The sequence below is a fragment of the Microbulbifer mixtoriginis (SeqCode) genome (assembly GCF_052467515.1).
Window position 1 is genome coordinate 3283022 of record NZ_CP174314.1, and the last position, 57671, is coordinate 3340692.

The window sequence follows — 57671 nt, forward strand, 5'->3', positions numbered from 1 at the left end:
CTTGACCTGTACAAGCTTCGATCAGCCAGATCGCAATTTCTGCCAGAAATGTTTTGAGCCCCTAAAAATTCCTGTATCATGAATGTTAATGATAGTTATCCTCATTTACGATAGCGATCAAAATGAGCAAAATGATCACTGTTAAATGTTAGGCATTCACCTCGCCCGATCAATGCCTTACCAACCCTTAAAGTTTGGGCGTCAGAGAGGAAAGATGAGAATTTTAATTGCACTACTTTTTGCGGTTACTTTTGCTACCACAGCGCAAGCTAGCGATGCTTCTGGAGAAAAGCCCATTCAGCACCTTAAAGTAGCGGATGTTACTTCGATGAAAGATGCCAAGAAGATTTTCGTTGAGAAAACCGCAGAAATTAAGAGCAAGCAAAAGCTTGACGCTGCTGAGCTTCACCAGATACATGTCATCACCTACACGCTTGAGAAAAGTGTTGAGTTTTTCGCTGAGAACCTAAAGGGTGACAAGCAAGAGCTGGCAAAAGAAATTGCCGTTGTTGTGGAGAATATCCATCTTAACTCCGAGAACAACCGCACAGAAAAGACCCGTAAGGACCTAAAGGAATACTTTAAATTAGCAGACAAATTTGCCGCTGGGTTTAAGCATCACTAATAAAGCTTATTCCTGAGCTTAAACAGCGGCTCTAGTCGCAGCGAAAGGCTCGTCTGGTTCGATTGAAAATTAAAGGGCTAACTATCATTAGTTAGCCCTTCAATGGCAACAAACCCATTCATGGCTAAGCGCCACCATCTCGATCAGATTCTCAACGATTTCCAATGCCCATATTTCCTTCCCTTTTAATCCGCCTATAAATCTCCTCACGGTGTACGGGCAGGGATTTTGGAGCAAGTATGCCTACCTTTACCTGATTACCCTTAACGCCTAATACTGTGATTGAGACATTCGCTCCAATCCGTAAGTTTTCGCCAGCGCGGCGCTTTAAGATCAACATATTTATTTCCTACTGATACTCAAACCATGGATAGACCTTCCCCGTTGAGGAAGCTTGGATAGAAAGGTTTTGAGTAAGCGCGAGGAGGTGCGCGAGAACGATAGGCGTAGAAAAAGAAAAGGCAGACGCAACGCCCCCAGGGCTTAGAAAATCTCTCCAAACCGCTGATTGTGCTCCACTTTATTGAAGACGAGCGGGTTTCTAGCGTACTATGCATATAGCCACTTTGATACCGTGATTATCAACTTGGTTAGCTGGCCCCAGGTGTTCCAGCACCTTGGGTCAGCGCCTTTTACTGTTTCTTACTTCACGCTACCGTTCTCCTTTGAGGGGTGGTTTTTAGAAGATTCTTGGGTTCTTGATTCTCTCGATACTCTTGAACCGAGCTGCTTTGATTGCTGCCTTTAGATGGCTTCTTAATCGCGGCCAAACTACCAATAAATATCTATCGATTTTACGTGGCTTTGACACTAAAACAATCCTAATAAAATCTAATAAGATTATTTTTGTGCCTATATTTTTTGTTGCTCACACATTAAAAATTTCGATTGCATATAAAAATGGCCGATTAGCTTAATATACCCACCGCTCCCACGCTGGAGTTCAGACAACAATAAATCATCAATGCTTTGATTTAATACGTACTCCACATGTCTACAGAAAAGATCTCTCCATAGACCAAAGTAACTTGCAGAATATTACTGCGAGATTTAGGAGCCTCTGAAGAATCCAGTGATGCCTGAACTTACAGAGTGGTTTCAATAAGAGCGTAGCTTCACAGGAATGACTAGATCATAGAAGAAATGAATCGTTATGGAAGCCCCTCAGGCCGATCCTTGAAGACCATATCCGCTGCGTTGCAACACTTGCAAAGGGCTACATCCATTCGCGGCGAACTGCACCTAACATCTTTAGCCTTCAAGATCCGCAGAGATATTACAGAGTGATTCAGAGGAACCCTGGATACCTTAACCACTCCCCAACTAATACCAGCCTGTAAAAGTTGGCGAGTGCCAGCTTAGGGATTTGCGATCATATTGACCGTGATATTAGAGAACAAGAAGATAAACCCCAAAACAACAATAAAATAAATGGATTACGGAGTAGCGTTAAAATTGGGATAGCAGTCAAAGTGATCGCCTTTCCAGTTTGTACGGACGTATCAGGATACTTTGAGTCTATAGTTTTAAATAAAAATTTAGGCTTTGGCTTAGAAATTGATTCTAAGATAACAATCAGGATAATAGTGGTCAGAATGATTACTATATAGCTGTTATGTGCCTTCATAGCATCTGCAGTTGAAAACTAATATTCGAACTATAAGGAAGTAATATGGCCAGCGTTATCGCTGAATATCAAAGATTTTTGGAGGTTTTAGCTGTAAGACCTATAGAAGACGATATTCGTCGAATGGCAAACCTAATATATTTAAATCTTCCACACTTAGCACAGGTGGGCGCTACTCGCAGAGCTCGATCATCACGATTAGCGCCGATTGCAATAAGCCAACTTACAGAAATCTCCCCTGAGTTGCCCGAATTTAATAATATTAATGCTGATGGCCATAATATTGGCCGCCTGCATCAATTAAGCGTGGGACCGTTTAGAGGGTTTACTAATCAGGAGATATTTGACTTAAGTAATCCAATTACTCTTGTCTATGGTGCCAACGGTACAGGGAAGAGTAGTTTTTGTGAGGCTCTAGAAACGGCGTTGTTAGGCTCTATAAGTGAGGCTCAAGTAAAACGGATTGATCATAACACTTACTGTAGAAATGCAAGGCTAGGACAATATATTCAACCTGTTATATCAACAGTAAATGGAAATAATCCTCCGGTTAATCTAGAGCCAAATGAAGAAAAGTATAGGTTCTGCTTTATAGAAAAAAACAGACTGGACGATTTTGCTCGAATTGCTTCAAGAACTCCAAGCGATCAAAGACAATTAATTGCTACGCTTTTTGGTATTGACCAATTTTTAGACTTTGTAAGAGGATTTAACCCTTCTCTTGATGAAAACTTAAACCTTACTGGACAACGAGCACAAGAGCTTGCAACAAGACGACAGGCATTGGCTAGCGCAGAAAAAGTTATTCAGGAATTTCCGCAGCGTCTTTCACAAATTAATATACATGAAGGCCAAATCGCAGAAAGAATTCAGCCAGGAAGCAACTATGAAGCAGTTAATCTGTGGTTAGTTGGAAGTCAGGATCAGCAAGGTCGCCTCCCATATGTACAATCTCTGCTTGATGCTCCTTCGCCAACTGTTTACGACCTAACTTCAGAACAACTTACATCAGCGTTTAATCAAGTATTCGCTATCAATAGTACATTGCAAGGCATAAACACTGAATTAGCTCGTCGTGCAGGTGAAGTTTCATATAAACAACTATATGAATCAGTGCTCCAGTTATCTTCTTCAAACCCGCATCACTGCCCAGCATGTGGCACTAACCTCCAGTCCGCAGCTAAAAATCCATATGAGGCTGCAACCACTGGTCTTAAACAACTTGGTGAACTAGCTAGTTTGCAACAACAAGCAAAAGAGCAAAGTGACGTATTGAATGAATCGATGCAAAACTTACATCAATTGATGGTCAATACAATTAATGCAGCAGCTCTAGTATGCCCTCAAACGCTCGGAGAGAATGCGCTACCAATTTTGCCTCCGACATCAACTGGTCAATGGCTCCAGGCATGGGTCAATGACAATAATAAGTCTTGGAATGTGTTGCTAACTCTATGCACAGATATTGAAAGGTCAGATGTTGAAGCTCGCAAAGCTCTAGCTCAACGCCAACAGCTGGCTGAAGAAAGAACTAGACTTGATGGATATCGCATCGAGATAGAGAGGGCGAAATTAATACGACAAACTGCAGAACGTGAACTTGCAGAAGCAAGAACAACAGTTGCCAATTTTGATGAGGCTAACAGAGAGCTAATTGAATTAGTAGCTGCTGAGGCGCAAGTAGTCGAGTTCCATAACAGGGTTAAAAGATCATATGATGGTTTTTTACAAGAGATCCAATCATATCTACGCAATCTACCATCTCAATTGCTTCAAGGTTTGGGACAAAGGGCTCGCGACCTATACAATTCATTCAATCGTGATGACTTACCAGTAGACTTATTACAAAGCCTTTGGCTACCAATTGCTGAAAATGGAAAAATTGAACTTGAGTTTCAGGAGCAATTAGGGGTCCGTTATGATGCATTAACACTGCTCAGCGAAGGACACATTAAGTGTTTAGGATTAGCAATATTGCTCGCAAAGAATATTGAGGAAGGTTGTCCTCTCGTTATTTTTGATGACGTAGTAAATGCTATTGATGATGATCATAGAAATGGGATCTGGAGAACATTCTTCGAAGATGGTTTGTTGGATGAAAAGCAGGTCATCTTAACATCACACGCTGAGGAATTTCTTCATAGAATCCAACAAGAGCTAGGTGCAGCACGAGCAAGAGATATAGCGCTGTATAAATTTTTGCCGCATCAAGGTGAGCATCACTTACGTGTTGACACCAATCCTCCTTCAAAGAATTATGTTCTTAAAGCCCAGCAGGCATTTTCTAATGATGATAAACGAGAAACTCTTTATTTCTCTCGAGCAGCTATAGAAAGCCTAACGGACCGACTATGGACTTGGATGGGAAGACGCGGAGATGGACGTATTGAACTTAAGCTTAGTGGGCCACGATCACCGTGGGAGTTGAATAATAAGTGCAATAAAATTCGTTCTTCTTTGAGAAGGAATCAGAACCCATCTAATGCAATTATTTCCTCGCTTGGAGCTCTAGATGCGTTATTAGGAGTGGCTGGAGGCTCAATAGAATGGGGATACCTAAATAGTGGAACTCATGATTCTCAGCGAGATGGAGAGTTCGACCGAGCGGCTGTTGAAACTATTGTCCAAGCTGTGGGCACTTTAGATCAAGCGTTAACGGAGCTCCAAAATGGGCGATAAACAAGTGGAAGTAACAATAGGACACCCATAGATTGAAATATGACACAGGAAAAAGTACAGGCCTTCCACCTTGACGGCCACTTCTCCTGATCAGGTGTACGGCAAGGTGAAATACTGAAAAATTATGCCTTAGGTTTGAAAATTGCGCGATTTTGGCCAAACCAGAAGGAATAGTATCGAAAGGTTGGGAGGGAATTAGTGGGGCATTGCGGATAGGAAACGTTGGCAATCACCTATGCCATGTACCCAGCGTTTATTGAGCTGAATACAGGCTTGCCGTACAGCCTCTGCCGATCCCACTAGGCCTTTAAAGCGGCTTTCAAAGTTCCGATTAAGATAGAGCCAGTGTTTTGCTGAGATTCCTAAACGCTCAAGGATAGGGGCGCGTTTTGAGAAATGGCACCGAGCTTTTTGGGGTCTAAATGCCGGCCACTCCAGTCTACTAACGCCAAATAGTGATCCAATTGAAAGGGTAACCCTTTCGGCATATTAAGGCGCTCGTCGCCCACAAACGGTAGTAGCTCTTTGGGCTTCTCACCTGAGATCACAGCTCGAACACGCTGCTGAATGGACGTGTGATCGGAGTCCTCCGGGGTTTTTGCAATACCGGCACGGATGGGGTTAAGATCGACATAGACCATGCAGACAGCCAAGGCTCTTTCATCCAATAGCGCCTGAGACTTGAAACGGCCCTCCCAGAAGCGGCCAGTACAGCAGTCTTCTGCATTGGCTTGCCGAGCAATAGATTCGTTTAGGCAACGCATAAACCAACTAATATCCATTAATCGCTCCCCAATTGATCATCCCTTCCACAAAGAAACGTCCTGCGTACACAGCGGGAGACGCAGTGATAGTACGGCGTCGCATCAAGTGAGATCTGTGAGCGGCGAGGCTGGGTCATCGGGTATGGATTTAACTGTTTTAATATCCAGTATCTTTATTGTGATTTCAGTATTGTGTCAATAGTTGTGACGCCTTAAGCTCTACCTTTGATGGGTGACCAGAAACGGCTTCTCTTAAATCCAATAAAAATACCCTTTATCAAAACATCCACTTAATTTTGGTTTTTCTGTAATAGCTTTAAGCGTTTATCGAGTGAAGAAAAGTAACCCTTACAAGGGTTCGGTGTCCCCCACCTACCTCGATATCTTCCCCCAAACTATCATCAATCCACAAAAGTCAGTAAGTGCTGACCTAGTAATTTATGATCATCTTGACTGTTATATTCGAGAATAAAAATGCAAACCAAAAAATATCTATTTAAATCATAAAGTTACAGACCACCCTTAAGTCGGAATAGTAGCCAAAGTGATCATTTTCATAGTTTGTACGAATGTATAAGATTGCATTAAGCATCTAATTTAAAATGAAATTTTTTTGCTTTGACGTAGAAATTGATTCTGAGATAACAATCATGATAATAGTAATCAGACTGATTACTATATAAGTGTTATCTCATGGTGGAACAAAATGAGTACAAGTAAAACTGATGTAGCAGCAATTATCGGTAAGGGTCTTGTTGGCGCAGTTCCCTTCGTAGGTCCTTTGGCGGCTGAGATTGTCGGTTCAGTTATACCAAACCAGAGAATTGACCGAATTGAGTCCTTACTTAAGTTTCTTGAATCAAAAATATCTGAAGATAAAAAATGTAGAGTTAAGGAAAGAATATCATCGCCCGAGTCTATAGATTTGATCGAAGATGGCTTTATACAGGCATCGCGATCATTGTCACAAGTTAGAAAGGACTATATCGCCTCGTTGTTAAAAAATAGTCTAACCGATGACGATTTGGCGCACATTGAGTACAAAAGAATACTAGCTACTCTTGGTGAATTAAACGATTTAGAAATTCTAATGTTAAAGTCGTATTCTCTGAATAGAGGAGAAGAAAGATTTGAGGAGTTTTGGGATAGGCATGGAGAAGCACTAGAATCGCCAAGTGCACATATAGGTGGTTCTGCGACTGATTTCGATAAGCATACGATATACCAAACTCACAAAGAACATTTAATTAATCTCGGTTTACTTAAAATTAATTTTAAAAAGCCAAAGAGGGGAGAGCTGCCTGAGTTTGATGATAGAACTGGAATGATGAAGGCCCGTGGAAGTTCTATTACAAGCTATGGCCGACTCTTATTAAGAAGCATTGATCAAGACGGTTAGGCCTAGAGATAGCAATTCGCTCCAGGGGACAGCTTACAATATACACTGTTTTTGCGGATCGCTGCGCTCCTATTTTCGCAAAAACGGCACATATAGTAAGCTGCCCTGAACTCAGCGATATATCACTTCAACTTTGAGTGTATGTAAGTAGTCATGAAGTTATATGAAAATGTCATTATTGGTAACTTCCTCTATGGTCTTGGGCACGCGATAGGATCAGAAGTAAGGAACAAGGAAACCTTATCTGTAATCAACTTGCTACAACAGACACCAGCAGACAAAGAACTTGGTGATGTACTTTTAGAGTATCCAGGAATCGTCAGGCTAATAGAGTTTAAGAACAGATCTGGAAGTTTTAAAAAAGAAAAAAGGCGGCATTCTCAACTAAAGGCAGCACTAGGAAATAATATAAAATATAAAAACATCTCTAAAAGTATTCATTGGTATGTAGAGACTGAATCTTTTGATGAGTGTTGTGTTAATAATATCAAACCATATCTCGAGGCTTTTGATGATGAGATTAAGAGTCGCTTTACCTTAGAGACATTTATCGAAGAAATTAAACAAGATGTAATTCACTCTGATTCAATTTTTAGCAGGGATGATTATAAAGACTACCTTAGCTTAGTTTCCAGATGCCAAGGTACAGGCGAGGTGGGCACTGGAGGTATCGTTATTGCTGTAAGCGAGAAACGTATTAAGTATTTCCAGTTTACAAACATAATGCAGTTAAGACTCCAGCATAAAGCCTATGTTAATAAGATTAAAAAACAACTCCTGAGAAACAAAGAAATGGAAATTAGCATCAATCGTCGTAAAGGACAAAGATTGGAGCCAGGTTTGTAATGGATAGACTTGATCTACTATTTGATGCAGCTGGAAACCTTCTGGCTACAAGTGAAAAGAATGAGAAGGATTTTGCAGATTTAATTAGATCGCTTAATCGCAGTATTCATCACATTAACGAAGTTGAAGTAAATGCAAGAAGAGCAATTGAAAAATCAACAAAAACTGCTTCTGACGAAATAGTAGAGTGTGTATCAGAAAATCTGCTTAGCAAATTAAATTCAGCAAATGTTAAAGCTGAAAAAGCAGCCTTAAGGTACGAGAGATCGAGTCGATACTCAGTCTTGAAGTTGTCTTTTATCGTGCTTATGCTGTTGGTGGGAGTTAGTATGAGCATCTGGTTTCTTTTTATAAAGAACATTCCAACCATTGAAGAAATTAAATTATTAAAGGCTCAGAGGGATGGACTTCAACGGCAAGTCGACGAGTTGAAACGATATGGAGATATTATTGAATGTGACGATCAAATTTGTGTTTCTGTAGAAATTAATAAGCATTATGAGTCTAGAGATGGAAAGATTGATTATTTTGTGGTTGCCCCTAAATGACAGAAATAGCATCTAAGATAACAAACAAAATCAGTTGGACGCATAAATTTACTACTGTTTTGGGTGTTCAGACTGCAGAAAAACTAATTTATGTCTTTACTTTCTTAGGCGCGATCAAATATTAACCATAAATGATGATTCTACGTGAATTCTGATCTAGCTTTCACTGATGAGTAGGCTATTTTTCACGTAGAAGCACAATACGAAAAGAAAGCTGAGTTTTTCTACACCCTCGTTAGAGCAACCTAGAAATGAGCGAGATAATCTATGAAGCAAGCATTCAAAAAATTGATTTCAAATTTATTACTTTGGGGAATATTTATTATATCTTCGGTGGTTTACTACGCCATAAGAAATAATCTTGATTGGAACGGTGCAATACCAAACTCAGAACTCACTAAGTTCATTAGCTATGAGGTGGTTATTATCCAGGTTTTATCCGCATTCATCCTTTTTGGTGGTTTTGCCTTGTTTACTCATAAAGCAAAAAGCGAATCTGATACTAATAGAGGTAAAGGATTTATGGATATTGCATTGGGCGAATGGAGCAGTATCTTATTCAACTTTGGCTCTCTGAATCTGGCTGTTGGTTACTTTATTAAAGACGGTGCTTCCATCATAGTAGCCCTAGTTTGTTACGGTATTGGCTTGCTAGTTTACCCCAACCCCAATCAAGCTCCAAAAAACTACGAGATTGAAGGACACCCACAGATTGAAAGATAACACCGGAAATAGTAAGGGTCATCCACCTTAACGGCAATTTCTTTTGGTCTGATATAGGATGAGGTGAAATGCTAAAAAATTATACTTTAGGTTTGAAAATTGCGTGATTTTGGCCCAACCGGAAGAAATAGCATCGAAAGGTTGGGAGGGAATTAGTGGGACGCTGCGGAAAGGAAACGTTGGCAATCGCCTATGCCATGTACCCAGCGTTTATTGAGCTGAATACAGACTTGCCGTACAGCCTCTGCTGATCCCACCAGGCCTTTAAAGCGGCTTTCAAAGTTCCGATTAAGATGGAGCCAGTATTTTTCTGAGATTCCCAGTCGCTCAAGGATAGGGGGCGCGTCTTGAGAAATAGCACCGATCGGCTTGAGATCTACATAGGCTATAAAGTGGGCTTCCTGAATCGAGGCTAGCGGGTTGGGCCTAATTACAGCTTAGCGGCCCCGATTACAGCAGCAAGCTAAACAGATCTCTCCAGATAAGAACGTGAACTTTCACTACACAACTGCATCATTAACTCTACCCGTTAGATCACATGGCTTCGGTGTCCTTGGCCACCTGGCCTCCAGGCTAAGCCTTATAGGATGTTTTCTGTTCGTCAGCTCGTAGTTTTGCTAGTGGCTTCCTCCCCACAAGATCTCTCGGTATTGCAGTTGCCATTCGCTAGTAGTTAGCATTTAATGGAACTCATTAAATGGTGATCCTCCTACAGGGGACTTTCACCCCTATAGTTCACGCTCATGCTGGGCGTACCAGGTAGCAGCAATACGCAGCCTTTGGCTGTCGGACTCAGTACAATGTGCTTCACGGTTGAGGCAAGCATTAGAGTTGATTAAGTAGTTCACATGGAATGTATGTATGGAACAGTTTAAAACCGTAGAGAATTTAAGGGAATATATAAGTAAACTTGGCCCTTTCTATGCACGTCCTACAGAGGCTGGAGCACACCCAACTCTCTATAGAAATAGCAATGATGCATCTATCATTAGTGGCGTTAGAAAACGTGATTATCTTTTCTCACAAGATGAACGCTGGGTTTTACCACATCCACAAATGGGGCTCTCATTCTCGGCGCACTGGCAGCATTTAAAGCGCATCTATAGAATGAAGAAAAAGGTGACAAAAGGCCTTCCTATTAATGTATTTTGGGTAATTGAAAAAGCAGATATACCAAATGGTTTAGAATTTTCACCTGACCCCAAAGATAAGAAACACTACCTGCTTGTAGTTACTGAAAGAATGAGGGTTGAAGACTTGGTAAGTAAGTTAACTTGGGTTGCTGATCGGATGTCAGTAATTAAAGAGGCTCAAGACGCACTATGATTGAATATAAATACCCAGAAGAACGCGAAATCCTTATTCACTACGCTGAAAAGATGGAGAATGAAACTGCACTAGATATTCTTAAGAAAGGCGTAGTTTCTAATCGAGAGCAGGCATTAGCTCTTTCTCAATTCTATTGGGGAATGATAGACGTTGCTGCTGATGATCAAGGTTCTGGATTCCCTCTGCTGGAGAAAGAAGGAATCGAGCAGTGGATGGAGTATATTTTTCACTCTCTGAATGGCTACTTAGTGAGTAATGGCTATGAAGAAGAGTGGGATCAAGAGTAAGGCTCTGAATCGGGTAGCCGGTAGTATCTAGCTACCGGCCCCCACATCACCCATCGTGCAGGTCCACAATGGGCAGCTCCCTATCTGTAATGAATTTCTACTCAACATCACTACTGTGTTCAGCCACATTTTTTAACCCACGATAGTGGCTAGCGGGTTGGGCCTATTTATGAGTCAGCGGCCACCTGACAACTTCACAGCAGCAAGCTAAACAGATCTCCCCAGATAAGGGCGTGAACTTTCACTACACAACTGTATGATTTACCCTACCCTTTAGATCACATGGCTTCGGTATCCTTGGCCACCCCGCCTCCAGGCTGAGCCTTATAAGATGTTTCTGTTCGTCAGCTCGCAGTTTTACTAGCGGCTTCTCTCCGCAAGACCTCGCGATGCTGCAGTTGCCATTCGTTAGTAGTTAGCATTTAATGGAACCCATTAAATGGTGATCCTCCTACAGGGGACTTTCACCCCATTAGTTCACGCCCATGCTGGGCGTACCAAGGCAAACAACCCGACGCCGTAGGTGCGGGTTCTTTTGGCGTTAACTTCTACGGAGAGATAAGTGGATATTCTGATAGTAAAGAATCTATATGGACTGCTCTCCCAATATAGAAGTAAAGAGAAAGCTTTCCCGTCTATTAGTGAAGAGTTAACTCCCAAACCATTGAAGGATTTCCACCAATGGGCCGATTCAAAGGATTTCGAAGGCGGCTTTTTAATTGAAAACCCTAGGGGAATAAATCTTTGGTTACTTTTAATAAAATGGAACGAAGCAAATGGATACTATGTCGTTCTCTTTCCTGAGGATAAAGCTGGACCAATAGCTGAAATTCATAGCTTCTCCTCTGACGAAGATGGAGAGTATCTTCATTGGCGTTATAGACCATCAAAGAGAGATGGAAGAAATGATGAGCGTAAAGAATATTTTGAGAAGTATTTTTTTGGCCTTGATGTCGTTATCTCTTTGCCAAGAATTTTAGACGAAATATCCGAATTTCTAGGTGAATTGGTCTCTCTTGCAGAAAACCGAGCGAAAGCAGATAAACTTGATCCAGACAAGCCATCCTTTCGTAATGGGTTTCCTGAGGGAAAGATAAAAGAAAAACTGCACAGAGCAAGGGAGAGAAACTCAACGTTGATATCGCAAGTTAAAGCAGAAGCGTTGGCTAAAAACAGAAAACTACAATGTGAGAGTTGTGGCTTTGATTTTGAAGATTTTTATGGGGAACTGGGCGCTGAGTTTATCGAGGCGCACCATACCAAACCTGTAAGTGAGCTCCATGAGGATGGAGAGGAAACCAAAAAGGAAGATATAGCCTTGGTGTGCTCTAATTGCCATCGAATGCTACATAGGCGCAGACCATGGTTAGAAATGAACGATTTAAAAAAATTAACAAGTCAAAGAAAACAGCAACATTAGGACACCCACAGATTGAAAGATGACACCTGAAATAATACAAGTGTTCCACCTTGGAAAAGTGTTGGTAGGATATAAAAGTGTCAGTCTACAAAGTAACCTTTCAGGACAAAGCTCCACGAATAAACATAGATGTGCCAACAATGATGAAGACACTTGGTGGTTTCAAGTTTGTCTTTGACGGCACTCCTCGAGAGGAAATTTGGAAAAAATTCACAGCGTCGCTCTTTAACAATGAAGAAATTGCAACTGACTTAGGAGAATGGCAAAGAAATATATGCTTTAACTTAAAAGCATATAATGCTCTTCATTTGAATCTTGACAGATATGGTGAGTTTCTGCCAATAGATCTTTCTGGAGAAACGTGGTTTATTTTCAATATAACCCACAGTATTGAAGCTGATTTAACAAAAAGTTCAAAAGAAATACTCGATGGAAAAGAATCTTCATATGTGAAAGAGATTTCTTTTAATCCATCTCCTGACGATCTTATCTTCAAAACAAGCTATGATGGGTTCATGGGAATTTATTGCCAAAAGGGTTTTATAGATCTAATTAATGGCCATTCAGGGTTAGAATTCAATGAAGATCTACGAGCAATCTGAACCACGCATTTAAATCGGGTAGCCGGTAGTTTCTAATTGCCGGCCCCCGCACCATCCATCGTGCGGGTCCGCAATGGGCGGTTCCCTATCCATATTGAATCTCTACCCAACGATAGCGTCGAGCAGCTCTTCATTTGAGTTGAGTATCATGGCAGTGCGCTACCTGAACTTATCCGACTGGAAACATGTCAGTAGGCTAGCCCTGTCTTTTAACTCCTGGATTTTGGGCTCAGGCCTTCACCCTGTCCACGGTATTAATCTTGGCATTTGGCTACTATGCCGTCGGCTGACTTCTGTTTAATCACCTTGATCATTACTGAGCGGAGCGCTGCTGTGTTCCACCATTTTTTTCTATCCCCGCGATGGTGGCTAGCGGGCTGGGTCTATTTATGAGTCAGCGGCCACGCTGACAGCTTCACAGTAGCAAGTTAAACAGATCTCCCCAGATAAGAACGTGAACTTTCACTACACAACTGCATCATTTACTCTACCCGTTAGATCACATGGCTTCGGTGTCATTGGCCACCTCGCCTCCAGGCTAAGCCTTATATGATGTTTCTGTCCATCAGCTCGTAGTTTTGCTAGCGGCTTCCTCCCCACAAGACCTCACGGTGTTGCAGTTGCCATTCGCTAGTAGTTAGCATTTAATGGAGTCCATTAAATGGTGATCTCTCTACAGAAGACTTTTACCCCATTAGTTCACGCCCATACTGGGCGTACCAATGCAAGGCAACATCGCCCACTGCGTGGGCTGGATCTCCAATTCGCAGCTTCGCTGCTACATTACGGCCGTTGCTTGCGGCGTTATTTTTTAGGATATTTCAATGCCACACAAGAAAATTATGATATTCATTTTCGTTACAATAATTACTGGTTGCTCTGAAGTTAATGAAAAACAGATAGCCCTTGAAGAAATCAAAGCTAGAAAACTTACATACGATATAGACGGGCTTAAAAAATCAACTAGAAATCTTGATGAAGATGGGGCTTTCGTTTTCGAAAGCGCTGGCTTTTTTGATGATATCTCTGATAAAGATTACAAAGAGCTAATAATTCATGCGGCTAAAAGCAACAACTTTGGCTTGGTAACTAGACTTTTAAAATTAAATAAAAATATTCAATTACAAACTAATGAGTCAAGCACCCTTATTGATAAAGCTTTAGAAAAAGGTTTCTCCAGGACAGTTATTCTACTCATTAATAATGGGGGAAAGATTAAACCGGGGGCACTTTTTAGGTCTATATATAAAGATAACTATGACTTCGTGAAATTGATTATTGATAAAGGTCCTAAATTTGATTCTTCCGAATACAAAGAAGCTTTATATGTTGCTGCTCGAATAGGACATTTGAACGCGATAAAAGCAATTATTGAAAGTAATAAGGCTCCTCAAAAAGCTATTGATAATGCAATACTTGGAGGTGCCATTACGGAAGAGATTGAGGTAGTCAAATATTTTGTTGCGCAAGGAGTAGACATTAACTATCTCGCTAAAGACAAATGTACATCTCTGCACTATTTAGCACAAGATGGTACAGTTCAAATGATTGAATTTATGATTGATTCCGGGGCTCATGTAAATGCAGAATGCCGTGGACGTGAAACTCCTCTTAAGTGGGCCTATTACGGAAAAAATACTGAGGTCATAAAATACTTAACAGAAAATGGTGCAGTAAAAAACTAAATCGGGTAGCCGGTAGTTTCTAGCTACCGGCCCCCACACCACCCATCGTGCGGGTCCGCAATGGGCGGTTCCCTATTCGTAATGAATCTCTACCCAACCTTGGCGTCGAGCAGCTCTTCATTTGAGTTAAGTGTCACGGCAGCGCGCTACCTCAACTTATCCGACTGGAAACAAATCGGTAGGCTAGCCCTGTCTTTTAACTCGTGGATTTTGGGTTCAGGCCTACTCCCTGTCCAAGGTATTAATCTTGGCATTTGGCTACTACGCCGTCGGCTGACTTCTGTTTAATCACCTTGATCATTACTGACCGAGGCGCTGCTGTGTCCCACCACTCTTGTCTACCCCTCGATGGTGGCTAGTGGGTTGGGCCTACTTATGAGTCAGCGGCCACGTTAACAGCTTCATAGCAGCAAGCTAAACAGGTCCCCCCAGATAAGAAGGTGAACTTTCACTACACAACTGCGTCATTTACTTTACCCGTTAGATCACCCGGCTTCGGTGTCCTTGGCCGCCTCACTTTCAGGCTAAGCCTTATAGGATGTTTCTGTCTGTCAGCTCGTAGTTTTGCTAGCGGCTTCCTCCCCACAAGACCTCACAGTGTTGCAGTTGCCATTCGCTAGTAGTTAGCATTTAATGGAACTCATTAAATGGTGATCCTCCTACAGGGGACTTTCACCCAAGTAGTTCACGCTCATGCTGGGCGTACCAAGTCAATTAACTACGCGCCTTTGGCGCCCGACAGCTTACACGCCGCTTCGTTATGTTTCTGAGGATGACTAGTGCATAAAGGTCAAGTTCGAAGATTTTATGAGGTTCTTTGGGATGCCCACGATAAGAAAGCAATGCCATCGATCCTGCATGAGAGCTTCTCCTTTAGAGGATCATTGGGGCAGGAAAAGCGAGGTCACAAAGGTTTCGCTGAATATGTCGATATGGTTCACAAAGCACTGGGTGATTACAAATGTATTATTGAAGATCTCGTAGAAGAGGGAAACAAGGTTTTTGCAAAGATGTCCTTTACCGGATTTCATAGAGATGAGTTTATGGGCTTTTTACCATCACATAAACGCGTAACTTGGAATGGGTGCGCCTTGTTTACCTTTGAAGGTGATCGAATCTCTGATGTATGGGTGCTGGGTGATTTAAAGAGCCTAGAAAATCAGCTCAAGAAAAACGAAACATAACAATCGCAGCCAGCAGGACCGTCGCTACGCGCCGACCTCTGCTGCAAGGCGTTAGTTTTCATCGGGCTTCGATCAATGAAAGTTATATATCTAACCTTATTAATCATCCTTTATTCTCAGCGAGCCATTTCGTTTGAATATGATCATAAGAATTTAAACGTTGATTTGAATAATGCCACTGACATTGTTATTGCTAAGAAAATCTCAGGCCGCATCGCGTACGCAGATCTGACACATGAAATTAGCTCATATAACGCAAAGCCTATTGAGTGGCGTGACTCTCCAGCGTGGGAGAGATTGCAAGATCTGAATCGAGGTATCGACTCAACTTTCTTGGTATTGAATTCAATCAAGAGTACTTTTGAAATAGGGGATCGATTTACATTTAATGACTCATGGATGCCTGTTGAATTGGGTTCAGTTCAACTGTATTTTCTATATCGGAAAAACGATCAAATCCGGTCTAATCCGTGTCATCGAATACCAATCGGCGATAACAAACAATCAATCGTCGAGCTTTCTTCAGATCCTAATGGGATTATTGATTTGGTTTTACGCAATAAGCTATCATTTTGCGATTCAAAAAACTGACAAAGCAATGTACTTGACCTCCACTGCGCCGCTTTATTTTGTGCTTTAATAGCACAAAATCAACCAACTACGTTCCAGCCAGTGCTTGGGGCGTTATGACTAAGACTTTCCATTGTTAAGGAGGTAATACAATGTCAAAGGAAAGAACCAAGAGCTTAGTCGATTTATTTTCGTCTAGACTAACGACTCTTGGTCATATTCTTGAAATTTCTGAACAGCACTTCCATGAGGAGCCAGAATCCATATTGGATTTTCGGCTAATTGAAGACATGCTTCCTTTTGGCACACAGATTGCCTACGCATGTAATCAGCCTTACAATTTCTCGCTTTGGTGCAAAAATCAGGAATCCGATAATCTATCCCCTAAAATTGAGTCCTTAACCGTAGCTAAGAACCTAATTGAGCGAACTAAATCTCAACTTCAAGATTCGGAGCTAGGAGATTCAAAATTGTCAGAACTAAAGCGAATAAACCTTGATGGAAATCAATATCTTGAGTTAGAGGGGAAGGATTACATTCAAGAATTTCTAATCCCCAACTTTTATTTTCATTTGGTTTCTGCTTACAACATCATGCGGATGAAAGGGGTTCCTTTGGGAAAGGTAAACTATATGGCACATGTAGCTCCCTTGGTTAAAGTGGCATAACAAGTGACTATAGTCCTTAGTCAATTATTTAAGCCATCTTTTTTGGTTTGCCAGCAGCGACTAGGCACTCATACATTGGTTTTAATTTAGGGTGCATTGTATTGCCGACATCATAGAAAAAAATAAGACTGTACGCACACGATGTCGTCCGCCTCGAATATAGGGCTAACCCTGGAAGCTGCCACTATCACGGTTCATCGGGGCGATACCTACAAGTGCAGCGATTTCTTTACGGTTCAATTTTCCTACCTCGGGAAGCTCACTCATCAACGTATAAGCCAATACATTTCCGACCCCTTTAGCACTCAACAGTAGGTCGCGCCTTTGCCGCCACTAAGACACACTGTTAACGAGTTTATCCTGTTGTTTGTCGATATCTTGTAACTCTTTTTTAATGCTGTTTAGAATGGTCTGGATAAGTTTGTGCACTGACTTAGGCATCCTCTGAAGTCGATTCTTTTGGATTGTGCTCATCTCTAAGCACAGGCTTATTACAGTCAGTAACTCACTGATATCCCTGAGCTTTTCTTGTTTTAGCATCTACAGTCTTGGATTCATGGCCTCACCAGAATGTGCAATATCAATTGCATCTAGCTCGTCGGTTTAGCGAGGCGTCCTTCAGATTTAGCGAAGCTTCTTATCTGAGACGGACTGCAAACGACAATAGGTAATCCTGCTTTATCTGCGGCGCAAACAAACTCTAATTCGCGTCTTTCAATAGACTCTATTAATACGCTCTGAGGTATAAGAGGTTGTAGTTTTTTAATGGCATCTTTAATGCCATTTTTGACATTGTTAACACTAAAGAATTGGCCAGTAGATCTCATATAAATATCGAGTTTTTTACTGCTGGTGCCGATACCGACACTGATCTCTTGAGGTTCCATAAGATAAGCTATCTTCGCCTTGCTATTCAGGCTCAAGGCCCACATGACTATTCGAGTTATGCCTAGTGAGTGCTTTTCATGTTCATACTTGTTATCGGTCTTTTACGAACCGGCCAGGCAGCGAACTGTGATAAACAAGGCCTTCGGTGGCCGCCGAAGGTGGGTCTCAATTTACCCGTTAGCGAAAAGGATTTTCAACATCAGAATCGGGCAAGAACAACCATACAAGTCAATTAACTTCGCGACTGCGGCGCCGGACAGCTTATATTGCGCTTCGCTCCGAGCCTGCTGCTGGTTATTGAGGCGTTTAGGTGACATAAGTGCTCCCCCGCTTCGACCACCAGCTGGAGGCGTCCGATGGATAACGAGCACGATGTAGTAGTGATTGGAGCCGGATTCGCCGGACTTTCCTGTGCCGCCCGACTGAAGAGCGCAGGTCTCACCAACTTGGCCATCTTAGAGAAGGGGGAAGGATGCGGAGGATTCTGGCGTGGGAACTATGACCGGATCCGCCTTCACACGCCGTTTCACGAATTGCCCGATGGCGGTGGAATTCGCCGCGACTACCCTGAGTTCCTTCCGAGAGACGACCTCATCGAATATTTCGAACGATACGCAGCACGCCACAACTTGCTCGGCAATATCGTGGCAGACACGGAGGTTTCGTCAATTGCTCTGAACGCCGGGCGCTGGTCGATAAGGAGCTCTAAGTCGGAATTCCGATCACGGTTTTTGGTAGTTGCCACGGCGTCCAATCGGAAACCAATTTGGCCGGAGATTGATGGCTTAAGCGAATACGGGGGAACGGCGATACATAGACGACAGTATCACAATGCGACCCCCTTCAAAGGCAAGCGAACCCTTGTAATCGGAAGTGGAAACTCTGCCGCAGAAATCGCCTTGGATCTCGCTGAGGGTGGCGCCCGCGAAGTGAAGATGCTCATCCGAGGTCCGCGCCATGTGTTGTCATTGAGAGGCCTGGGAATCGCTGCCCGTGTTGCGCGGTTCCTCAAGACCGGGTTCACTTCAAAGCACATTGAAGAGTCGCACGCCTATACGCGCTCTCACCCAGCGTTTCGGGAGAAACTCGCAAAGAAGGACAAGTTCCTCTCTACCTTCTCAATCGATATGAGCGAGTATGGAATCCATCCGCCGGATTCGGGCCCGGCGACTCAAATCTCATTGCACGGCCGAGTAGCGTGGATGGATCAAGGCACCGTAAAAGCGATAAAGCAGGGACGGATCAAAGTAATTGATGCGAAAGAGAACCCCCTGCAACGATTGAGCAAGAGGGGCGCCGTCTTCCAAAATGGCCACGAAGATTTTGATTTGGTCGTATTTGCTACTGGAATGGAGCCGGGGTTGGATGACTTGTTCGAGGAACCAGCAAGATTCCTAGAATGGAATGACGAGATGTCCCGCCTAATGCCTCGGACCGATGGCCGTAGCCGTAGCATCGTTGAGCCCACCCTATTCTTCCCTGGGTTCGACCTTTCGGTAAATGGGGGGCTGAGCCTTGGCCTATGGGGATTCGAGTGTGCAGATGCTATCCTGCGCCAAATGGCTTCTGTTACTGCTGCCACCTAGCAAGCCGTTGGAGGCGGACGCGTCACCGGGTACTTTTCTTCCGCCGCGCAGTATGGTCGCTACCGAGAAGCGCCTATTAACGCGCCGATCAACTCGGGGTTAACTGCTGTACACACTATGAGACTATTTACTGATTTTTATACAAAGGTTGCACTTAAGCTTTATCCATATAGGTGGTTATTAGTTGTGTCCTTTTTTCTTCCTTTTATAGGTTGGTCTCCTGCCTCAACGGCACTGCTGGTAATGCTGTGGGTGTGGACCAATTTAGGACTATTAATTGTTTTAACCTATGGACCTATCAACCATTTTGAGGGCTCTATGATATGGAGTGACGGGTGGCGACCTATAGCTTGGGTTTTCCTGATTCCAATCTTACTGGGAGCCTTGGCTGCAACAGTCCTAATTCCTTATGCTCTTATACAAAGTAATTAACAAACCGCAGCAGACGTTCCTTTTGATCGCCGGACTCGCACAAGCGCGAGCCGTTTAACCGGGCGTTAACCAAAAACTAATGTCAAAGAAGCGTAAAATGAGATACAGAGAGTACGTAGATCATCCACGATATGGTTCCAAGCCAATATACTCCGGAAGCAAGATGACGACTGAAATGGCTGCGTCTGCTCATTGGAGCCTTGATAAAGATAGTGTTTTCCCCGAAACGGCTATCCCGGCAAATATTGATAGGCAGAACTATTCAATATTTCCGCGTAAGTTTTACGTAGATATAGAACGCTGTTGTATTCAATGCAGGCGATGGTTTATTTTTTTTGCTAACGAGCAGAAGCACTGGTTTGAAGGGCTGGGGTTTTATGTTGATGCCGATTGTACCAAATGCGTCGACTGCAGACAAAATGATCAGAACATCAAGCTGATGCAAAAGAGATACCAGATCCTTAGTGTGAAAAAAGATCGTAATGCAAAAGAGATATCTGAGCTTAAAAGAATTGCCTTAGAGCTATTTCAGTTGGGATATATCAAAGATCAAACTAAAGTGGATAGAATTGGCTAACAAACGCAAACAAACCGGCCTATCGGCCTCGACTCACAACGCTCACGTTTCTTGCAGACGTTAGATTGCCATGGTCAAGTCATTATCAACCGTTGTTTTAGTAATCTTGATATTGCTTGCTATGAAGCAGTGGATGCTTTCTAAAGATAAGCAAGAAAAACTTGCCAGACTCAATGCAATTGAAACAGCAGAACAGTGCCTCGCGGTTGGTGGGGAGCTTCGTCCTGTATGTATGTCCGGTACTAGAATGTGCATCATTAACTATTCAGATGCCGGAAAATCCTGTCTAAGTAGCTCACAATGCCAGGGTGAATGTAGGGTTTCGAAGAGTAAGGCTGGCAACGTTTTTGCCATGGGCCAGTGCTCTACCTCCAATAATCCTTGTGGTTGCTGGGCAAATGTCGAGCTAGGTATGGTAAACCATGCTATTTGCTTCGACTAAATCTAACAAACGCAAGCAGGATGCTACGGCCCAGCAGGCCTCCATGGGCATAAAGTCTCAGGAAGAAAATGTTAAATTTTCTAAAGTTCATTGCTCTCGCAATACCTGTTTTAGGTGTAGGTATATTCATGAGTATTTTAGAACACGATGAAGCTAAGCAACTGTCATTTTCTGGAAGGGTCTCATTCATTGAGTGGGAGTCAAACAATCACGGCATGCCTCTAATTGAGATCAGCCAAAAAAATGGGACGTATGTAAAGTTCAGCCATCATCGAATTATTCTTGATTCAAGCCAACTTAAGGTGGGTGATTCAATTTCTAAAAAAAGCGGATCTAAATTCTGTGAAATAAACAAGAAATCAGTTCTATGTATCAAGTAACACTAAATAAAGCTGGGCAATTTTCTCCGAGCCTACGACCCTCCGCGAGACAAGCTATGTCTACACTCCAGCTGCCCATGTTGTAGCCGTATTGAAACAACATAAAGTCTCCTAATTTTTTGCTCTGACAACTTAGCAACTTGTTTCTACTGATTTCACCTTCATTTCACCTCTGCTTCTTTAAAGTGCTGCTCAACCAGTTCTTTAAAGGAGCTAGCCATGTCTAGCAGTATTCACTTAAAGCAAATTGACCATCATTTTACCTTGGCCAAACAACAGATCAGCCTGTTTGAGGATTTAAATATTGAACTGCACAGTGGTCAGTCTTACGCCATTGTGGGGCCCTCTGGAGTAGGTAAATCAAGCTTATTACTGTTAATGGCGGGTCTTGAACCTCCCGTTTCTGGCAAAGTACAATTCCAGAAAAACGGTAAGCCGCAGCTATTAAAGAGCCTACGTCAAATCTCAGGTTTTATTTTTCAGCAGTTTCATTTGTTACCCGAACTCAACGCCTTAAACAACGTCGCGCTGCCTTTAAAACTAAAAGGCGATAAACGTGCATTAACCACAGCCGAATTATGGCTCGACAAAGTGGGGCTAGCTGAGCGAATGTATCATAAACCACAGCAGCTCAGCGGTGGTGAGCAACAACGGGTGGCCATTGCCCGTGCTTTTGCCATACAGCCGCAATTTATTTTTGCCGATGAACCTACGGGTAACCTAGATGAGAAAACCGCGCAACATATTGCGCAATTGATGTTTGATTGCTGTCAGCAAAGCGGCGCGGGGCTGGTACTCGTCACTCACTCGATGGAATTAGCGCAGCAGGCCGATACTTTGCTGCAATTGGGTCAAGGCAAATTAACGGTCATGGCGCGCAACCAAGCTGCGTCTAGGGTGGGCGCATTATGCTGATTTTATTAGTGTGGCAATTATTCCGCCAGCAATGCCATCAAGGGGATGCGCGCTTAATTCGCTGGACCCAAGCAAGTTTGATGTTCTTCATTTTAACGCTCAGTTTGACCAGCAGTTCCATTCAGGCTTATTTGGCCAATAATTTGCAACAAATGCTTGGCAGCGATTTGGTAATTTCTCAGCATCAAGCCCTAACCGATGTGCAACTAAACAAGTTGCACCAGCATGCACAGCAGTTGAGCGTGAGCCAGCTGGTGAACGTAACCTTGACCCATGATCACCATTGGCAAGCGGTGCAGTTAAAAGCAGTGGATGATCATTATCCAGTGCAAGGCACCGTGCAAGTGGCGTTTGAGACGGATGGACAAGGGCAATCCCTGAGCCATGGGCCTAAATCCGGTGAAATCTGGGTCGATAACCGATTGTTTGCTTCGCTGCAGCTTACCCTTGGCCAATCCTTAGATATGGGGCATGGGCAATTAAAGCTCACAGGTTTGGTACAACATGAACCCGACCGTCTGCTCGAAGGCCATTCGGTGGCGATGCGAGCATTGGTGCATCTAGATGACCTTCCACTGATACAAGCCGACAATGCCCTCTTTCGCTATTTACTTGTGGGGGATAAAAGCGAATTGAACACCCTAAAACAATGGGCCACCACTGAGCTAGTAACTGCAAAGCTTTATGACAAACACAGCGGCCATCCGTTGGCAATGTTTTGGCAACGGGTTGAGAATTTTGTGGGCTTAGCATCGGTACTGTTGTTTTTGATGGCGGCCATTGCCATCGACCAAGCCGGTCGACGTCAGTTGTTATCCCAGCAGCGTTTTGCGGCAGTGTGTTTGGCCATGGGCAGCAATAAACCCCGAGTGTTTGCTTTATCATTTGGTCAATGGCTATTAACAGTCATTGCAGGGCTAATTCCGGCAACCGCCTTGGCATGCGGGGCCGAATACCTAATTTTGCAGCAAATGCAGACACAGTTTGCTGACCTAACCACCACCTGGGTATGGACAGATTTACTCAGCAGTTACGCGCTATTGTTGGCTCTATTGGCAATTTTCCAAATTCCCAATTGGTTAGTGATGGCCAAAGTAACCCCGGCACAGTTGATTCGCCAAATGTCGAGTCCGAATCACTTATTGCCTCGCTATGGATTTGCATTAATTAGTGTAGCTACGGTGGCTTTTGTTTACTCCGACAACGGTCTGCTCACGGCCATGACGCTATCCGCTATGGCAGCCACCTTGATGCTGATGATGGTATTGACTTGGTTGGTGCTGAGTTTGGGCCATACGGTGACGAGCCGTGCAATGGGTATGATAGCTTTTGGTTTTTATATGATGAAACAGCGCTTACTCAGCAAATCCATTCAAATTTTAGGCGTTGGAATGTGTGCCACCTTGTTGCTGTTCACCTTGAGTTTGATGAAAGACATTGGCCAAACCATGGAAGGCTATACCCGCGAGCACGATGGTAATCTGATCATCACCCAGGCCAATGAACAACAGGTGCAAGACATTCGCCAGTGGAGTGCACAAACTGGCAGTGACATTCGCCAATTAAAGCCGTTTTGGTACGGGAAGCTAAGCCATATCAATGGCCAGACGTTGGCGGAATTTGCCACCAGCCCCAGCGAAAGTTTGGCTAGCTTACAAAAGCCAGTCCGCTTGCATTTCAGTATTCAGCAAGCAACCAACAACCAAACAGTGACAGGCCAACGCTGGCAAGATCGAGATGCCGACTGGCAACAAGTATCGGTAGAGCAAGAAGTCATGACTGATATGGGGTTGAAACTCGGCGACCAATTACAGTTTGAAGTTGCGGGGCAATCTTTGAACTTTGAAATCAAAGCCAGTCATAAATACGTGCCTGGCAAAGGTTCCATCACCTTTTGGTTTAATGTGCCACAAAGCACCATGAACCAGCTTCAAACACCACCACTTTATATGGGTAGCCTTGAGCTTGCGGACACTGCTTGGGGTCAGCTGGCAGAGCTTTGGCAGCGTCACCCATCATTGCGGTTAATCTCGGTGCGCGAATTGACGCAACGCTTTGATGATACTTTGTCGATGGTGATTAAGCTGGTATCTGGATTTAGTTTGATGATTATTTTACTGGCACTGCTGGTGATCAGTGCGTCGGTCAAAGGCTATGAAGCTGATGAGCGTAAAAAGAACGCTTTACTGATCAGCTTTGGCCAATCACGTCTTGCGTGCTGTAAACTAAGCCTGTTCGAGTGGTTGCTGACTTCTTTAATTGCTAGCGTGGGGGCCATTTTAGGTACCAACCTTACAGCTCAATTGATCTATCAGTCTCAATTTGGCATTAATTACAAGCCAGATTGGTTATGGATCATGGCTACTTTATTTGTCAGTGCATTGGTAGTGTGCAGCGCTGGCATGATAGCCAATCGCAGAAGTTTAAAGTTTTCCGTTGGGGCCCTGTTAAGGAACGGAGGCTGAATACAAGTTCAATTTTGTTGGTGGAAGATCAGCAGGATTTGGCAATAACGTCATCGAATATTTTGAGTCCAAAGGGCTGTCGGTGGATGACGTAAGTAGGTCTCAATATACCCGTTAGCGAAAAGGATTTTCAACATCAGAATCGGACAAAAACAACTATACAAACACAGGCAGTTTGTTCCAGCCCTTCTGGCCTCTGCTGACGATAAGACGGCCATGTATAACGATATTGGTAACAATTGTATTGTTGCTTTCAGGCTGTACAAGTACCAAAGAGCAGAGAAAGCCGGAGCCAAAGTTTCAGGTTCAAATTGAATCTTCGGGAGTGGAGTATTCAGTTACAAGAACTATTGCATTGCAATATCTCTCCTATGTGTCACGGTATAACTATGATGGTGAAAGTATTGAAGTTAGCAAATCTGACGGCACAGTGACCAATGAGTGCCATTGTTATGTGAGCCATATAGGAAATGGTTGTGGCTGGGGCTCATATCTCATTGAGCAGTGCATATCAGATAAATGTACTTTCAGCTTTACTCCATACAATGCCGGGACCGTAATTTGTGAATAACCTTAACAAGGGGGTCCATTCAACGCCCAAAGCTATGCACCTTCTTGTGCAAGGACCTGCACCCCTATTATGCTACAAACCACGCCCCACTTCGGCTACCTGTGCTGGCAACGTTAGGTCTGAATAAATTATCTGAGATCTTCAAGAAGATGGAAGTTGATAAAAGCGACGTTCGGAAAAGAGCCAATCAAATTAAGCCTTATCGCTGTAAAAATCTAATATGTGTTCTTGAATACCCGATGGATATGAAGAACATAGGGACAGTCATTCGAAACGTCAATGCTTTAGGCGTCGAAAAAACCTATATTATTGATCCACGCAACTCACTGCCTGATGAATGGAAGGAAATGAGAGAAAGGAAATCACTCTCAAAACCGTCTGTCTCAGCAATCAAATGGAGCTTTGTAAAGCGATTTGATAGTACCGAAGAATGCCTGGATCATTTGGCGAACAACAGATTTACCTCGATTGTTACCTCTCCTCATGTAAAAGGAAAAGACAACTTTATATTGCATGAGGCCGATTACACTCAGCCAAGATTAGCAGTATGGTTTGGTAACGAATCTAGAGGTATCAGTGATCTTGCAGTCAAAAATAGCGATTTCTGCGTATCTATTCCAATGTTTGGAATGATAGAAAGCTTAAACCTTGGAACAACTTCTGGGATTGTATTGTATGAAATTACTAAGCAGCGCCGCGAGTACCAGGAAAAGTATAAGCGAGCCAACCGCCGCACCTGACAGAGCAATTCAGCTGACATCTTGCTTTGTGCATTCTGATTTAGTTTTCACTGGAAAGTAGACTATTTTTTCGTAAAATAATCATACAAAAATTTAGATTTTTTCTATACCCTCGTTAAGCGCTAAGGTGATCACTTGCTAGTAACCGTTGCTAGATTCTCATTTCCATATGAAGCCCAGATTGCAAAAGCAAGACTTGAGTCTGAAGGAATAAGCGCTTTCATTGCAGATGAGCACACAGTCAATATGCAGTGGCTATATTCTAATGCTATGGGTGGAGTAAGGCTTCAAGTGTCGGAAAGCGACCTTGATAAAGCCCATGAAATCCTTAAGCAAGACCGCTCCAATCTTGTAGACCAAGAATTAGGGTGTGAAGGGGAAAGGAAATGTGAGTCCTGCTCTTCACGAAATGTTGAGCCATTTACCAAGGGAAAAAAGCCCGCATTTTTGGTCTTCTTACTCTTGGGTATGCCTCTATTTTTCTACCAACATGGTATTAAGTGCAAGGATTGTGGCCATTTCCAAAAACTTAATAATCACAAGTAATAAGGCATCTGCCCTTCGAGCCTCCGTCTGGCTATCTAAGTGAGGGTATTCTTTACCCTCTGGTCGTTCGAGTATGGTCAATAATCCGGACAAACAGTGACTCAAATAGTTGTAAGTGTTCACCGTGACCTCAACATCCGAAATGAGTCTAAAATTCGCGATTATATCAGTGTGATAAGGACGTCCAAGTTTATGAGGGTAATAACATTTGACCGCCAGTTCTTATTTACCGCAGATGGGCTTAACCGTGACATCCACGCCTAAACCCATGGTGCCGTTAATAGGGGAAAATAGTTCACAGCAACCACCTTTCAGCGGATTTTCCTGTCTGCTTGGGCAAGGTGCAGTTGACTGAGCCATCGCCAACCACCTTAGTCATACTCAATAACTTCGTTGTCACAAGATTATTGGTGATCCCCAATTAATGCGCGCAAAGTGAATGACCAGAGAGTGCCGATAAGAAAAATACTCCTAATACAATCAATGTTTGTGGGAGCATTATTACTTTAATGTGTAAAAGGCAACTCCCGACGCAAGGGTCAGAACGGTGGCCAACGTTAATAACGGAATAAAACACTGCAACCGACTTAGCGGCATCAAACTGGCTTACCCCCAGTCGACATCGACTTTACCTGCACAAGCATAGAATTTCATAGATAAACTCGATGCCCCCTTGATGGTGTTTAGATTTCATCTACAGAGTGAAATGAAGTCGTTGAGATTGGCCCCACCCTTTCAGATAAATTAATAAGCATAGTACAAAGTAGATGACTTCAACCTATTTTTTTAGGTTAAGGCTATTGTTATATAATTCATCAAGCGTTAAGACTCTGGCTTAAATGACAATATTTTACATACAGAGAAAACCATTATGTGTTTTTCAGCCACAGCATCATTCGGATCAGCAGCTGTTCTTCTTGTTGGTGGTGCTTTGTGTACAAGACACGCTATAAAAAACGATAAAACCTATTTATTGCTCGCGATTACCCCTATCCTTTTCGCGTTACAACAAGCGAGTGAAGGTGTGGTATGGATTGGATACAACGGAAATTTAACATCACTGACAACCGCAGCCTCCATTTTCTATTTGTTTTTTGCTCTGCTTTTTTGGCTTGCCTGGATACCAACCGTAGCCTTTAGCCTTGAAACAAAAAAGTGGAAAAGGATTTTTTTTATCACATTAATCATCATAGGTTTTGCTTTTGGCTTATATCTTTGGACACCCGTCCTATTAGAAACAGGACCAAGACATTTAGTAAAAACCAGCGTATGTGGGCATAGCTTATGTTACATACTGTCCGATGGCAGCTTGTTTTCCATTACAGCAGGACATATTATTTATTCTTCACTAGGTTTTTTATTTTTATTATCAAGCAACCGAGTTTTTAGGAAATTTTGGGCACTTGTCATGCTGTTCGGCGTTATCATCTACTTTACACAGCGTGAAACGTGGGTATCAACCTGGTGTTTCTTTGCTGCATTATCTACCTTATGGATTTATTTTCTATTAATGAATGATTATAAAGCAAAGATGAAAAAACAGGCATGATAATTGTAGTGGCAAAGCTAATTTGGCCACGGCGTAAAGGGAAAGACCTGCAAGGAGTTTTTTAAGGATCTAAGGAAGCGATGCTTTTGACCTGAGCTTGCTTTCAACATCACATAACGAGTTACTGCATCAAACTATGGTATAGTGCTAACAACACTATACAAGCCAACACCGGCCATTAAAATATTATGGATCTCAAATTTTTTTCGCCCAGCATGAAAAGATTGTTTTTCACTCTGTCAGTTATATTTATTTCCGGATGTGTTTCTACCGCTAACATATATGAGAGAAATGCCAAAGCTAATGAACTAGAAGCACAGGCTGAAGACGCCAGAGTAAACAATAATTATTCCATGGCCAAACAGCTGGACAGAAAGGCAGAGAAGCTACGAGAAAAAGACTCTATCAACAAAGAGGATATCGTTGCAGGTATTTTTTCCGAACTTTTTAAGCGATTGCTCGGAGGAAGCTCTAAAAACGATCAACATGGTTGGCAGTAAAGCAAAGCACTAAAGTAAACCTTTACCAACAAGCATTAGGCGGCTCAAGATCTCTATACCGAGGCTGATGGTATCATCTGATTTGGGTCGGCTTATTTTACAGTTAGATATCGATTCTATTTAGCTGGTCACTGTGATTCTGAGATAGACGAGATCTTATTATCTATGAGAAAGAATACATTAGCCTATGAGGTTTAGAGTGAGTATTTACTGCTTAAAAAACACCCAGCTTTGCTCCAACTAAAAAGAAGCCTTCACAGGGCTGCTACTAATAGTATGCTTCACACGGGACTAGTTGCCGGTTAGCTTAGTGATAACTATGATCAGCAACTACACCCGAACGCTGCCCAAAGTGTTTAAAAGCCAAATTACCGGAAAACCCGTGCACCCCATACTCTCCATAGAAAACCTGCAGTGCCGCTACGGCGAGCAGGTGGTTATCGAATCAGTTTCCTTTGCTTTACAGGCCGGGGAGATTGCCTGCTTATTGGGCCCCAGCGGCTGCGGCAAAACAACCCTGCTGCACGCCATCGCTGGATTTCAGCCAGTCGTTGCAGGGAATATTCAATTGTCTGGAGAAGTAATCTCTTCTCCCAAAGTAAAGGTTCCAGCGGAGCAGCGGAAAATTGGGGTGGTATTTCAGGACTATGCCCTCTTCCCACACCTCACCGTTGAGCAAAATATTGCCTTCGGTATCCAGTCAATGCCGAAAGGCCAACGGCAATCCCGTACCCAGTCGTTGCTACAGCTAGTACGCCTGAAAGGTTTTGGGCAACAGTATCCGCACCAACTATCCGGCGGTCAGCAGCAGCGTGTCGCTCTGGCTCGGGCACTGGCACCGCGCCCCAAGTTGTTGCTGCTGGATGAACCCTTCTCTAACCTGGATACCGAGCTGCGCCGCAGTCTCGCCGCCGAAGTCCGCCATATACTGCGCGAAGAGAAGATCCCTGCGATTATTGTTACCCACGACCGCCACGAGGCCTTTATTGCTGGAGACAAGCTGGGAGTACTCAGCCAAGGTCAATTACAGCAGTGGGACAGCCCACAGGATACTTATCAGAAGCCAAAGAATTTGGCGGTTGCGAGAATCGTTAGTGAAGGGAACATTATCTCCGGCACTGTCCTGGGCAATGACCTAATCAGTACCCCATTAGGGGAAGTAAATATGCCAACAGCTGCATACGAAAATGGAGATAGGCTCGAACTGTTTGTGCGCAGTGAGGATATTGCCGCAGGCGAACATCCCGGTGCGGTTATGGCTCAGGTTGTGGAAAAGAATTTTCTCGGCAATCAGGTGAGCTATCGCTTCCAGTTAGCCGCAGGGGAAACTGTCGAGGCCGCTTTGAATGCCAATGTTCAAGCGGCTCCTGGTGATAAACTTCCCCTACGTCTCTCCTCTGCGCTGGTGTTTGACCAGGCCCGATAGCAGCTATCAAGACAGGGCGGGCGCTTCAGAGCTCGCCAGGGCTGTGCGCTCCTCACCTCTGCGCCACCCAATGGAACGGCTCAGCAAAATCACCGGGATTAATCCCACCAGGACAATCAATAAAGCCCCCAGGGCTGAGCGTTCCAGCATCTCATCAGAAGCAAACTGGTAAACATAAGTCGCCAGGGTGTCAAAGCCGAAGGGGCGCAGTAGCAACGTCGCCGGCAGTTCTTTCATACAATCCACAAAGACCACCAAGCCACCCGTTAGCAGTCCTGTACGCACCAAGGGGAGGTGCACGGCCCACAGGGTTTGCCAGCTATTGCGCCCCAGAGAGCGGGCAGCCCTATCCATTGATGGAGTTACCTTCTCCAGACTGGATTCTATGGCCCCCGTAGATACCGCCAGGAAGCGCACCGTGTAGGCAAAAATAATGGCAAAAATACTGCCGCTTAACAGTAGCCCTATGGAGATATCGAAGTGCTCACGTAAAAAAGCGTCGACGGCATTATCAAATGCGGCCAGTGGAATCAGGACTCCAATCGCCAATACCGCCCCGGGCATTGCATAACCCAGCTTGGAAAAGCCGACCAAGAGTCGTACGGACCTTTTGGGTTGCAGTCGCTTACCGTAAGCCAACAGCAAGCCCAACAGTACAGAGACCAGTGCTGCCGCAATAGACAGTAACAAGCTATTGCTGGCGATCTGTATAAAATCCTCGCTCCAATAGCTGGAAAAGTTACTAAGTGCGTATCCACCCAGAACCAGCAGGGGAATAATAAAACCGGCCACCAACAGTAACCCACAAAACAACAGGGCTACACCAGCTCGCCAACCGCACAGTACATAACGTTCACGCTGGGAATTTGGCGACTGTACAAAGTGCTTCTGCCTCGCCCGCCCCATTCGCTCCAACGTAATTAACAGAACAACAAAAATCAGGGTGCTACAGGCAATTTGTGCCGCCCCCCCTAAATTACCGCGGCTCAGCCAGGTATCGTAAATCCCAACACTCAAGGTGCGCACCGCAAAGAAGTCGACAGTGCCGAAGTCATTCAGGGTTTCCATCAGTACCAGTGACAAGCCCACCGCAATTGCCGGGCGCGCCATTGGCAGGGATACACGCAAGAAGCTGTGCCAGGGCGTGCAGCCCAATGACCGGCTCGCGGCCCGTATACTGCCGCACTGTTCGATAAAGGCCGCGCGCGCGAGCATATACACATAGGGGAAGAGCACCAGTGACAGCATGGCAATCGCCCCACCCATACTGCGGATCTCAGGGAACCAGTAATCCCTGGCCGTCTGCCAACCAAACCAAGCCCGCAAGGACTTTTGCACTGGGCCCGCGTACTCCAGCAAATCTGTATAGACGTAGGCAATCACATAGGCGGGAACTGCAAACGGTAGTAGCAACGCCCACTCGAACAACCGGCGTCCGGGGAACTGGCACATGCTCACCAGCCAAGCGCTGCCCACGCCTGCTATCAACGTTACTAAACCGACACCACCAGCCAGAATCAATGTGGAGGACACATAGTGAAACAGCACCGTGTCTAACAGGTGCGGCCAGATATTTTCTTCAGGGAAAAATGCCAACCAAAAGATAGATAGCACTGGCAGGGCTACCAGTAGGGAAATAGTAGCTACCAGTAGCAGCCAGCGCGACGCTGATAAATTCGCTCGGTTTAGCATGAATTAAGAAATCAAAAGCTCATTATAAAAGAACGGCCCTGGTCTCTCGACAGGGCCGTTCGAATAAGGCTGAGATAGTGCTGCCAATAGGCTGGGCAACAACTCCCATTCAGTTAATCATTCTAAAAGTCAAAGCGTACTTCATCAACCATACGGGAAGCCGCCGGAACGTAGGAACCGATTTCCGTGAGGCTCAGATCGTCTTCTTTAAACTCACCCATATATTCCTTGATCAACTCAGAGCGAGCAGTACCGGGGCGTACAGGGAACTCAAAATTTTTCTCAGCGTAAGCGTATTGAGCATCGGCACCACTGAGGAATTCCAGCAGCTTAACGGCATTTTCACGGTTGGGGGCATGCTTGGTCAGCGCCGCGCCGGAAATAAACATATGGGTACCGCGATCCTTCTGGTTAGGGAAGATCAGATTGACTGACTTGGCCCAATCCACCTGCTCCGGCTGCTCCTTATTGGTAATCATTTTACCGAAGTAGTAGCTGTTACCCAGGGAGAGGTCGCAGACACCTTCGCTAATGGCTTTCACCTGTGCACGGTCATTGCCCTGCGGCTTACGCGCCAGATTCGCTTTCACGCCTTGCAACCACTCTTTAGTTTCTGCTTCACCGTGATGGGCGATCATGGAGGCGATCAGGGACAGGGTGTAGGGGTGCTTGCCGCTGCGGGTACAGATTCGGCCCTTCCACTTAGGCTCTACCAGCTCTTCGTAGCGAGTGATCTCACCGGGCTTAACGCGGTCTTTGGAGGCGTAAATTAAACGCGCTCGGGTTGTCAGGCCGAACCAGTTACCGGCCTTATCACGGAATTGCGCCGGGATATTGTCTTCCAGGATTTCACTGCTTACCGGTTGGGTCAGCTGCTTATTAAGCAGGTCCATCAGACTACTGGTATTGGAAGTCAGAACCAGATCGGCAGGGCTGTTGCGCCCTTCCCTTTGCAGCCGCTCGTTCAAGCCTTTGCTGGCGTAGACCACTTTGGTCTCAATACCGGTTTTCTCGGTGAACTCCTGCAAGATCGGCTCAATCAGGAAAGGTTGTCGGTAGGAGTAAATATTTACTTGCTCAGCGGCATTGGCCCCAATGGCACCAATCAAACCAACAGTTGCAATCGCTTTTTGAAATAGAGATCTGGTAAACATGGGAGTCCTATCACCCTGGGGTTAATTTGAGAAGCATTCTCATTTGGAAAGGTATTAATGTCAACCTGGAACTTCTCTACCCAGCAAAGTCGCAAAATCCCTCCTATGCTTATGCTTAGATTCAAGCCAGTCACCTGCAGAGGCTCTATGCATTACCTTATTCTGCCACTCGCTCTGGTTTTTGCCTTATCCGGCTGTGACCGCAAGGGTGAGCCACATAAGGCCCAACCATCGAGTAGTGAAGTAACCGCTGGTCAAACAGCCAGCGAGGCAATGAAACAGCCGATTAAGCGAAACGCGAGCAGCACGGCGGAAGACCCCACCAATCAGCTACAGGCTACCGCTTCGGGTAGTGAAACCATTTGTACACCGGGCTGGTTTACCTGGGTACAGCGGCAAGTGATGGCCCAACAAGATGGCGACCTGAAAAAAATGTACCCATCAGGTCTACCCCCCATTGGCAGTGCAGAGTGGTTTGATGCAATCACCAAGCTGACGGGCGGCAACCTGGCCGATGTAAAGCCCGGTAGCCCGGAGTGGTGTCTCGCAGTTCAGAAACGTCTCAGTCACCCCGGTGACCAGGGCCTGTAAGGCAGTCAAAAGGCCAAGTATCTTGCTGAGTAAAAGCGAGATGTAAACCTTCTATTACCCGGTCAATTTTTCAACCGGGTCCGCAAGCGAGGTAGTGAAAAATGAAGTTCTTCAGCAGAATGTTGCTGGCACTAATCGCCGCAACCACGCTACAAGTCGCCATCGCCGACGAGAAACCCCCTCCCGGGGCTATGGCACTCTCTATGGTGCTCACAAAGTTAGAGCAACAGGGTTACACCCCTATTGTTGAGGTAGACCTGGAAAGAGGACGCTGGAAAGTGGAGGCCTACAAGGGCGATCAGAAATACGACCTGATTGTGGATCCTAATTCAGCAGAGGTCCAATCCGAAAAACCCGATAACAGCTGACTCGCATAGTCTGCGATCATTCTTACCACCCCTCCCCAGATTAGGGATACTCCGGGGAGGGCCTGAATTCATCACAGTTTTTACCAATGTGGTGGCAACTCACGTAACCACAGTGATTATGTCTATTCACTGACGTAATTGGTCAAGCACCGCGAGGATGAATGCGTTAGTCTGGTCTAAGACAAACGCCAAAGGATAATAAAATGACCATCCAGACGCTTACTCGGCAGGATGCAGACAAGGCGCTACTCCAGAACCAGCTAGACAACCAGCGCCGAGCCCATCACGCCAACCCTGTTCCCAGCTATCAGCAGCGTGTTCAAGATCTAAAAACCCTGGCACGAATGCTGCGTGAACAGCAGGAAGCCATCATTGAAGCCATATGCTGTGACTACGGTAATCGCTCGCGGGAAGAAACCCTGCTATTGGAGATATACCCTGCCCTTTCCGGCATCAAGGATGCCATAAAGAACATCAAGAAATGGATGAAGCCCAGGCGGCGCCATATCGACTTCAAAGCCTACCCCCTGTCAAAAAATACTGTAGTACCTCAACCCCTGGGAGTAGTTGGGGTAATAGTGCCGTGGAACTTCCCCATTAACCTTAGCTTTTCACCTCTAACCAATATCTTTGCCGCAGGCAATCACGCGATGGTAAAGATGTCTACCAACTCCTGTCGGCTTGCCGAGTTGTTAAAGGAGGTTAGCCCCAAGTATTTTCCAGAGGAGAAACTCTCTTTTATTGCTGACTATGGTGAAATAGGTCCACTATTTTCCAGCCTAAAATTTGACCACCTAATTTTTACCGGCTCCAGCACTACTGGGCGGGCCGTGATGCGCTCCGCTGCAGAAAACCTGACTCCAGTCACGCTAGAGCTTGGAGGGAAGTCCCCCGCTATCATCGCCCCAGATTTTCCCATCGAAAAAGCAGCGGAGCGTCTGATCCACTGGAAAATGGTCAATGCCGGGCAAATATGTGTCAATGTAGATTATCTCTTCATCCCTGAGAACCAACTGGATACCTTTATTGAGCATGCCAAGCGGGTAATAAAAAAGCACTTCCCCAACTGGCAGAGCCCTGACTATACCTCCATTATTGACAACGCAGCCTACCAGCGCCTGTGGAAAACACTGGATGATGCCGTCGATAAGGGGGCTAAGGTTTACGACCTGAGTGCCGGAGAACTCAAACGAAATGACAGCCTGCGAAAGTTCCCTCCCCATCTATTAATCAACGTAAATCGGGACATGCTGGCTATGCAGCGGGAAATTTTTGGCCCGCTTCTGCCAATTATGACCTATTCAAGGCCTGAAGAAGTCATTGACTATATCAATGCTCAGCCACGACCACTGGCAATTTATCCCTACACGAACGATAAGAACCTGCAAAATCGCTATATTGAGCAAATTATGTCTGGCGGTGTGTCGATAAATAACTGTGTATTACATGTTGGACAGCACGATATTCCATTTGGCGGGGTTGGGGAAAGTGGCATGGGTCATTACCACGGTTACGAAGGCTTCCTTACCTTCTCCAAATTGCGCCCCATCTACCAACAGGGACCAATCGACCTATTGAAATTAATGCGCCCACCCTATGGAAAACTTTCCAATAAACTATTGAACCTTATGCTTAAGATGACCCGATAAAATTGGGTACTGGAAAGCATAACCGCATGTAAAAATAATAACCCGGCGAACCCATACGCCGGGTTATTATTTTCGATTCATTTAAACATTTAATTAAAATCACTGGCGTAATGATCATCCACTGTCCACACTAAAAACATGGCTTGGTTGTAGTGTGGAGCCTCGCGTGAGTTTTATTGTAACGGTCATGCTCGTTAGTAATTTGACAAACCCCATTCCCCCAGGGATAGACCCTAACAAACCCGCCCCAATCTACGATAGCCCCGATCTTTACGGAGCAACGCCTTCGGTTATTGCTCTAGATCCATCGACTATTAGGTCAAAACTCTACAGTCTTGGATTTAAGCCTATAACCAGTATGCGCTTCGTGGGGGGGCGCTGGAAGATTCAAGCAGTTTACCAGGGCGAGCTCCGAGCCCTGGAAGTAAACCCAGATAATGGGATTATTTTTGCAGATCGACCAGCCAAATAGGTAACAAGAAAATCCTGAACCAACCTTATGAAAAAAGGAAAAATATTAATACTCGGAGCAGGTTCCATTGGATCATACCTAGCGGCAAAATTTTTCCGAGCAAACTATCATGTAGATGTCATCGGTAGAAAAGCGGATAGAATTGGAGAATATCTCCTCATCAACTCTAAGAGATATGACTTCCCGCCCACCTCAAAAGAGATCAGCGCACAATCATCCTATGACTTTGTTTTTTTAACATGCAAAATCTATGACCTAAAGAAAAATTTCAACAATTTAAGCAAGAAAAGCCCAAAATCAAAAATTATTATTCTTTTACAAAACTGCCTTTTTGATATCTCAGAGTTTGAACACACTTATCAGAAAAACTTCACGAGCGTTTTGGTATATGACGGCTTCAATCTGAGCAACAACAAACTGAAGCATACTAAAGGCTCTGGATTCCTCGTTGGAAATGACAAATATTCAGAAAGCTTACTACAGCTATTCAAAAACTCACTTATCGAGACCAGAACAACCAGTAACATAGTACAGCATCGTGTTGAAAAGACTATCTTCAATTGCACAACAAATATATTTTCAGCCACCTATTCAAGAACCCTCAGGGAGCTTTTTTCAGACGACAAAATAACCAAGCACATGAAAAATGTACTTTATGAATCCTACGAAGTTCTCTCAAAAGAAATTGAGATCAATCAAGACAAACAAGAGATGTGGAAAAAACTCACCCAACAAGCCAAAAGTTTGGATCATTACACGTCAACCTACCAGGATGCTAGAGAAAATAAAGTTACTGAGCTTTCCTATTTGAATGGTTTTATTATTAAATTAGGCCGTAAAGTAGGAGTTGCCACTCCTTACACCATTGAGGCCGTGAATAATTTTAAGAGAAAGTATCCTAACTTATATTGAGATTACCTAGCTATCCGCCCCAAACTCCCAACTGGCCTTATAGTAGAGTATTTAAATAGGCCTACGCCTTTATACTGACCATGAAGAAGCATATTTAACTACACTGCTAGGGCCCAGTATGATTTACCTTCAATCTAGTAGCTGCACTAAAACCAAAGATAAATATAATCAATAAATCGAATTCCGATATTGAAGAGGTGTCACCCCTTTCCATCCTCGGTAAGCGCGTATAAATGAATTAGGCTCCTTAAACCCTAGCATAAAGGAAATTTCTCCCAGATGGAGATTAGACTTAGAGAGATAGTGATCAGCCAAACTTACCCTAATCTCCTGTAAGACAGACTGAAAAGTGTGATTTTCCTCCCCAAGTTTTCTCTGTAAAGTTCTTTTGCTGATCATTAAACGCTCAGATACAGCCTCAATAGAGCTCTCACCAGCTGGCAATAACTCCATTAACACGGACCCGACCCGCTCTCCCATTGTGGCTTCGCTGCCCAGATCCTTTAGCTGTTGACTCAATTTACCTTCAAAGAAATCCCACATACGGGCATTGGCAGTCAGAAACGGTTTTTGTGCATCTTGTGCTGAGAAGCAAATTCTCACCCGGTCTGATTTCTTAATTGAGCAACCAAAGAACTTCTGATAAGGCACTTGATCTTCCGGTAACTGCGGTAGAGCCAATTCCAAAGGTTGAATTTTATCCCGGGTTCCTAATCGAGCCAGGCGGATATAGAAAATTAATTCACTCAATCCCAAAGCTGTGGGGATAATTTCATCACTGCCATAGCACTCTAAATTAAGCCTTGTGTACTTATCAGTAATATCCAAGTGCAATTCCATTGGTCCAATCAATGGTTTGTACTGCTGTATCCGCAATAAAGCTTGATTCAGGTTTTCACTGCAAAGGCTCGCAAACACAGGGGGATCAAATGTTTCAGCCGTAAGATGCTCTGCCAACAAGAGCGGCAGTGGCTTATCCTTCGAAGCCTGGTCAATACCACACCAGAAGCGGAAATATTCCACCGGAGTCAGTGTCACAGACTCCCGCTGTAATAAATCCGCAGGTAACCCGGCATAGGCCAGAGCCAGCGCTGTATCGATATTCATATCGTGTAATATCAACTTCCAGCTGGGAGGTACCAAAAATTTAGCTGCACGCCTGATCATTACCGGGCCTTCCTACAATTAAGACTTTTCCATCGTCTGACGGGAAAACTTCAGTAGCATTTTACGAGGCAATAAAGGCATTATCCAATTCAGAAACAACTTTAGCCGCGTCTCATTGAAAGCAACTAGATCGCCACGCTCCATGGCCTGATAACCACATCTGGCAACAGACTCAGCTGAACGGGCATTCTTCCAAATATCGACACCCTGAAGATCACCTGCCGCGACGAATCCTGTTGCAACAGCGCCGGGGCACAAAGCGGTTACTGTCACACCTGTGCCGTTCAGCTCCTCAGCCAGTGCCTGGCTGAATGAAGTTACATAGGCTTTAGTTGCGTAGTAAACCGCCTGTAAAGGGCCGGGAATAAAAGAGGCTGTAGATGAGACATTAAGGATATGCCCGCTATTTCGGGCAACCATACCCTTTAAATACAGATGGGTGAGATTGGTAAGGGAAATCATATTTACCTGCATCATACTCTGCTCAGCTTCCAAGTCCCGCTGATGAAAAAGGCCATGACCACCAAAACCCGCATTGTTGATCAGGGTACCAACCTCCACATTCTCACCTTGGGTTCGCTCAAAAATTCTCTGTGCGGACAACGGGTCAGATAGATCTTCAGCAATTACCATTGCTTGGACACCAAACTCTTTCTCCAACTGCTGCTTGAGTGATAAAAGCTTCCCCTCAGACCGAGCAACCAGAACCAGGTTGCCACCTTTAGCCGCATGTATCTTGGCCAACTCCAGACCAATACCACCAGAGGCTCCTGTGATAAGTGCCGCTTCCATCAAATTGTCTCCCAAGTGTTAATCTTAGAATCAGTATATATACTAAAGACGCCAACCAAGAATCCGATTGTGCCGGTTGGCTATCCAAACATGCCATCGCTCAAAGGGATAGTTTCAACTTATCTAAGATTTTTTCAGAAACGTTGAAATAAGCTCGAGATCTCGTTTCTCGTATTAAGGGTATTGAAATCGCAACCCCAGAAATTGAGAGATGCTACTTTTGGGTAAAGACGGAATAATTTCCTAGGTTAGCTTTCACTGGCGGTGACCATTGCCCTCGTACATATCATACCTATTAAAATTCAGTGTATTCAGGCTACCGTTGCTTGTTATTTTTGATGCTGTGACTTTATGGTCGCGTCACTGTTCACTCTGGAGAGTAAGAACCTCTACCTCAATTGAGTCATATACTGTGACTCCGTGAACCCAACGTTCTAACATTCATGCATTGATTACACCAGTCTGGGCTTAAACAACAGGGTATTCTCTTGGTACTTGATTTATATAGCATTGCTATTACAAGGGGCATGAAGCACACTTAACACACAATTTAAGACGCAGTTTTAGCCTAACAACTGTTTTTTTGCTAGTGTTCTCCACATGCAAAAATCTAGAAAGGCTTCACTACTCCCACCCCTTCAGCGTGGTGTAAAAATAGTATTTATCACTTTTAAATTAATTTTGTTCATGTCTAAAAGGCTGAAAGTTCCTGGCAACATTTAGTTACCCTTTAATATTCACCATGCACACATGACTTAGCCTGAGATAAATAAAAAAATTAAAAAATCAATTTAAAGAACTCGATCAACAAGTAACTGGCAACCAAAACTATTTACCAGCTAAAGATATATGCGAATTTTTATAATAGAAGACGACATCAAATTAAGCCATTATCTTCACAAGGGCCTCAACCAGGAAGGGCATAGTGTAGAGCTATGTCATGATGGAAAAACAGGATTAATTCAAGCTAGCACCGAAAATTTTGATGCAATCATCCTTGACCGAATGCTTCCTGGTATGGATGGGCTAAAGCTATTAAGGTCCCTGAGGGGAATGGAAATCACTACACCGGTTTTAATGCTAAGTAACCTCGGAGACGTTGACCATCGCGTTGAAGGTTTACGTAGTGGATGTGATGACTACCTTTCCAAACCTTTTTCTTTTGCGGAGCTTTTAGCCAGAGTCGAAGTCATTGGTAGGCGCCAACCTCAGTCCAATACCTATGAATCCCTTATTGTTTCAGACCTTGAGCTCAATCTCTTAACAAGAAAGGCACAACGCAGAGGCCGTAGTATTGAGCTATTAACCCAAGAATTCAAACTCCTAGAATATCTTATGAGACATGAAGGTCAAATTATTACAAAAACAATGCTTTTGGAGCAAGTCTGGGACCTTCATTTTGACCCCAAGACCAATGTAGTAGAAGTACACGTAAGCAGACTGAGGAAGAAAGTTGACCAATCCCAGGATAGGCCTCTTATTCACACAGTAAGGGGGGCCGGTTATGTCCTTCATGAAAAAAATTAAGCTACATAAAAGCTCTAGTTTCAGACTGGCAATTATTACATTCAGCTGCGTCTGTCTTAGCTCCAGTATTTCACTGGCAAGCATCTATTTACTCACAAAGCAATCCTTGACACATCCAACATTTCATAAAGTTGAAAATATAACAAAAGAATCTATTGCGGCAATCAATGACCTAGAGTTTTTTCACCCCGACCTTTTCCCAAACTTCCAAAATGTAAAACCTAGAAATTTTATTAACAACCACGCTTCACCATCAAAATTTACTAGCGATTACACACACCATTTCAAAAACCTTTTAAGTAAAAGCAGCTTAAGCCAGCAAGAGAAACTTGCTATTCAAGGGCGATTATTTGCACTGGGAGAGGACATAAATCCCCCTCTAGAAAAGATTCCCGCCAACTTAATCTGGTATCTGCTTAACAGCGAATTTCCCGAAGATTTTCACGATTATGTAGACCAGATTACTGATGAACGATTTAGCCATTGGCCCCAATATCATAAAAAACGTCACATAGATACAACACTACTTACAAAATATTATATTGAAACTGAGTATTTTTTAGATACAGAGGACCTCTGTGTACAGCTTCAGGATAGAAAGGGAAATATTATACTCAGCAATATCGAAGGAACTTCCCCACAAAGCACGAATTATAAGTCTACATACACAGCAACCTACAATCCAGACTCTACATTTTCTCAAGAACATGAACAACACATATGCCTAGCAAAATCTTCTCAACTTAGTGATGGAGGAGAACTCATACTGGGAAGGGATTTCACCCAAGAATTTCACTTATTGAAAAACCTTAACTCAGCTATTTTTTATGGGCTTTTGATCACTACAATTATTAGTCTAATTTGTGGATATCTTGTATCTAGGCAATCAGTCAGAAGAATAAGCGAGATCAACAAAGTATGCCGCCAAATTATGTCTGGCGATCTGGACAGACGGATCCCATATAATAGTAATGGCGGAGACTATGATCAATTATCTATACATATCAATACAATGCTGGACAAAATTCAACAGTTGATGATGGGGATAAAGCAGGTTTCCGACAACATTGCCCATGACCTAAAGTCCCCACTTTCTCGGCTACGAGGCCAGCTAGAACTATTATTGCATATAGAAAAACCAGATAAAGATACCATCGAAGCCATTATTAATGAAAATGACAAGATCATAGAGTGCTTTAATGCATTACTCAGGATCTCACAAATTGAGCAAGGAACGAAAAGGTCAGAATTTCGACACTTTTCACTACACAAACTCCTTAAAACCCTAATAGAAGTCTATGAACCGACTTTTCATGATCAGGGAATACTTCCATCCATCACTTTAGATGATGAGCAGCATATGATTTTTGGGGATAAAAACCAATGGTCTCAGTCTATTGCAAATCTATTTGATAATATAATTAAGTACGCACCAGGAAGTGGCATTCTGGATATTAGGCTTTCAGCCCAATCTCAGCAGGGTAGAGATTATCTTCGTCTGCAGCTACACGATAACGGTCCAGGAATTCCAGAAGATGATCAAAAAAAGGTCTTTGAACGATTCTACCGGTTGGAATCGCATAGGCATACAAAAGGCAACGGGCTTGGATTAAGTCTTGTTTTAGCTGTTTGCAATTTACACAAAGCCAAGATTCATTTAGCTAACTGCAATGGATTAAAGATACAGATAGATATCCCATCAATCACAGAACCACATTCCGCCCATCCTTTAAATTCTCAAGAAAGCAAGCCCACTAAATTATATTGAGTGTTTATCCGTAAGAGGAAAATAAAAAATTATTTATAGTTAATTTCCACTTACAAAGCAGAATTGCCATACTATAGTATGGCAATTCTGCTTATTCTTAAAATATAACAGCCAACAAGAAGGTCAACTCTCACCAACAGAATCACGAATAATTTCAATGGATGAATCCATAGTCGCCGTTACAGGCAACCATACAATCAAAGTCTGAGATCCATCAGTATCTCTGATAATACCCAATTTTACATCGGATAGTGCTTTGCCATTGAATTTTACTTTCGGAGTTTTACTTGTTCCCCATTGGCGAATAATTAGTGATGGGTTTACCAAAGGACTACTATCATTAGCTTTCACCAGCAAAGAAATATCTCCTGATACCCCATCTGATGTCAGGCTATAGGCTCTTTCATCTGTGATAAAAGTAATTGCATTGTCCTTAACACCTTGAACCGCATCTATTACAGGTGGAGAAATCCATGAACTTGCCAAGTCTTGTAAATCAACCGGTGTTCCCTGAGTAAATCCATACATCATAGATCCAGAACCATATTCAAAGGCCTCTAGATTACCAACCGCAAAGTGAGAAACTCTATCATTGGCAACGGAGAATCGACCATCGGAAGGAATTTGAGCTATTGGCCAATGATTCCAAGGGCCTGCAAACGGAAAAATACCTCCCAGGAAATCTATATGCTCTGAACTCTCCTCATTAGCAGAGGGAAAAAAACCACCAGCCTGACTTACTCCAAAGACCTTCCAGTTTGTTTGGCTATTGAGCACCGCAATATTACCGGGCAAAGGGCTGGGGTCCACTCCATCATTAGGTCTATCTAAGGATATAGGATAAATTATATCAGAGGAGTCCCCCTTAAGCCCTGCAATCGAAACTGCATTATAATTCAGGAAGTCCTCAGCCTTTTGACCAGGTCCTAGTAACCATTGGAAGTCCTGGTAAAATTCTACTCCACCTTCATCAGCTGCAGGATGGTAAAAAACATCCCGGATTGCCACCCCATCGGGATAAATTGTATGCACCTCATCAATATAAGCAGTATCCATAACGAGTAAATCAAATACATCTGCAGCAGCATAACGCCAGTGAACCTTAACCCGTGCAGGAGTATTTTCAATCATGCGAACATGGGTTCGTAGAGCCGCCTTATCAGACATGTGTTCAGCCAAAGAAACAATTGGATTGACTGAAGCTGGAGTTTCAGGATCATCTGGATCTGGAATTACTAACTCCACACTTTGATCAGACATCCACCGATTATCCGTCACCAAGTTCATGCCGTGTGATGTTCCTCGCCAATATACATAGCTAATCGGCTTATTATCGAACCGGACTACAATATCTTCGTTGTTAGTAACCCTCCATAGGTTATCCCAAGCATCATGAAAGTCTAACTTTGTATAAATCCCACCAAACTTCTGAGGGTATTTTTCCAGATCTGGCAATTGCCGCTTTGTAAAACTAGGATCTGGAGCTTTCTTTTGTGCTAATAAAAAACCATTGTAACTATCATAAAAATCTTTAGATGTCAGAGAGTGTTTATAGATGGCAATCTCGTCTATTGCCCCCTCAATACCGAATATACTGGAGAAGTGATTGAATTCATTTAATTCACTCTCCCGAACCCCATCGGTTGCCGGTAAAGGTGAATTATTCATCCCCACAATCATTGGCATATCTGGAGTCGAAAGATTGACATCATAAGATTGACTTTTATCTAAAACACCATTGATATAGAGTGATAAATTCTTTTCTGCAGAAACACCAACATGAACCCACTGATTCACTGGGATTACGCTATCAGAGATTAAAGTTTTTCCATTTACCGTAAAAAGGAGTTTACCGTCAGAACTTACTCCAAAATAATACCCCTCATTTCCCATATTATCTGATTGGTGAATGATAGGGGCATTATTCCATGGATAAGCGGCTAGATTAATCCAGGCTTCAATGGAAAGAGCCTCCTTAAATATGGGGGCCTCATCCTGCGCGACCACCACTGCTGATCTATAACCGTCAAAAAAAAGGGCCGAACCAGACACACCAGCGACCCAATCACCTCCGTGGCTGTCAATATATCCAGTTGCTGATTTCAAGCTCTCAACAGTACTCGTGCCCTTACCCTCATCAAACTTCCAATGAGCCACTGGCAAGCCAGGGGGAGTATAATTGACTATCGCATTTCCATTACCCTGAGACACATCTGCCTGTAGCTCTCCAGACTTATTTTGTACATCAGCTATGCCTTTTTCCGTGAGACGCATAGTCTGAATAATGGCCCCTCTACGCACATCCCAGTCTGTGATGGTATCAGTGCCTGGCCGGTATAACCTGGTTACATTGCCATCTCGAGTAATCGTATAAATCTCATGGACTACCCCTTCGGGATCTCGTCCCATTTTCGCATTAGCTTTCGGAAAGTAACGCCAATGAATAACAACCTTTTCATCTGACTGCTCTAAGATACGAACATAAGAAAAGTCATTTGATTTATCAAAGCGAGTATTGGCATCACTCGAAATATCAGCCAAATGCGCTACAGGATTAGAATTGTTTCCAAAATGCCAGACAGGCCGGTAACTATGATCACGAGCAAAAACAAGCTTACCTTTCCCTTCAAGGTTCACAATGATGTCAGCATAAGGCCCTGTGATCTTTTCCGGAATATCTATTGAGTTGACACGGGTATAGTGCGCAAAAAAACCAGCCGACGCTTGGCTTAAGTCTACTTGCGAACTCCTGGATTCTAACGCCTGACCCTCTCCAGAGCCCCCCGAATCCTTGCAGCCTAGTACTGCAAGACAGGCAGCTAGTACAAGATTACCTTTTGATAACAACATATCTGCTCTTTCCTCCCATTTACTGAAAGGGAAGTCTAAAAGGACATGCTAACCCTTTGCTGGACTGAACATTAAATATATGTAATGTTTCTCCTCAAAATTAGTATTAAATACATATATATCGAGTCTTTGCCGACCTACATTCATCATCCTTGTTACAATTCAGAAGGTAATAAACAAAAAAAATAAAAGGATTATTTTCAAAAGAAAGAGTTATCTCCTCAATTACCTGTTTCACCAAATAAGGATATAGATCTTAAACGCACTGCACAGAAATAAGCCGAGAGTTAACTTAATCTAAGCAGCAATTGACCCATTTGAAAGCTTGAAATAATGAAAAAATCCGAAAGTTATTTAAAACTTAAAATACTTCTTCTTATCTCTCTATTAGCGGTAGGAACTTTTTTATTAGTAGCGCAAAAGACGCAAACTGATCAAGAACACCAGAAAATTCTCTCCGTGCTTTTTATTGGTAATAGCTACACTCGCCCGCTTCCTACAATGATCCAGTCAATCGCTGAAATTAATGGGACATAAATCACCTATAGATCCTTAACCCCAGGTGGATGGACCTTGCGAAAACATTCTGAGTCTGAAGAGACGTTAGAAGCTATTCATGAGAGAAAATGGGACTATGTAGTGCTTCAGGAACAGAGCCAGCTTCCATCTTTTCCTGAAGAACAGAGACGAAAAGAGATTTACCCTTACGCGAAAAAACTGACGGATGAGATTCGAAAAGCCGGAGCCACCCCTCTGCTCTTTCTAACCTGGGGACGCAAACATGGAGATATTCAAAATATTCCTGACGATACTCGCAGCAAAATGCAAACTCGTCTGCTAGAAGGCTACCAAAATATGGCTAAAACAACATTCTCAGAAATCGTTCCAGTCGGCCTTGCGTGGGAGGCAATTCACTCTTTAGATAAAAACATCGACCTTTACACTCATGATGGAAGCCATCCCAACCGTAAGGGTGTCTATCTATCTTCTCTAGTCTTTGCTTTCCATCTAGTAGGCTTATCGCAGTTAAATACTCCTCCCATCACGGGTATTCCCGAAGAAACAGCAAAGTTACTTGCACAACAAGCAAAGGCACTCACATTGAGTCCATAAACTTTTCCCAAGTCTAACCATCATTGGGAATATCCAGGCATGCTTCGACTCGTCACAGCAGCTATCTAGCATTTTGTTCTGGACAAAAAAAAGCCCCGCAATTGCGGGGCTTTTTAGATAGGCTGTTAGGCCGGCTTACATCATGCCGCCCATACCGCCCATGCCACCCATACCGCTCATGTCAGGAGCAGCCGGCTTGTCTTCCGGGATCTCAGCAACCATAGCTTCGGTGGTGATCATCAGACCAGCAATAGAAGCTGCCGCTTGCAGTGCAGAACGGGTTACTTTAGCAGGGTCCAGGATGCCCATTTCCAGCATGTCACCGTATTCGCCGGTAGCAGCGTTGTAACCGAAGTTGCCTTCGCCTTGCTTGATCTTATCAACAACTACAGAAGCTTCATCACCAGCGTTGGCAACGATTTGACGCAGAGGCATTTCCATAGCGCGCAGGGCTGCAGCGATGCCGTGGTTCTGGTCTTCGTTGTCACCAGTTACAGAGATAGCCTGAGTAGCGCGAACCAGAGCGGTACCACCGCCAGGTACTACGCCTTCCTCTACTGCAGCGCGGGTAGCGTGCAGAGCGTCTTCTACGCGAGCTTTCTTCTCTTTCATTTCCACTTCAGTAGCGGCGCCTACTTTGATTACTGCAACACCGCCAGCCAGTTTGGCTACGCGCTCTTGCAGCTTCTCTTTGTCGTAGTCGGAAGAGGACTCTTCGATCTGTGCACGGATCTGGCCAACGCGAGCTTCGATGTCTTTAACATCACCAGCGCCATCAACGATTACAGTGTTTTCTTTGGACAGGGTTACACGCTTAGCAGTACCCAGGTGCTCCAGAGTAGTGCCTTCCAGCTCCAGACCAACTTCTTCAGAAATTACGGTGCCGCCAGTTAGGATAGCGATGTCCTGCAGCATGGCTTTACGACGGTCGCCGAAGCCAGGAGCTTTAACAGCAGCAACTTTAACGATGCCGCGCATGCTGTTTACAACCAGAGTTGCCAGCGCTTCGCCTTCTACGTCTTCAGCGATGATCAGCAGCGGCTTGGAAGCCTTAGCTACTTGCTCCAGCAGGGGCAGCAGGTCGCGGATGTTGGAGATTTTCTTGTCTACCAGCAGGATGAAAGGGCTATCCAACTCAGCAGTCATGTTTTCTTGGTTGGTGATGAAGTAAGGAGACAGGTAGCCGCGGTCGAACTGCATACCTTCTACTACGTCCAGCTCGTTTTCCAGGCCAGAACCTTCTTCAACAGTGATAACGCCTTCTTTGCCCACTTTTTCCATGGCTTCGGCGATGATGGTACCAACGCTCTCGTCGCTGTTAGCGGAGATAGTACCTACCTGAGCGATAGACTTGGTGTCTGCACAAGGAGTGGACAGACCAGCGATGTGGTTGACCGCTGCGGTTACCGCTTTGTCGATACCGCGCTTCAAATCCATCGGGTTAAAGCCAGCGGCTACGGATTTCAGACCTTCGGTTACGATAGCCTGGGCCAGAACGGTAGCGGTGGTGGTGCCGTCACCGGCAGTGTCAGAAGCTTTGGAAGCAACTTCCTTCACCATCTGCGCGCCCATGTTTTCGAACTTGTCTTTCAGTTCGATTTCTTTTGCTACGGAAACACCGTCTTTGGTTACGGTAGGTGCGCCGAAGGACTTGTCCAGAACTACGTTGCGGCCTTTAGGGCCCAGGGTAGTTTTAACGGCGTCTGCCAGGATGTTTACGCCTTTCAGCATTTTCTGACGAGCGTCGTCACCAAAAATTACGTCTTTAGCTGCCATGATTCTTATTCCTCAAATTCTTTTTGCGAGTAAAGTTAAAGGCTTTTCTTAGCCTTCCAACACGCCGTAGATGTCACCTTCGCTCATGATGATCAGTTCTTCGCCGTCCACCTTGAGGGTATTGCTGTCGGCATAGCGACCGAAAACAACAGTGTCACCCACCTTCACAGACAGTGCGCGAACATCGCCATTGTCCAGCTGCTTGCCCTCACCCACGGCTACCACTTCACCTTGGTTCGGCTTTTCTTTGGCAGCGCCTGGCAGCACGATACCGCCAGCTGACATCGCTTCTTCTTCCTTACGGCGTACTACGACGCGGTCGTGTAAAGGACGAATTTTCATGGATAAGTTCTCCATTGAGTCGTTTTTTTAAGGTTTTCAACATCGGCGGCACTGGCTTTATGGGCCGGTAACCTCACCCCTCTCTGATTCCCAGAGGCGGGGCTTAATTCTCAGTTGAACCCTATCTATGGGCGCGAGAATGGATTTCAACACTCTTCAATAAAAAAACTACAAAAGTGCCGGGTGAAGCACAAAATAGTGCACTATTTAACCAGTTCAGTCTTTATGATGTTTGTGATCTACCTGATCCATAGGTTTTCGCTCATCCCGAGAAAATTCCCCCTCGATAATATCTGGACCGCGTTGGTTGGGGTCCGAGCTGCGGGGGTCACCAGGCCGCACAATGGTGATATGACGCACCAGTCTCCCCAGTAGCAGTTGGCGTAAACCCGGTATCAGGCAAGCAAATCCGAGGGCATCGGTGATAAATCCAGGAGTGAGCAACAATGCCCCGCCCACAGCAAGAAAGATTCCTTCAACCATCTCCTGAGCAGGTATATCGCCTGTTCGCATCTTCTCCTGAGCCCGCATTAGTGTCGATATGCCCTGCCGCCGCAACAGGGTTACGCCAACAATAGCGGTTAAAAATACCAATCCAATCGTGGGCAAGGCGCCGATTTCTCTCCCTACGGTGATTAAAACCCACATTTCAAGTACAGGTAGGACTATAAATAGAAGCAGTAATGGGCGCATTGAGGGAATTCCTAATAAACCAGCTCTACGAAGCTGGGACGATCAAGGTTTTTCAATATGCTGAAGTAAATGGAGTGGGGAGGCAAATTATTCAAGGGCGCCTCAATCAACCCACAGCAACTAGGAGAGAGGGAGGCTTTGATGGCAAGCGAGCAGCAGGACACCATAGAAGTGCCGGCCATTGGCCGCAGTCGCCACTTGGTAGACGAAATATTAGCCGAGGCCGACATCCAGGTGAATGGTGATAGGCCCTGGGATATACAAGTCCACCGCGAGGAGGCCCTAGACGAGATTGTCGCTCGTCACAGTATGGGGCTCGGTGAGACTTATATGCGCGGAGATTGGGATGTCCAAGCGCTGGACCAATTTGTGTACAAAATTCTGGAAGCCGACCTTGGCCGCCATGCAAAGACGTGGCGCTATGCTTGGCGCTACCTGCGCAGTTTCTTAATCAACCTGCAAAGCCGTCGTCGCGCCTTCGAGGTTGGTGAGCACCATTACGATCTCGGAAACGAGTTTTATACAGGTATGCTCGATAACCGCCTTACCTATAGTTGCGGTTATTGGAAGGATGCTCAAACCCTGGACGAAGCTCAAGAAGCCAAGCTCGACCTTATCTGCCGTAAGCTGCAACTAGAACCTGGGATGCGTCTATTGGATATCGGTTGTGGCTGGGGGAGCCTGATCGGCTATGCCGCCCAGAAATACCAGGTAGAGTGTGTCGGAGTAACGATCTCCCGCGAACAAAGAGCCTATGTTTCCGAACGCTATGCCAACCTACCGATTACCGTCTCCCTACAGGATTACCGAATGCTTGATGAGCCTTTCGACCGTATTGCCAGTGTCGGAATGTTTGAACATGTTGGGCGTAAAAATCATCGAGCTTTTATGGAAGTGGCTAAACGCTGCCTAAAGAAAGATGGAACTTTACTGCTCCATACTATCGGTAAAGCAAGACCAGCCAATACCGATCCATGGATTGAAAAATACATTTTCCCCAATGGGGAAATACCGGCTGCAACGCAGATAACCAAGGCAGCCCAAGACCTTCTCACACTTGAAGATCTGCATAACTTTGGGCCTGACTACGATAAAACCCTGATGGCATGGCATAAAAATTTCGAGGAAAATTGGCCGCGCTTTGCCGATCGTTACGGCAGACGCTTTTATCGTATGTGGCGCTATTACCTGTTGTTCTGCGCCGCTACATTTAGAGTTCGCAGAGTACAGCTCTGGCAATGGATGCTCTCAAAAAATAGGGTTGGCGGTGTGGAGAGAATTTGCTAGTTCAAGAAATTTTTGATTAAAGACTTCAAATTCTTCCAACATTGAGAGTTCCAAAAGTCTGGGGGAGCAATTGGTAGCAGCGATTAAGCTCTACTTCTATCAAAGCTTCCCCAGACCTTTCTCCTGATAATCAAATCCATTAACTATCGCCATTTGCCTGTAAGCCTTATTAATACTTGCTGCCGCCAGGTCTTTACTAAATGCATTATCTATTCACAACCCCTGAAGGACTAAATCTATTTATAGAGGTTCATACGGTTGCAGCCATAATCTTAACATTCATTACTATCCCATTAACTCTTCTGATGAAGAAGGGCAGCCGTTACCATCGGATCGGTGGTCTCAGCTCATTGTTGATTGCCATTATCTTTTCCATCAGTGCCCTGCTGATGCTATTCAACCCTTACATCATCCCGCATCTCAAGGCAGATATTCCCAAGTACCAGATCGATATTGCCTATGTCTACAATACCCACCCAGACCTTTTATTACTGGGATTGATCAGTATATTCAGCTACTCCATATTTTCTGCTTACAGAATATGGCCGAGAATCAAGCACTCTAATGATGGCAGAATCACTTCCAATATTATCGATTGGGTATTGGCTGCTATAGCTGCCTGGGTCGCGGTCTTCTATTTCCAGGTTTTTCTTTACGATATTGGTAAACACCCCAATTATGCCAACATTTACTTGGCTCCATCCGCGTTAATGCTGTTTTTTGTTGGACTCGATGTCTATACGTTTTTTTTCCGACCACAAATAACAGGCCGACCATGGTGGGCCCTGCATATGTGCAAGATGTTGTATGCCTGGTCGGCACTAATCAAAGGCTTTGTGATGCGGGATTTTCACTTATCTTTAGAGCAAACCGTATTTCACGAAGTGGCATCCATCCTGGCCTGGCTCATTATCTCCTTATTTGTATACCTGTTTTATCGAAAGACTCTCAACACGCGATATGCAAGGAAGAGATAGATAAACCTTAGAGTCATTACTGAAAGGGAAATAAAAAAGGGCGAACAAAGTTCACCCTCTTCTGATCGCGCACTGCTTAATTATTAAATACGTGCACCACCATCGATATCCAGAACTCGACCAGTTAGATAATCATTCTCCAGAATAAACGCCACGGTTGAGGCAATTTCCTCTTGCTCACCCAGGCGTCTCAATGGCACTTGCTTAACCAGACTTTCCAGGATTTCCGGGCGCATCTGTGCAACCATATCAGTGCCAATAAAACCTGGAGCAATTGCAGCTACCCGCACACCGTAGCGAGCCAGTTCACGGGCCCAGGTTACGGTCATAGCGGCAACACCCGCCTTGCTGGCAGAGTAGTTGGTCTGCCCCATATTACCTGCTCGGGAAAGGCTGGAGATATTAACCATCACCCCGCCCTTGCCACTCTCCGCCATAATGCCCGCTGCCGCTCGGCCACAAAGAAAGACACCTGTCAGATTCACATCAATAACAGACTGCCACTGGGCCAGAGACATACGATCGGTAACTTTGCCCTCTTTGCATTTCAACAACATGCCATCGCGCATAATTCCGGCATTATTGATCAGCACCTGCAGGCCACCAAAATCTTCGGCAATTTGCAGGAAGCCCTTATCTACCTCTTCTTCACTGGCAACATTGATAATATAGCTACGAACCTCGGCGCCATGCTTTTCACAAGCGGCAGCGCTCTGCTTGAGGCCTTCCTCATTGACATCAATCAATGCCAGCCGGGCTCCGCGTGCAGCCAGGTATTCCCCCATTGCTCGCCCCAAACCCTGGCCTGCGCCAGTAATCGCCACTATGCTGCCGGCAATCTGCATGATGAACTCCTTATTTTTAAATTTTATTGCTGCTGTGCCTTGGCAACCTTCTTAAAAGCAGGTTGCCAGCAAGATACTACCATTCATAACCGACACCCACGGTTAGCTTGGTATCCTCTTTTTCACTCTCGAGTGATGGTGTGTTGTCGTACTGCCACTGATAGCCGATTTCCATCAATACGCCTTCAACCAATGGCGTGCGTACACCCAATTCGGCATTTGCTTGGTAATCATCGCTATGATCAAAAGACTGTAGGGTTTCCTGGTTAAAGTAAATTTCCGGACCCAGGGAAAATTTATAGCGATAATCTAGCTTAATTCGACCCGCCACATATTGGTCGTCCTGGTCTTCACTCAACTCGGTATCGATAAAATCTTCCTGCAGGCTACTGACACCACCTGCCAGTGAAAATGCAGTCTTGTCTGTATCGTAGAATAGGTAACCAAGACCGAGACCCATAGTGGTCCCCAAATCCAAGTTGCGCGCCTCTTCATGCTCCCACTCAGTGTTTGCCTCGGCAAACCACTTTTCTGCGAAAATCCAGCGCAAGTCATAGGCCAGCTGGTATTTTTCCAGGGCACCATCATCTTCACTATCTTGGTTCTGGTAGAGAGCTCCTATCAGATGATGAAAATCCCCATGACGAACATCCAAATTGAGTTTGGTATCCAGGTCTTTTCGCTCACGGTTACCAGATTCAAAGACACCCCCAGCACTCACGTTGCCTTTGAAAGTCAGTGGGTTACTGACAAAGTGCGGATACGGCTCTGCCCGCTCGACTCCAGGGAAATCAATTAACCAACCATCTCCCTCTGCGCAGTAGACTTCCCACTGCTCCTGCCGGTGCCCCGCCAGGGTACAGGGCTCATCGCGCCCGGCAATCTTCAAGTCAGTATCAACATCCATAGAGACGACTTTGGACTTATCGACTTTGACCTGGCCAAAAGTTTCTGACTTCCAAATTACCTGTTCGCTATCAACCAGCACCAACTCTCCCTGAATACGGTCACCATTCTCAAGGGTGAGCACACCAGCATGGAGTGGCAAAGACGCCAGACAGAGAAGAGTTTGCGTGAAAAACCTAGACAAGCGTGTCGATAGAACCACAGGAGGACCTTAAAGTTTCTGGGTGAACCAACAGTGAAAACCGTTCTAAAAAAACAAAACAAGCTGCAATAATGCCATAACTGTCATTAATCTGGCACGCCGTTACTACCCAACTACCCATGGCAATACATGGGCAAGACTTCTTTAGATGCTCATTTATAGCCTATTCGGCATCAATTGCGGCAAACTGAAGCTAACTTCCGGTAAATGGTTTAGCAGAGAAATTTTGTGAGCAAAGAACAAGCCAGCGATACACTTGCCAGAATATGCCGCGTTCTGGCCTCAATCCCATGTGGCCATGTAGTCACCTATGGGGATCTGGCGGAAATGGCCGGCTTCCCCAGGGCTGCACGACTTGCGGGCCAACAACTGAGGAAGTTACCCAAGGACACTACTCTTCCTTGGCACAGGGTGATTAATGCCCAGGGCCGAATCTCGCTGCCAGAGCCCGGAGCCTCTCGCCAGCGGGAACGGCTGGAGAGTGAAGGGGTTAGTTTTCTTCAGGGACGGGTAGATATGGCGAAATATCGCTGGAAGCCCTAAATCAGGCATCCTCTGCACAGTCATGGAATGATCTTGCCACTATTAAGCCTCTTCGCCCTCGCCTCGCCAGGGGGCTACGACAAAGAGTAACAGCATCCCCGGCACCGCAAGCGCTGCGCACAACAGGAAGAAGTTGGTCCATCCCATAGACTCTACCAAGTACCCCGTGGAGGCATTGGCAAAAGTTCTGGGCAGGGAGGTCAATGCTGTAAAAAGTGCCAGTTGTGTCGCAGTGTGTAATTTACTGGTTGTTCGAGCAATAAAGGCAATAAACACCGCTGTCCCGAGCCCCACCCCTAAGTATTCAAAAGCAATCACCACTGCCAGTAACCAGAGGCTGGGCTTAAAGCCAGGGGTGCCAACCAAGCCCTCATTGGCTTGGGCCAGAATCATAAAGCCGAAGATCGAAACAAGCTGAATAACCCCAAAAATCCACAGGCACTTATTAATACCGATACGTACGATTAACAGGCCGCCTAGAAAGCCGCCAATTACCGCCGGCCAAAGTCCAGCATTTTTAGCAACAATACCAATATCCGTATTGGAGTAGCCCATATCCAGGTAGTAAGGTGTCGCCAAGGCTGTTGCCATACTGTCGCCCAGCTTGTAAAGAAACATAAATGCCAATACTAAAATGGCATGCTTAACACCGTTACGACCGAAGAACTCTACAAAAGGCAGGACAATTGCTTCGCGCAAGGACCTGGGCCGCTCCGCTGGGTGTTGCGGCTCAGCTACCATCAGGGTCATAAAAACTGCGATCAGCATAAAAGCTGCCGTCACCCAGAAGACCTGTCCCCAGGCCAGATGATCCGAGAGAATCAAACTGAGAGAGCCCGGCACCAAGCCGGAAATCCGGTATGCGTTGGCATGAAAAGAGTTACCGAGCCCCAACTCCCAGTCCGGTAGAATTTCCCGGCGAAAAGCATCCAGGACAATATCCTGGCTTGCACTAAAGAAGGCTACGCCAAAACACAGGGCCGCGATCGTCCAAATATTAAACTGGGGATTGAACATGCCCAATGCGCCAATAAAAAGGATCAGCAGCAGCTGCATCACCAACATCCACCCCCGGCGGCGCCCCAGTATTGGAAACGCGTAGCGCTCCATAAGCGGCGCCCAGATAAACTTCCAGGTATAGGGCAATCCCAACAGGGAGAAGATGCCTATCGTCGCCAGGTCCACCCCTTCAGTTCTCAGCCAGGCGGGTACCAGCTGAATCAGCACAAACAGCGGCATCCCCGAGGAAAAGCCGGTGCCGATACAGATCAGCATTCTCCGGTTAAATACCGCTTCCCTGACTGTTTCGTGGGACATAGTTTGTCGCGTTTATTCGTTAACTCTGCAATTGAAAATGTGCGTTCTCCCACTAACACAGCGGAAAGCCCAAATGCGGGGGGAGTATTAGCGGCGCACAGGAGAGGTAGTGGTTTCCCCTCCACCAACATAGACACAAGCTGACAAAAATGCTCGGTGACTACCGTCACCCAATGCACAAATAGCTGGTAACCAAAAATGCTAAAGGCCACGTTCAGTGGCCAAAAAGAAAATCGATAAGCCTTCGATAGGAAAACGAAAAGAGAGGGGGCACCCTATGGCCGCGATAAGCCCTTAACCCGGCTGGGGCTGTTCTTCACTCCAGCCGCGTCTCTCCCGCCGCCAAAAATAGATAGAAAGGAATATGGCCGGCAGCCCCATTAGTGCCGCATAAATAAAGAACTGGGCGTAGCCCTGAGCATCCACCACGATACCGGAGAAGCCACTGATAAATTTACCCGGCAGTGTCATGAGTGAACTGAACAGTGCATATTGGGTGGCTGTATAGGCCTTATTGGCCAGGCTGGAAAGGTAAGCAACGAGCACAGCATTAGCCATACCACCACTGATATTGTCGGCACTAATCACCAACGCGAGCCACGCCTTGTCCGGTCCTATCAGTGCAAGCTGAGCAAACAAGAGATTGGTACACGCCACCATCACTGCACCGAGTATTAATGGGCGCAGCACACCATAGCGAACAACTAAAACCCCGCCGAGAAAGGAACCGATAATGGTACAGAAAAACCCAAATAGTTTACTGATTTCCGCGATTTCAGTCTTGGTGAACCCCAAATCCAGATAAAACGGATTCGCCATTATCCCCATCGCAATATCGCTGAGACGGAAAATACCGATAAAAACCAATAAAACGAGGGCAAAGCGACCATTGCGCTGAAAGAATTCAACAAAAGGGCACACTACAGCTCGAATAAACCACTGTTTCAGGCGGCTGTGCTCCCCCTTCCCCAGCAGGCGTTCTTCCCACTCACTTTGCAGCTTATCTGCCTCTTTGTTCACCTTGCTGTGATCAGGCTCGGAGACTAGCAAGCATGTAATCACTCCCACCCCCATGAGGGCTGCCATCACAAGATAAGCACCTGACCAGCTGAAAGCATCCGCAATAAATAACGCCCCGGCTCCGGCAATCAGCATTGCGACTCGGTAACCGAATACGTAGTTAGCCGCCATAGCACCCTGGTAATCTTCATCCATGGCCTCTATTCGGTATGCGTCAATTGCCACATCCTGCGAAGCCGAACAGAAGGCAACCCATAAAGCGAGCAGGGCTACTTCCATCAGTGATTGCTGCGGGTTAACGCTGGCCATACCCACTAGCCCGATAGCAATCCCCACTTGAGATACCAACATCCAACCGCGGCGTTTACCCAACTTATCAGTGAAAAAAGGCAATCGTAGTTGGTCAATAATTGGGGCCCAAAGCACTTTTATCGAAAAGGTAATTCCCACCCAAGCGAAGAAACCAATAGCTGTGCGGCTTACACCAAAATCTCTCAGCCAGGCGGTCAGGGTAGAGAAGACCAATAAGAGCGGAAGGCCGGCAGAAAAGCCAAGAAAAAACATGGTGAGTACACGAGGCTTAAGGTAAGCACCGAGGGCTTGCCCCCATGTCAGTTGCTGCTGCGACATATTCAACCTTTCCCCTTAAACCCCATAATTGGCCTTGGTAAAATAATGCGGGCAACTAGCCCGCACTTGGCCATCAATTTAGAAATGATGCGCTCAGTGGCCCCACAGAACCTCGAGCTCGGCCTCCGCCAATTTATTGGCATTTACATTGAAACCCACTTTAGCGGGGGAGGAGTTCTCATCCAATGGCAGTGAGTCTACTTTCAGGGCATAGACTCGAAAACGGTAGCGATGATCGCCGTGCCCCTTTGGTGGACAGGCGCCACCATAACCGGGGTTGCCGTAATCATTGCGCCCCTGAACGGCCTCTGGTACCAAACCATTTTTCAGGTCGCCCGCGCCCTCTGGCAAACTGGTTACCTCAGCGGGAATATTGAACATCACCCAGTGCCACCAGCCACTGCCAGTTGGCGCATCGGGGTCGTAAACCATTACCGCATAGCTTTTAGTACCTTCAGGGGCGCCGCTCCAGCTCAATTCGGGGGAGAGGTTTTCTCCACCACATCCACTGTACACATGAGCCAGCGGCATTTTGCCACCGGGTTTTAATGAGCTGGAAGTGAGCGTCAGCTGCCCAGCTTGTGCAGCCATTGCCGCCAGGAAAAGGGCCGATGCCACCAGGCCCGCTCTGAGTTTGCAGTAAATAAAGCGGCCAAATCCTAAATTCATATTCAATCGTCCTGTAGTTATTTTTCGGCTCCGGCCAACAAGCTCGAAGCCCGGTCCAAATCCATATTGCCGCCGGTGAGGACAATCGCAACATTCTTATTGCGAAAGCGCGCGCTGTGCTCTAGCACAGCTGCCAGGCCAACTGCCGCAGAGGGCTCAACCAATTGCTTGGTACGCGTCCACAACAGCTCCATTGCCCGCACGATACCATTTTCTGAAACTGTCACAATATCTCGCACCGTGCGCCGAATTACAGAGTAATTTCTGCGCCCCAGTGTGGTGCGCAGGCCATCTGCGATAGTTTGCGGCTGCTGGGTGGTGACATGCACACCACCACGTAGTGATCTCTGAGCGTCATCTGCGCCAGCGGGTTCCGCACCAATTACCAAGACATCTGGTGCCAGGGCTGCCATGGCCAAACCAATTCCGGCGAGTA

At 45.0% G+C, this 57671-nt stretch carries 54 protein-coding genes (1 of these 54 cut by a window edge); 35 read left to right on the forward strand and 19 right to left on the reverse strand.

Features of this window, described 5'->3' with window-relative positions; genetic code table 11:
- The first annotated feature begins 214 nt into the window (after positions 1–214).
- Positions 215–625, forward strand: coding sequence for a DUF6746 family protein (locus tag ACJJIT_RS14200; RefSeq protein ID WP_252085007.1), 411 nt, complete (start codon positions 215–217; stop codon positions 623–625).
- Between the two features lie 151 nt (positions 626–776).
- Here the strand turns inward: ACJJIT_RS14200 and csrA are convergent, their stop codons facing one another.
- A complete protein-coding gene (gene csrA / locus ACJJIT_RS14205) occupies positions 777–965 on the reverse strand; it encodes a carbon storage regulator CsrA (RefSeq protein ID WP_444898809.1) in 189 nt (62 codons plus the stop codon).
- 1003 nt (positions 966–1968) lie between these two features.
- Here csrA and ACJJIT_RS14210 point away from each other — a divergent pair.
- Together ACJJIT_RS14210 and ACJJIT_RS14215 are read left to right on the forward strand one after the other, a co-directional pair.
- Positions 1969–2235 (forward strand): hypothetical protein, encoded by a 267-nt coding sequence (locus tag ACJJIT_RS14210; protein ID WP_444898810.1) that lies wholly within the window; start codon positions 1969–1971, stop codon positions 2233–2235.
- A 62-nt stretch (positions 2236–2297) separates the two neighbouring features.
- Complete coding sequence (locus ACJJIT_RS14215; RefSeq protein ID WP_444898811.1) at positions 2298–4931, forward strand: AAA family ATPase; 2634 nt, start codon at positions 2298–2300, stop codon at positions 4929–4931.
- Between the two features lie 362 nt (positions 4932–5293).
- On the opposite strand, the gene ACJJIT_RS14220 is transcribed toward ACJJIT_RS14215, so the two are convergent.
- Positions 5294–5713 carry a transposase gene (locus tag ACJJIT_RS14220; RefSeq protein ID WP_444898812.1) on the reverse strand — a complete coding sequence of 140 codons (420 nt, stop codon included), beginning with the start codon at positions 5711–5713 and terminating at the stop codon, positions 5294–5296.
- A gap of 688 nt (positions 5714–6401) precedes the next feature.
- Between ACJJIT_RS14220 and ACJJIT_RS14225 the strand changes: the two genes are divergently transcribed.
- The 11 genes from ACJJIT_RS14225 (at position 6402) to ACJJIT_RS14275 (ending at position 16956) form a co-directional block, all read left to right on the forward strand.
- Positions 6402–7094, forward strand: coding sequence for a hypothetical protein (locus ACJJIT_RS14225; protein WP_444898813.1), 693 nt, complete (start codon positions 6402–6404; stop codon positions 7092–7094).
- Between the two features lie 153 nt (positions 7095–7247).
- On the forward strand, positions 7248–7940 hold the full coding sequence (locus ACJJIT_RS14230; protein WP_444898814.1) for a hypothetical protein: 693 nt from the start codon (positions 7248–7250) through the stop codon (positions 7938–7940).
- Positions 7940–8488, forward strand: a complete 549-nt coding sequence (locus tag ACJJIT_RS14235) for a hypothetical protein (protein WP_444898815.1) — start codon at positions 7940–7942, stop codon at positions 8486–8488. The genes ACJJIT_RS14230 and ACJJIT_RS14235 overlap by 1 nt, the downstream gene beginning before the upstream one ends.
- Before the next feature lie 267 nt (positions 8489–8755).
- On the forward strand, positions 8756–9211 hold the full coding sequence (locus tag ACJJIT_RS14240; RefSeq protein ID WP_444898816.1) for a hypothetical protein: 456 nt from the start codon (positions 8756–8758) through the stop codon (positions 9209–9211).
- Positions 9212–10072: 861 nt separating this feature from the next.
- Positions 10073–10537, forward strand: coding sequence for a hypothetical protein (locus ACJJIT_RS14245; RefSeq protein WP_143731023.1), 465 nt, complete (start codon positions 10073–10075; stop codon positions 10535–10537).
- Complete coding sequence (locus tag ACJJIT_RS14250; RefSeq protein WP_413664767.1) at positions 10534–10827, forward strand: hypothetical protein; 294 nt, start codon at positions 10534–10536, stop codon at positions 10825–10827. Before ACJJIT_RS14245 ends, ACJJIT_RS14250 begins: the two co-directional genes overlap by 4 nt.
- Before the next feature lie 562 nt (positions 10828–11389).
- Positions 11390–12247: an HNH endonuclease gene (locus ACJJIT_RS14255; RefSeq protein WP_444898817.1), complete on the forward strand. Its 858-nt coding sequence runs from the start codon at positions 11390–11392 to the stop codon at positions 12245–12247.
- A 77-nt stretch (positions 12248–12324) separates the two neighbouring features.
- The gene (locus tag ACJJIT_RS14260; protein ID WP_444898818.1) at positions 12325–12849 is read left to right on the forward strand and encodes a hypothetical protein; all 525 of its coding nucleotides are present in this window, start codon (positions 12325–12327) and stop codon (positions 12847–12849) included.
- Between the two features lie 824 nt (positions 12850–13673).
- On the forward strand, positions 13674–14534 hold the full coding sequence (locus ACJJIT_RS14265; RefSeq protein ID WP_444898819.1) for an ankyrin repeat domain-containing protein: 861 nt from the start codon (positions 13674–13676) through the stop codon (positions 14532–14534).
- Positions 14535–15313: 779 nt separating this feature from the next.
- Complete coding sequence (locus ACJJIT_RS14270; RefSeq protein ID WP_444898820.1) at positions 15314–15718, forward strand: ester cyclase; 405 nt, start codon at positions 15314–15316, stop codon at positions 15716–15718.
- 722 nt (positions 15719–16440) lie between these two features.
- Complete coding sequence (locus tag ACJJIT_RS14275; protein WP_444898821.1) at positions 16441–16956, forward strand: DUF1993 domain-containing protein; 516 nt, start codon at positions 16441–16443, stop codon at positions 16954–16956.
- A 165-nt stretch (positions 16957–17121) separates the two neighbouring features.
- On the opposite strand, the gene ACJJIT_RS14280 is transcribed toward ACJJIT_RS14275, so the two are convergent.
- Together ACJJIT_RS14280 and ACJJIT_RS14285 are read right to left on the reverse strand one after the other, a co-directional pair.
- On the reverse strand, positions 17122–17238 hold the full coding sequence (locus ACJJIT_RS14280) for a hypothetical protein (RefSeq protein WP_444898822.1): 117 nt from the start codon (positions 17236–17238) through the stop codon (positions 17122–17124).
- 308 nt (positions 17239–17546) lie between these two features.
- Positions 17547–17843 (reverse strand): hypothetical protein, encoded by a 297-nt coding sequence (locus ACJJIT_RS14285; RefSeq protein ID WP_444898823.1) that lies wholly within the window; start codon positions 17841–17843, stop codon positions 17547–17549.
- Positions 17844–18200: 357 nt separating this feature from the next.
- On the opposite strand from ACJJIT_RS14285, the gene ACJJIT_RS14290 reads away from it, so the two are divergent.
- From ACJJIT_RS14290 to ACJJIT_RS14315, 6 genes are all read left to right on the forward strand, one after another.
- The gene (locus tag ACJJIT_RS14290) at positions 18201–19430 is read left to right on the forward strand and encodes a flavin-containing monooxygenase (protein WP_444898824.1); all 1230 of its coding nucleotides are present in this window, start codon (positions 18201–18203) and stop codon (positions 19428–19430) included.
- 595 nt (positions 19431–20025) lie between these two features.
- Positions 20026–20439 carry a zinc-ribbon domain containing protein gene (locus ACJJIT_RS14295; protein ID WP_444885741.1) on the forward strand — a complete coding sequence of 138 codons (414 nt, stop codon included), beginning with the start codon at positions 20026–20028 and terminating at the stop codon, positions 20437–20439.
- Between the two features lie 1041 nt (positions 20440–21480).
- Entirely contained in the window at positions 21481–22176 is a 696-nt protein-coding gene (locus ACJJIT_RS14300; protein WP_444898825.1) for an ABC transporter ATP-binding protein, read from the forward strand.
- Complete coding sequence (locus ACJJIT_RS14305) at positions 22170–24641, forward strand: ABC transporter permease (protein ID WP_444898826.1); 2472 nt, start codon at positions 22170–22172, stop codon at positions 24639–24641. Before ACJJIT_RS14300 ends, ACJJIT_RS14305 begins: the two co-directional genes overlap by 7 nt.
- Positions 24642–25361: 720 nt before the next feature.
- Positions 25362–25952 (forward strand): TrmH family RNA methyltransferase, encoded by a 591-nt coding sequence (locus ACJJIT_RS14310; protein WP_444885746.1) that lies wholly within the window; start codon positions 25362–25364, stop codon positions 25950–25952.
- Positions 25953–26087: 135 nt separating this feature from the next.
- Complete coding sequence (locus tag ACJJIT_RS14315) at positions 26088–26498, forward strand: putative signal transducing protein (RefSeq protein ID WP_444885747.1); 411 nt, start codon at positions 26088–26090, stop codon at positions 26496–26498.
- A 222-nt stretch (positions 26499–26720) separates the two neighbouring features.
- Here the strand turns inward: ACJJIT_RS14315 and ACJJIT_RS14320 are convergent, their stop codons facing one another.
- Positions 26721–26858, reverse strand: coding sequence for a hypothetical protein (locus tag ACJJIT_RS14320; RefSeq protein WP_444885748.1), 138 nt, complete (start codon positions 26856–26858; stop codon positions 26721–26723).
- Positions 26859–27369: 511 nt separating this feature from the next.
- Here ACJJIT_RS14320 and ACJJIT_RS14325 point away from each other — a divergent pair.
- The 3 genes from ACJJIT_RS14325 (at position 27370) to ACJJIT_RS14335 (ending at position 29973) form a co-directional block, all read left to right on the forward strand.
- Positions 27370–28047, forward strand: coding sequence for a DUF6629 family protein (locus ACJJIT_RS14325; protein ID WP_444898827.1), 678 nt, complete (start codon positions 27370–27372; stop codon positions 28045–28047).
- Between the two features lie 188 nt (positions 28048–28235).
- On the forward strand, positions 28236–28547 hold the full coding sequence (locus tag ACJJIT_RS14330) for a hypothetical protein (RefSeq protein WP_444898828.1): 312 nt from the start codon (positions 28236–28238) through the stop codon (positions 28545–28547).
- A 319-nt stretch (positions 28548–28866) separates the two neighbouring features.
- Complete coding sequence (locus ACJJIT_RS14335; RefSeq protein ID WP_444898829.1) at positions 28867–29973, forward strand: ABC transporter ATP-binding protein; 1107 nt, start codon at positions 28867–28869, stop codon at positions 29971–29973.
- A 6-nt stretch (positions 29974–29979) separates the two neighbouring features.
- Here the strand turns inward: ACJJIT_RS14335 and ACJJIT_RS14340 are convergent, their stop codons facing one another.
- Positions 29980–31665 (reverse strand): ABC transporter permease, encoded by a 1686-nt coding sequence (locus ACJJIT_RS14340; RefSeq protein ID WP_444898830.1) that lies wholly within the window; start codon positions 31663–31665, stop codon positions 29980–29982.
- Positions 31666–31787: 122 nt separating this feature from the next.
- Positions 31788–32819: a Fe(3+) ABC transporter substrate-binding protein gene (locus ACJJIT_RS14345; protein ID WP_444898831.1), complete on the reverse strand. Its 1032-nt coding sequence runs from the start codon at positions 32817–32819 to the stop codon at positions 31788–31790.
- 147 nt (positions 32820–32966) lie between these two features.
- Between ACJJIT_RS14345 and ACJJIT_RS14350 the strand changes: the two genes are divergently transcribed.
- From ACJJIT_RS14350 to ACJJIT_RS14370, 5 genes are all read left to right on the forward strand, one after another.
- The gene (locus ACJJIT_RS14350) at positions 32967–33410 is read left to right on the forward strand and encodes a hypothetical protein (protein ID WP_444898832.1); all 444 of its coding nucleotides are present in this window, start codon (positions 32967–32969) and stop codon (positions 33408–33410) included.
- A gap of 101 nt (positions 33411–33511) precedes the next feature.
- Positions 33512–33778 (forward strand): PepSY domain-containing protein, encoded by a 267-nt coding sequence (locus tag ACJJIT_RS14355; protein WP_252084977.1) that lies wholly within the window; start codon positions 33512–33514, stop codon positions 33776–33778.
- A gap of 203 nt (positions 33779–33981) precedes the next feature.
- Positions 33982–35427 carry a coniferyl aldehyde dehydrogenase gene (locus ACJJIT_RS14360; RefSeq protein WP_252084976.1) on the forward strand — a complete coding sequence of 482 codons (1446 nt, stop codon included), beginning with the start codon at positions 33982–33984 and terminating at the stop codon, positions 35425–35427.
- A 166-nt stretch (positions 35428–35593) separates the two neighbouring features.
- Positions 35594–35899, forward strand: a complete 306-nt coding sequence (locus tag ACJJIT_RS14365) for a hypothetical protein (protein WP_444898833.1) — start codon at positions 35594–35596, stop codon at positions 35897–35899.
- Positions 35900–35926: 27 nt separating this feature from the next.
- Entirely contained in the window at positions 35927–36811 is an 885-nt protein-coding gene (locus ACJJIT_RS14370) for a ketopantoate reductase family protein (RefSeq protein ID WP_444898834.1), read from the forward strand.
- Positions 36812–36979: 168 nt separating this feature from the next.
- On the opposite strand, the gene ACJJIT_RS14375 is transcribed toward ACJJIT_RS14370, so the two are convergent.
- Together ACJJIT_RS14375 and ACJJIT_RS14380 are read right to left on the reverse strand one after the other, a co-directional pair.
- Positions 36980–37978 (reverse strand): AraC family transcriptional regulator ligand-binding domain-containing protein, encoded by a 999-nt coding sequence (locus ACJJIT_RS14375; RefSeq protein WP_444898835.1) that lies wholly within the window; start codon positions 37976–37978, stop codon positions 36980–36982.
- Between the two features lie 18 nt (positions 37979–37996).
- Positions 37997–38770, reverse strand: coding sequence for an SDR family NAD(P)-dependent oxidoreductase (locus ACJJIT_RS14380; protein WP_444898836.1), 774 nt, complete (start codon positions 38768–38770; stop codon positions 37997–37999).
- 849 nt (positions 38771–39619) lie between these two features.
- Between ACJJIT_RS14380 and ACJJIT_RS14385 the strand changes: the two genes are divergently transcribed.
- Together ACJJIT_RS14385 and ACJJIT_RS14390 are read left to right on the forward strand one after the other, a co-directional pair.
- Entirely contained in the window at positions 39620–40297 is a 678-nt protein-coding gene (locus ACJJIT_RS14385) for a winged helix-turn-helix domain-containing protein (RefSeq protein ID WP_444898837.1), read from the forward strand.
- Entirely contained in the window at positions 40275–42065 is a 1791-nt protein-coding gene (locus tag ACJJIT_RS14390; RefSeq protein WP_444898838.1) for an ATP-binding protein, read from the forward strand. The genes ACJJIT_RS14385 and ACJJIT_RS14390 overlap by 23 nt, the downstream gene beginning before the upstream one ends.
- Before the next feature lie 123 nt (positions 42066–42188).
- Here the strand turns inward: ACJJIT_RS14390 and ACJJIT_RS14395 are convergent, their stop codons facing one another.
- Entirely contained in the window at positions 42189–44915 is a 2727-nt protein-coding gene (locus ACJJIT_RS14395; RefSeq protein ID WP_444898839.1) for a LamG domain-containing protein, read from the reverse strand.
- A gap of 333 nt (positions 44916–45248) precedes the next feature.
- On the opposite strand from ACJJIT_RS14395, the gene ACJJIT_RS14400 reads away from it, so the two are divergent.
- Complete coding sequence (locus ACJJIT_RS14400) at positions 45249–45452, forward strand: hypothetical protein (RefSeq protein WP_444898840.1); 204 nt, start codon at positions 45249–45251, stop codon at positions 45450–45452.
- A gap of 36 nt (positions 45453–45488) precedes the next feature.
- The gene (locus ACJJIT_RS14405; protein WP_444898841.1) at positions 45489–46028 is read left to right on the forward strand and encodes a DUF4886 domain-containing protein; all 540 of its coding nucleotides are present in this window, start codon (positions 45489–45491) and stop codon (positions 46026–46028) included.
- Between the two features lie 135 nt (positions 46029–46163).
- Here ACJJIT_RS14405 and groL read toward each other — a convergent pair whose 3' ends face one another.
- The 3 genes from groL to ACJJIT_RS14420 form a co-directional block, all read right to left on the reverse strand.
- Positions 46164–47804 carry a chaperonin GroEL gene (gene groL / locus ACJJIT_RS14410; protein WP_252084967.1) on the reverse strand — a complete coding sequence of 547 codons (1641 nt, stop codon included), beginning with the start codon at positions 47802–47804 and terminating at the stop codon, positions 46164–46166.
- Between the two features lie 48 nt (positions 47805–47852).
- Complete coding sequence (locus ACJJIT_RS14415) at positions 47853–48146, reverse strand: co-chaperone GroES (protein ID WP_152452204.1); 294 nt, start codon at positions 48144–48146, stop codon at positions 47853–47855.
- Positions 48147–48362: 216 nt separating this feature from the next.
- Complete coding sequence (locus tag ACJJIT_RS14420) at positions 48363–48839, reverse strand: FxsA family protein (RefSeq protein WP_444885763.1); 477 nt, start codon at positions 48837–48839, stop codon at positions 48363–48365.
- A 141-nt stretch (positions 48840–48980) separates the two neighbouring features.
- Here ACJJIT_RS14420 and cfa point away from each other — a divergent pair, with 141 nt between their 5' ends.
- Positions 48981–50126 carry a cyclopropane fatty acyl phospholipid synthase gene (gene cfa / locus ACJJIT_RS14425; protein ID WP_252084965.1) on the forward strand — a complete coding sequence of 382 codons (1146 nt, stop codon included), beginning with the start codon at positions 48981–48983 and terminating at the stop codon, positions 50124–50126.
- Positions 50127–50431: 305 nt separating this feature from the next.
- Positions 50432–51103 (forward strand): hypothetical protein, encoded by a 672-nt coding sequence (locus ACJJIT_RS14430; RefSeq protein ID WP_444898842.1) that lies wholly within the window; start codon positions 50432–50434, stop codon positions 51101–51103.
- Between the two features lie 83 nt (positions 51104–51186).
- Here ACJJIT_RS14430 and ACJJIT_RS14435 read toward each other — a convergent pair whose 3' ends face one another.
- Together ACJJIT_RS14435 and ACJJIT_RS14440 are read right to left on the reverse strand one after the other, a co-directional pair.
- Positions 51187–51948, reverse strand: coding sequence for an SDR family oxidoreductase (locus tag ACJJIT_RS14435; protein ID WP_444885765.1), 762 nt, complete (start codon positions 51946–51948; stop codon positions 51187–51189).
- 76 nt (positions 51949–52024) lie between these two features.
- Positions 52025–52996 carry a DUF481 domain-containing protein gene (locus tag ACJJIT_RS14440; protein ID WP_444898843.1) on the reverse strand — a complete coding sequence of 324 codons (972 nt, stop codon included), beginning with the start codon at positions 52994–52996 and terminating at the stop codon, positions 52025–52027.
- Between the two features lie 288 nt (positions 52997–53284).
- On the opposite strand from ACJJIT_RS14440, the gene ACJJIT_RS14445 reads away from it, so the two are divergent.
- Positions 53285–53599 (forward strand): MGMT family protein, encoded by a 315-nt coding sequence (locus ACJJIT_RS14445; protein ID WP_444898844.1) that lies wholly within the window; start codon positions 53285–53287, stop codon positions 53597–53599.
- 42 nt (positions 53600–53641) lie between these two features.
- Here ACJJIT_RS14445 and ACJJIT_RS14450 read toward each other — a convergent pair whose 3' ends face one another.
- The 4 genes from ACJJIT_RS14450 to ACJJIT_RS14465 all read right to left on the reverse strand — a co-directional run.
- Positions 53642–54916: an AmpG family muropeptide MFS transporter gene (locus ACJJIT_RS14450; RefSeq protein WP_252084960.1), complete on the reverse strand. Its 1275-nt coding sequence runs from the start codon at positions 54914–54916 to the stop codon at positions 53642–53644.
- A 294-nt stretch (positions 54917–55210) separates the two neighbouring features.
- Complete coding sequence (locus tag ACJJIT_RS14455) at positions 55211–56566, reverse strand: AmpG family muropeptide MFS transporter (RefSeq protein ID WP_444888298.1); 1356 nt, start codon at positions 56564–56566, stop codon at positions 55211–55213.
- A 93-nt stretch (positions 56567–56659) separates the two neighbouring features.
- Positions 56660–57235 (reverse strand): YbhB/YbcL family Raf kinase inhibitor-like protein, encoded by a 576-nt coding sequence (locus ACJJIT_RS14460; RefSeq protein WP_444885770.1) that lies wholly within the window; start codon positions 57233–57235, stop codon positions 56660–56662.
- 17 nt (positions 57236–57252) lie between these two features.
- Positions 57253–57671: the final stretch of a threonine ammonia-lyase gene (locus tag ACJJIT_RS14465; RefSeq protein ID WP_444898845.1), read on the reverse strand. The gene runs 568 nt beyond the window's last position; only the last 419 of its 987 coding nucleotides appear in the window; the start codon falls outside the window, past its right edge; its stop codon occupies positions 57253–57255.

Bases quoted from the DNA above. Each gene is read 5' to 3' on its own strand.
- ACJJIT_RS14285 (WP_444898823.1), bottom strand. From the start codon at position 17,843: ATGGAACCTCAAGAGATCAGTGTCGGTATCGGCACCAGCAGTAAAAAA.
- ACJJIT_RS14295 (WP_444885741.1), top strand. From the start codon at position 20,026: ATGACGACTGAAATGGCTGCGTCTGCTCATTGGAGCCTTGATAAAGAT.
- ACJJIT_RS14305 (WP_444898826.1), top strand. From the start codon at position 22,170: ATGCTGATTTTATTAGTGTGGCAATTATTCCGCCAGCAATGCCATCAA.
- ACJJIT_RS14330 (WP_444898828.1), top strand. From the start codon at position 28,236: ATGGATCTCAAATTTTTTTCGCCCAGCATGAAAAGATTGTTTTTCACT.
- ACJJIT_RS14350 (WP_444898832.1), top strand. From the start codon at position 32,967: ATGCATTACCTTATTCTGCCACTCGCTCTGGTTTTTGCCTTATCCGGC.
- ACJJIT_RS14415 (WP_152452204.1), bottom strand. From the start codon at position 48,146: ATGAAAATTCGTCCTTTACACGACCGCGTCGTAGTACGCCGTAAGGAA.
- ACJJIT_RS14275 (WP_444898821.1), top strand. From the start codon at position 16,441: ATGTCAAAGGAAAGAACCAAGAGCTTAGTCGATTTATTTTCGTCTAGA.
- ACJJIT_RS14390 (WP_444898838.1), top strand. From the start codon at position 40,275: ATGTCCTTCATGAAAAAAATTAAGCTACATAAAAGCTCTAGTTTCAGA.
- ACJJIT_RS14375 (WP_444898835.1), bottom strand. From the start codon at position 37,978: ATGATCAGGCGTGCAGCTAAATTTTTGGTACCTCCCAGCTGGAAGTTG.
- ACJJIT_RS14430 (WP_444898842.1), top strand. From the start codon at position 50,432: ATGAAGAAGGGCAGCCGTTACCATCGGATCGGTGGTCTCAGCTCATTG.
- ACJJIT_RS14265 (WP_444898819.1), top strand. From the start codon at position 13,674: ATGCCACACAAGAAAATTATGATATTCATTTTCGTTACAATAATTACT.
- ACJJIT_RS14310 (WP_444885746.1), top strand. From the start codon at position 25,362: ATGGAAGTTGATAAAAGCGACGTTCGGAAAAGAGCCAATCAAATTAAG.
- ACJJIT_RS14300 (WP_444898825.1), top strand. From the start codon at position 21,481: ATGTCTAGCAGTATTCACTTAAAGCAAATTGACCATCATTTTACCTTG.
- ACJJIT_RS14400 (WP_444898840.1), top strand. From the start codon at position 45,249: ATGAAAAAATCCGAAAGTTATTTAAAACTTAAAATACTTCTTCTTATC.
- ACJJIT_RS14340 (WP_444898830.1), bottom strand. From the start codon at position 31,665: ATGCTAAACCGAGCGAATTTATCAGCGTCGCGCTGGCTGCTACTGGTA.
- ACJJIT_RS14435 (WP_444885765.1), bottom strand. From the start codon at position 51,948: ATGCAGATTGCCGGCAGCATAGTGGCGATTACTGGCGCAGGCCAGGGT.
- ACJJIT_RS14460 (WP_444885770.1), bottom strand. From the start codon at position 57,235: ATGAATTTAGGATTTGGCCGCTTTATTTACTGCAAACTCAGAGCGGGC.
- ACJJIT_RS14335 (WP_444898829.1), top strand. From the start codon at position 28,867: ATGATCAGCAACTACACCCGAACGCTGCCCAAAGTGTTTAAAAGCCAA.
- ACJJIT_RS14235 (WP_444898815.1), top strand. From the start codon at position 7,940: ATGGATAGACTTGATCTACTATTTGATGCAGCTGGAAACCTTCTGGCT.
- ACJJIT_RS14320 (WP_444885748.1), bottom strand. From the start codon at position 26,858: ATGGCTCAGTCAACTGCACCTTGCCCAAGCAGACAGGAAAATCCGCTG.
- ACJJIT_RS14325 (WP_444898827.1), top strand. From the start codon at position 27,370: ATGTGTTTTTCAGCCACAGCATCATTCGGATCAGCAGCTGTTCTTCTT.
- ACJJIT_RS14450 (WP_252084960.1), bottom strand. From the start codon at position 54,916: ATGTCCCACGAAACAGTCAGGGAAGCGGTATTTAACCGGAGAATGCTG.
- ACJJIT_RS14355 (WP_252084977.1), top strand. From the start codon at position 33,512: ATGAAGTTCTTCAGCAGAATGTTGCTGGCACTAATCGCCGCAACCACG.
- ACJJIT_RS14250 (WP_413664767.1), top strand. From the start codon at position 10,534: ATGATTGAATATAAATACCCAGAAGAACGCGAAATCCTTATTCACTAC.
- ACJJIT_RS14200 (WP_252085007.1), top strand. From the start codon at position 215: ATGAGAATTTTAATTGCACTACTTTTTGCGGTTACTTTTGCTACCACA.
- ACJJIT_RS14345 (WP_444898831.1), bottom strand. From the start codon at position 32,819: ATGTTTACCAGATCTCTATTTCAAAAAGCGATTGCAACTGTTGGTTTG.
- ACJJIT_RS14230 (WP_444898814.1), top strand. From the start codon at position 7,248: ATGAAGTTATATGAAAATGTCATTATTGGTAACTTCCTCTATGGTCTT.
- groL (WP_252084967.1), bottom strand. From the start codon at position 47,804: ATGGCAGCTAAAGACGTAATTTTTGGTGACGACGCTCGTCAGAAAATG.
- cfa (WP_252084965.1), top strand. From the start codon at position 48,981: ATGGCAAGCGAGCAGCAGGACACCATAGAAGTGCCGGCCATTGGCCGC.
- ACJJIT_RS14240 (WP_444898816.1), top strand. From the start codon at position 8,756: ATGAAGCAAGCATTCAAAAAATTGATTTCAAATTTATTACTTTGGGGA.
- ACJJIT_RS14245 (WP_143731023.1), top strand. From the start codon at position 10,073: ATGGAACAGTTTAAAACCGTAGAGAATTTAAGGGAATATATAAGTAAA.
- ACJJIT_RS14290 (WP_444898824.1), top strand. From the start codon at position 18,201: ATGGATAACGAGCACGATGTAGTAGTGATTGGAGCCGGATTCGCCGGA.
- ACJJIT_RS14360 (WP_252084976.1), top strand. From the start codon at position 33,982: ATGACCATCCAGACGCTTACTCGGCAGGATGCAGACAAGGCGCTACTC.
- ACJJIT_RS14385 (WP_444898837.1), top strand. From the start codon at position 39,620: ATGCGAATTTTTATAATAGAAGACGACATCAAATTAAGCCATTATCTT.
- ACJJIT_RS14370 (WP_444898834.1), top strand. From the start codon at position 35,927: ATGAAAAAAGGAAAAATATTAATACTCGGAGCAGGTTCCATTGGATCA.
- ACJJIT_RS14215 (WP_444898811.1), top strand. From the start codon at position 2,298: ATGGCCAGCGTTATCGCTGAATATCAAAGATTTTTGGAGGTTTTAGCT.
- ACJJIT_RS14455 (WP_444888298.1), bottom strand. From the start codon at position 56,566: ATGTCGCAGCAGCAACTGACATGGGGGCAAGCCCTCGGTGCTTACCTT.
- ACJJIT_RS14395 (WP_444898839.1), bottom strand. From the start codon at position 44,915: ATGTTGTTATCAAAAGGTAATCTTGTACTAGCTGCCTGTCTTGCAGTA.
- ACJJIT_RS14225 (WP_444898813.1), top strand. From the start codon at position 6,402: ATGAGTACAAGTAAAACTGATGTAGCAGCAATTATCGGTAAGGGTCTT.
- ACJJIT_RS14220 (WP_444898812.1), bottom strand. From the start codon at position 5,713: ATGGATATTAGTTGGTTTATGCGTTGCCTAAACGAATCTATTGCTCGG.
- ACJJIT_RS14420 (WP_444885763.1), bottom strand. From the start codon at position 48,839: ATGCGCCCATTACTGCTTCTATTTATAGTCCTACCTGTACTTGAAATG.
- csrA (WP_444898809.1), bottom strand. From the start codon at position 965: ATGTTGATCTTAAAGCGCCGCGCTGGCGAAAACTTACGGATTGGAGCG.
- ACJJIT_RS14380 (WP_444898836.1), bottom strand. From the start codon at position 38,770: ATGGAAGCGGCACTTATCACAGGAGCCTCTGGTGGTATTGGTCTGGAG.